We start from the raw sequence: 43,427 nt of genomic DNA on the forward strand, positions 1-43,427 counted from the left end.
TGTTCGTTTGTTTCTACCTGTGTACATCGCGGTAAGTGTGATTTATTTGGTAATATTCGGTGTTCGTATTCTCCCTGACCTTCTTATCGTTCTGCTCGTGACGCTCACCTACAGTGCTATTTGCTTTAAGATCATCAAAGGGACGCTCCCTTTCTCTGAGCCTTTTGAGAGCTGGAGTCAAAGCGATGGATGGAAGACGTTGCCCTTTACGCTATTGATACCTGTATTCGGATTGATTCACTTTGGTGCAACATTAATCCCGTTCGGGGTTTGGATTTATCTAGCAGTTACGCTAGTCGTTACACCGCTTATTTGGAAATATGGATTGAAGAGAAGCCCCTCTAGTTGAACTGTAACCCGAATAATGGACACTTATAAAAAAGTGCCCCCATTATTCGGGTTTTTCTACTGTACCAATCCTATTTGAGCAGAGTATCTAGTTTGGACGATAAATTTGAAGTGATGTCCGGATTTGTGCCGTAAAAGAATATGTGTGGATCTTCGGTGATGTGAATGTCAACAAGCCCGGCTGCTCGTAAGATCGAGAGATGATGATGGATGTTCCCCTTTGCCATCCCGATCTCCGAGACAATATTCGTGAACGTGTAGATTCCAGTGGAAAGAAAACGAAGGATCGCAATCCTTCTTTCATCACTCAACGCTTTAGTGACCCTTAGAAGTTCTGCTTGATCACTTTCCTTTGTTCCTACTGGATAGGTGATAAATACTGTCTCTTGAAACTGATCGATGAGAGACATCGGATAAAAGTGTGAACCTGGAATTAAATAAACGGAAAGAACGTGTTCATTCGAGATTATGAATCGGCTTGTTTTTTGTACCATCCTAGCTGGTGTCGACGTTTCGAGCAGATGACTTTTCTGTAATGCATCGTTTCGTAAATCTTCCAGAATGGTCTGATCGATTTTATCAAAATACTGAATTTTCCACTCCTTTAGTAGTGAGATGAATTCATCTCTTTGTATCTCGAGATTTGATGGTAGTGAGCTCCTAACATAAGGTGAAAGAAGCTCATACATGTCTCCAGCTGTCCTCGACTGCAACCATTCGAAGAACCCTTCAATGGTCTCGTTAGTGCACTCTTTAATAAATAGAACTGACAAATCTTCGAAGTAGAGATCTTTTTTTGAAGCGATGCGTTCTTTTAAAGATGAAGTAATAACGTTATCTACTTCTTGAGGCCATGTAGCACCTAGCGCCAAGTATTTCATTTGTGTTTGCCTTTTATATAGCGAGAAACTTAATAGTAATTCATGTGCAGGGGAATAGAGCATCTTTACATCGAAGGCCATTAAAACTCCTCCTGTTTTCTTATTATTCTACCATTGTAATAACCATTAAGATATAAAGTTACAAATATATTGACCGATTTAACTTGTTCAATTAGTATTGAACTAACTGATGGGGGAGGGGTTTTATGCAAACTTTTGTAGAATGTCAAAAGAAAGTCATCGATCTCGTTCAAAACAAACGTTATGATCAGTCACTAGAGGTTATGGAGGAGGCCAAAACACAGTTTTCTGAAAAACGTGACCGCTTAGGACATTGGAAAGCCAACGTCTATTGTCTACAAGGAAAAACCAAAGAAGCGATCGGCGAATTACAGAGTGCCATCGATAATGGTTTTTGGTGGAATCCAGAAATTTTAAAGACTGACCCTGAACTGGACTTATTAAAAGAAACAGAAGGATTTAAGAGCATTATCGATCAATGTGAAATACTTTTCCGTGAAAATCTTAAAGATGCTGAGTCATTTTTACATGTTGAAGGTAATCCAAATGCCGAAGTTTCAGTGATGTCTCTGCATTGGAAAGGATCTAACGTAAAGGACTTCTCGCTAGAATGGAGAGATGATCGAATACTTAACAAGTATCATATTGCGTTTCCTCAGTCTTCTCAGCTGTTTAGCTATGGCTGTTTCTCGTGGGATGATCCTAAGCAAACACAGAGAGATATAGAAGAAATGACTTCTCAGTTTTTAAATCAACACGTAAGGGGTCAAAAGCCAGTTATTCTTTCTGGTGCATCACAAGGGGGCGGTCGAGCAGTAGAGTTAGCTCTTGAAAAAGGAGAATTCGAGTATTTCATCGCTGTGGTGCCAGCGTTTGAAGACTTAGCTAAATTAGAGAAACTAGCAATCGATCATAAACGTAATGTGCGAGGCTGCGTGATCACTGGGGATCAAGATCCTTTCTATGAAACAGCTTTGAAAGCGGTTTCTTTGCTTCGAGAGCACGATGTTCCATGCAAGTTAATCGTAAAGGAAGGAATGGGTCATACGTTCCCTCAGGACTTCCCAAAAGTGTTTGAAGAAGCTGTTCGATTTGTTCTAGAATAAATCGAATACGAGGCCTTTCAATTGTTGAAAGGCCTCGTTACTGATTTAAACATGTTTCTTAGCATAGAGAAACGCCATGCCTAAGGATAGGACCATAATGATGAGAAGAAAAAGGTACGTTAGCTGAAATGAGCTCGCGCTGTAAGTTAATCCGTTTAGTTCAAGGAGGATACCTCCAAGAACTGCTCCTGAGGCACTACCAACAAATTGTACGAGTTGTTTCATCCCAATGCCTGTAGCGGTTTGGGACGAAGGCAGGATGCGTGAGACTTCGTTCGTTGTGCTGGACGATAAGCTTGAGAATCCAAAGCTTGTAAACATATAGCCAAACATCGTCATGTATGGATTGATCGGTGATAAGAAATAAAAGATGACTGTTGAGATTAAGAGTAGAAGGTGTGCGAGATAAATCACCTTCATGTTGCCGTAACGATCGAGCATCTTTCCAACATAAACGGCTGCCACAGCTGATAACATAGCACCTGGAAAAATAATATAACCTATGATCGAAGGCCCTTTTCCAAACACGTTCTGTAACATGAGGGGCATAAGGAGTAAGATTGCAAAGTGTGTCGTGAAACCCAAATAGCTCATATAAAGAAGAAGACGATACCCCTGCTTTTTAAATAGATCAGGCTGAATAAAAGGAACGGTTGTTTTCGTTATCCGAAGTGCAAGTAACACGATTGCAGCGAATCCAGCTACTAAATAGAGTAGGTTAAACGTTGATATAAACAACAAAAAGCTAGTAACGGACAACCCTGTTAGCACTGCACCAATAAAATCAAACGATCCTTTGCTAACTCCTTCTTCAGGAAGACGTTTAAACAAAACAGGGATCAGCACAAGTACGAATAACGTAACAACAAATAAATAGTTCCAATCCAGGTATTCCGTAATAATACCACCGATCACAGGCCCTAGACCGAACCCGAGGGAAGATGCCGATGCGATGAATGCCATTGCTCGTCCTCTTTTTTTCAGTGGAATAAACCTGCCTGCAAATACCATCGAGAGTCCAGGAATTGCTGAAGCGCCAGTGGCCTGTAACAATCTTGATGTAAGTAATAGCGCAAAACTTTCCGCGAAAAAACCAAGTAATGATCCGATACCAAAAATAACGATACCTGTTATGAGGAGTCGCCGTATCGGGAGGTAATCTGAAAGCCTCGTATACGTGATCGTAGAGACAGCCAGGATAATGGAATAACCAGAAACGATCCAGGCTCCGTCAGCCGGGCTCAGTTGAAATTCATTCAAGATGTTTGGAAGCGCAACGTTGAACATTGTTGTATTCATTACAACGAGCCATACAGCTGCGCTTAGTATGATGATCGTACGAAAATAGCCATTTTCATGATTCGTCATGCTGTAAACCTCCTGGTGCTGCTTTAATGAAACAACACCAGCTTATTGTAAACCATTCTCTATACCAGAGTCCCATTTGCCGGGTTGTCATCCTTCTTTTTTGCCCCTAATCGTTTTGCGAGTTCTGCCTGATTATACGTTAGGCCAGAGTTTGCATTCAGCTTCTTTACTTCTTCGATATCCGTTCCAGATTTCGTTTTCATCGTATCCACCACCTTTTCTTTAGTTTTTGAACGTTCATAAGGATTTATGTGGTGACATCTCAACATGTTATAATGCAGTCAGAATGAAAAACTAGAATAGATAGGATGACAAGATGAGAAACGAAGAGCGCGTGCAGGTTCAGCCGAAGCACAGAAAAAAGTTTCTAAACGGATACCCATTAATTTTTAAAGAAGCATTGGTAAACCCGGAGAAGTTAAAAACGGAAGGCACGATAATACAACTAGTAGATACCGATGGAACGTTTATTGGAAAAGGCTACTATGGAAGGCAGAACAAGGGTTTCGGATGGGTCTTAACCCAGGATGCGAACGAGTCCATTGATGAAGGATTTTTTGTCAACAAACTACAGCGAGCACTTCAATACAGAAAGCCGTTCTTCGAAGACCCAAATACGACTGCTTTTCGTATTGTGAATGGAGAAGGAGATGGACTCGGAGGTATTACGATCGATCGTTTTAACGATTATTACCTGATCAATTGGTATAGTGAAGGTGCTTACTCGTTTAAAAATGATGTTGTGAATGCGTTAAAGAAACTCGTAGATTTCAAAGGCATCTATGAGAAAAAACGATTTGATTCAAAAGGGCAATATGTTGAAGACGATGATTTCGTTGCGGGTGAACGCGGTGAATTCCCACTTGTCGTAAAAGAAAATGGTGTGGATTTTGCCGTATACCTAAATGAAGGTGCAATGGTCGGTGTGTTCTTAGATCAGCGGCCTGTCAGGAAAGTCATTCGAGATAAATATGCTGAAGGAAAACGGGTTTTAAACACGTTCTCTTACACTGGAGCATTTTCAGTCTTCGCTTCGTTAGGTGGAGCGACACATACGACGAGTGTTGATCTTGCGAATCGAAGCTTAAATAAAACGATCGAGCAGTTTAGTTTGAATGGCATCGATTATGAATCAGAAAATATTTTAGTGATGGATGTATTTAAGTACTTTAAGTACGCTGTGAAGAAAAATCTTAAGTTTGATATGGTCATTCTCGATCCACCCAGCTTTGCTCGTTCAAAGAAACATACGTTCAGTGCAGCTAAGGATTACAAGAACCTTTTGAAAGAGACGATCGCCATAACAGAAGATAAGGGGATTATCGTCGCTTCAACCAATTATAGTGGTTATGATATGAGGAAGTTTAAGACGTTTATTGATCAGGCGTTTAAAGAAACCGGTGGAAAATATCGGCTGCTTGAGGAATATTCTCTTCCTGAAGATTTTCGTACAACGAAAGAATTTCGAGAAGGAGATTATTTAAAAGTCGTCTTTATCGAGAAAATTAAAGGCTGAAGATGACAAGAAACCCCGCTTCTATGCGGGGTAATTTTTTTGACATAATAAGTGGGATTTCCGCTCCAGGATGCTCGCTTTCCGCGGGGCGGGCGGTGTGCCTCCTCGGCGCTCTTAACGCGCGCCTGTGGGGTCACACCTGTCCCGCTTAAGCCCGCAGGAGTCGAGCATCCTTCCGCTCCAATCATCGATATTACAAGGTTAAGATGAACGAAAGCAAATTAATGCAGCTAAACAAATAACATAGTGACATTAAATTTGAAGATTAATCATAGGCAATCGTTTTCTTGCTATTAAACCTCTCATTACCCCGCAATCATGCGGGGTTTTTTTTATAGCCTTTTCGTAGAAATTGCTTCTCTCATGCGCTGGAGAGAGTCTTTCGCTTTCTCTTTTCTCGCGATCATGACATTTACGTAGAGAGCGTCTACGAGACTTAGTTGAGCAATTCTTGATGCGAATGCTTCAGAGCGAAATTCTGTTTCTTGTGAAACAGTGTATAGTGAAATATCCGCTTTTTTACTTAGTGGGGAGGTGGCAAGGTTTGTTATCGCAATGGTGGTAGCACCACTTTCATTTGCAATATCGGCTACTCGAATCATGTCTTTGTTCGTGCCAGAGTGAGAAATGAGAATCGCAAGATCACTTTCCGTGAGTTGAGAAGCACTCATGATCTGCAAGTGCGCGTCACTGTACGCAGCTGTTCTTAAGCCTGTCCGGATGAATTTATGCTGAGCATCCATAGCGATAATTCCTGAACCGCCGTTTCCATAAAACTCGATCCGATCAGCTTTAAGAAGGGCTTCTACAGCATTGTCTATAGTACTGTTCTCAAGAATATGCAGCGTATCTTCGAGCGTTCTAATATTTGAACGAAGAACTTTCTCTGCTATATCTTTTCTTGAATCGGTTTCTGAGATCGTTTCGTGAATATCTTGAATCGGGTTGACGATTTCCGCTGCAAGCGCGATTTTCATCGCTTGAAACCCTTTGAAGCCTATCCGTTTGCAAAACCGAAAAACCGTTGCATCAGCTACTCCTAAGTCCTCTGCAACTTGATTAATCGTGTTATGTATGATCTTGCTTGAGTGATTTAAGATGTAATCCGCTACTTGCCGCTCCTTTTCACTAAACTGAGAGTAGGATGAGCGAATTCTAGGAAGACAGTGACGGGTTTCAGTGCTAGACATTAACATTCTCCTCTCACGATACCTTATCTCCTTATTGTAACCGATTACATAATTAATGAAAATAGATTTCTTGGAAGCGGTTGCAATAAAAAATATTTATTGTATAATTCGTTTGTAGGAAATATTTTTTCTTTCCATATTGTACATAACTTTCCAATTTTGACACTTTACTCATTTATGTAAGCGATTCCTTGTTGACGTCGCTATTATTGACGAAGCGATCGAAGAGGTTAGTACACAGGAAAATAAAGGAGGATAAAATCATGTCGGGTAATATGCTGATTCTGTTAGCCGTTCTTGCTATCTTTGTACTTTTATTTCTAGTTATCAGAACAAAATTACACGCGTTCGTTTCATTATTACTAGTAAGTTTATTAGTAGGGATTGCGGCAGGTATGCCATTAGATGGTGTGATCGAGTCGGTTAAGAACGGTATGGGTGGAACCCTTGGGTTCGTAGCTGTGGTCGTTGGTTTAGGTGCCATGTTCGGACAGATGCTAGAAGTTTCTGGTGGTGCTGAACGCCTTGCACAAACGCTTATCAAAAAGTTCGGAGAAGGAAGAGCTCAGTGGGCACTTGGTTTAACGGGCTTTATTGTAGCGATTCCGGTCTTTTTTGATGTTGGTTTTATCATCCTTGTTCCACTTGTCTATAGTCTTGCAAAAAAAACAGGGAAGTCGCTGCTCCATTATGCGATCCCGCTATTAGCAGGACTTGCGGTCACGCATAGCTTTATTCCGCCAACTCCAGGACCCATCGCAGTTGCGGATTTAATTGGTGCTGATCTTGGCTGGGTAATTCTCTTTGGTGTATTAGCGGGTATCCCTTCTATGATCATTGCAGGTCCTTTATTTGGACGTTATATCGGTAAGAAAATTCATGCGACAGTACCAGATTACATGGAAATTGAAGAAAAAGAATATGATAAAGAGCTCCCTAGCTTTTGGCTCGTTACGAGCTTGATTTCGATCCCGCTCGTATTGATTTTAGCGAACACGCTATCTGATCTTCTAATTGAAGATGGAAGCTCACTCGTTCCATTACGCTCTTTCTTAACATTTATGGGACATCCTTTCGTGGCATTGACAATCGCGACAATCCTTGCATTCATTCTACTTGGAACATTACGTGGGTATACGAAGGAAGATGTGCAGGGTATAGCGAATAAAGCACTTGAGCCTGCGGGGATCATCATTCTTGTAACAGGTGCCGGTGGTGTTTTCAAACAAGTGTTGATCGATTCGGGTGTTGGACAGGTTTTAGGCGAAAAGATGGCTTCTTCACCATTACCTCCAATTCTATTGGCTTTCTTAATCGCTGCTGCTGTACGTGTCGCTCAAGGTTCTGCCACCGTTTCGATGGTAACCGCTGCGGGTCTTATGTCACCACTCATCACAAGTATGGATATGCAAGGACCAGTATTAGGTATGATGGTGATTGCTATTGCAGCTGGTGCAACGGTTTTATCTCACGTGAACGATTCTGGTTTCTGGCTAGTGAACAGATTCTTAGGATTAAATGAAAAAGACACATTAAAATCGTGGACCGTTATGGAAACGTTAATTGGTCTAGTCGGATTCGCCGTTGTGTTTGTTTGTAGTTTCTTTATTGGATAATCGAAGTCGAATGCGAGCGTTACGCTCGCATTTTGTTATTACACCTAACTAGAGGAGGAGATTCCTTTGAAAAATAAATATATGATCGGCGTTGATATTGGGACGACGAGTACCAAAGCTGTTTTATTTGATGAAAGTGGTCATCCAGTTACAAAGCATAGCGTTGAATATCCACTTTTAACCCCTAAACCAGGTATTGCTGAACAAAACCCCGAAGAGATCTTGCTTGCGGTTGTAAAGTCGATTCGAGAAGTACTGACTGAGGAGAGTCTTTCTGCAGAGAGCATTTCATTCGTGTCTTTCAGTTCTGCCATGCATAGCCTGATAGCTGTCGATTCTGAAGGGAAGCCGATGACAAACTGCATCACATGGGCGGATAACAGAAGTGCGAAGTGGGCTGAAAAAATCAAGACAGAGATGAATGGGCATGACATTTATTTGCGAACAGGTACTCCAATCCATCCGATGTCTCCTTTATCAAAGTTAGTATGGCTAAAAAACGAGAAAGAGGAGTTATTTACATCAGCTTCCAAGTTTATTTCGATTAAAGAATATGTGTTCTACCGCTTTTTCCATACGTACGTAGTCGATTATTCGATTGCATCTGCAACGGGACTATTCAATCTTGAACAACTTGATTGGGATGAAGAGGCTCTATCTGTGGCAGGTATTACTGAAGAGAAACTATCTCTACCAGTCTCCACAACTAGGGTCATAGAGGGATTGAAAGAACCATACATCGAAGAAACAAGATTAAGTGCTTCGACTAAATTTATCGTTGGAGCAAGTGATGGGGTTTTATCAAACCTAGGTGTTGATGCAATCGAGCCAGGCGTTGTCGCGGTAACGATCGGAACGAGTGGAGCTATTCGTGCTGTCACTGATCGACCTGTCACAGATCCACGTGGACGAATCTTTTGTTACGCGCTCACTGAAAACAAGTGGGTAATCGGAGGACCTGTCAACAACGGGGGAATAACCTTCCGCTGGGTCAGAGATCAATTCGCAGCTTCTGAAATGGAAACGGCGAAGCGTCTTGGTATCGACACGTACGAAATCTTAACTAGAATCGCTGAGCAAGTGAGGCCAGGGTCAGATGGGTTAATTTTTCACCCATACCTTGCGGGAGAACGTGCTCCACTGTGGAACTCAGATGCAAGAGGCAGCTTCTTCGGTCTTGCGATGCACCATAAGAAAGAGCACATGATTCGAGCGGTTTTAGAAGGCGTCATCTTCAATCTATATAGTGTCCTAGAAGCCCTAAAGGAACTAATTGGTGAACCAAAGCAAATTAAAGCGACTGGCGGTTTCTCAAGATCAGCACTGTGGCGTCAAATGATGGCGGATATTTTTAATGAAGAAGTCATCGTTCCTGAAAGTTATGAAAGCTCTTGCCTTGGTGCGATCGTCCTTGGAATGGAGGCATTAGGAGAAATCGATTCTTACAAAATCGTATCAGACCTCGTTGGTAGTACGTATGCGCACCAGCCTGAAGAAGAAAGCGTGAAGTTATATGCTGAACTATTACCGATTTACACGAGTATTTCGAACAAGCTAGCTGAAGAATATAAAGCTATTTCAGCATTTCAAACGAACGTATTAGGAAAATGAAAAAGGACAGCACCGAAGTGGTGCTGTCCTTTTATTTACTGGTAAATCGCTTCGTGTAACATCGACGTAGCCTGATCGAGCTTAACATCTTTCGTTAGTACGATTTCACTTATGAGAAACTGCTGAGCGTTTTCAAGCAGCTTTTTATCGTCTGTTCCTAGTGGTCTTTTCTTGTTGAGGGTAACCAGTTCGCGAATCACTTCTACGTGGTTACGAATATCCCCGGTTTTAAGCTTATTCATATTATCGCGGTATCGCTGGTTTCGATTTGCATTGGGTTCAGCATCAAGTTCAGCATCAGCATGGAATGTTGTTAGAATATCGTCCATTTTATTCGAATCCAATACTTCACGAATATTCAAATTCTCCATTTTATCCTTTGGAATCATCACCTGGATATCGCGAAATGAAATATTAAGAATATAATAGAGCTGTGTTTCGCCCAGAATCTCTTTTTCTTCAATAGCTTCAATTACACCTGCACCGTACATGGGATAAAAAACTTTGTCGCCTACCTCAAACAAGCGCCCACCTCCAAAATATTTAATTATAGCACAACTACTATTATATCATAAATAGAAAATGCACACTAATTTTAATTTATTTCAATTTCTTTACCTCTTTAATTGATGGATTGCAATCAACTCCTATACAATGAGTAAAGCGTTATCATTTTGTATTTATAGGAGGCTTCCGTTATGAATCTCGCAATGTTAAGTTTTTGGCACGTTCATGCAAAGGATTATGCGAAAGAAGCACTCGATCATCCTGAAACGCACATTACAGCGGTTTGGGATGAATATGAGGAGCGAGGAAGAAGTGAAGCACAAAAGTTGGGAGCAGAGTACATAGACAGTATCGATGATCTTCTAAGGCGCGATACGATCGATGGAGTGGTCGTTACATCTCCAACGAACATGCACAAAGATCTTATGATAAAAGCAGCCAAAGCGGGGAAACACATTTTTACAGAAAAGGTTCTGGCGGCAACAGAAGAGGAAGCACTAGAAATAATCGAAACGGTAAAGCAAGAGGATGTGAAGCTGTTCGTTTCAATGCCTAGGGTGTATGACGGCTATACGAAAGCAATACAAGATATCATCGCCTCAGGTGAAATCGGTGACATCACGCAATCTAGAGTGCGTCTTGCTCACGATGGGGCGATAGCAGATTGGTTACCGAATCATTTCTATGACGAAGAAACGTGCCAGGGTGGAGCGCTCATCGACTTAGGGTGTCACCCAGTTTACTTAACGAGGCTATTTCAAGGAATGCCTCAGCGGATCTCTGCGCAATTTGGGTATATGACTGGAAAGGAAGTTGAAGACCAGGCTGTCGTAACCTTTCAATATGGATCAGGTTCATATGGCATTATAGAAACAGGATTCGTTAACCCTCATTCTCCTTTTACAATTGAACTGCATGGAACGAAAGGGTCCGTTTTATACGGAACAGATGAAGGTCATGTGTTACTAAACACTGGAAAAGGATTCGAGAAAGTTTCAATTCCTGCTGATCAACCTTCTCCTTTCAATCAATGGATCGACCATGTAAAACATAATAAACGAACGGATGAAAACATTGCACTAGCACTCGATCTAACGGTGTTGATGGAAGCATCTTATCGTTCTGTTCAGCAAGAGTCTGAAGTTGCGATCATTTCATAGAATAACCCGCCTGGCATCATGCCAGGCGGGTTTCGTTATTCGTCAATCGAAATATGTTTGAATGCTGTTACATCGAAAAGACCTTTGTCAGTGAGCTTTAGTTCCGGAATGACTGGAAGGCTTAGAAAAGAGAGGGTTAGAAAGGGATTGAAATGTTCGGGAGCGCCTATTTCTTTCAGAGCGATGTCTAGCTCGAGCAATCCTTTGTTAACGGCTTGGTACCCTTTGTCTGAAAGGAGACCTGCAATCGGTAACGGCAATTGACCGATTACTTCCTCATTCCTTACAACGACCAATCCTCCACCTATTTGTTTAAGAGCATCGATTGCTGATAAGATGTCCTCGTCGTTTGTGCCCGCAACGATTACATTATGAGAGTCATGACCAACTGTGGTAGCGATCGCACCCTTCTCAAAACCGAGACCTTTCACTATTCCAAGGCCGATGTTTCCTGTATGATGATGCCTTTCGATAACGGCTAACTTCATAAGGTCAGCTTTTTTGGAAGGTACAAATGTGTTCTCCGTTGTCTCTACGTCAACTGTGAGGTGCTTCGTCACAATCTGGTTAGGGACAATCTCAATAACGTTCGCACGTTTACCTTCAATTGTAATACGTAAGCTTTCTTGCGTAATAGTCTGTATGTTTACGGTGTTAATAATCTCTTCAGAGGGGAGAGGTTTAGGTTTAAATGAAGTCGTACCGTCTTGGGCGACAAGTTTCCCTTCTCGAAAGACTTGGTAAATATCAAACGTTTCTAGATCGTTCATCACTAGAAAATCTGCATCTAGACCAGGGGCGATGGCTCCTTTATTAAGTCCATAACATTCAGCTACATTGAGTGAAGCCATCTGAATGGCAAGGTAGGGATCAATCCCATGTTTGATCGCTAGACGTATATTATGATCGACACTTCCTTCTGAAATAAGGTCGTCCATATGTTTATCATCCGTACAAAACAGAAAGCGCCTTGCATTCTGAGGAGTGACCGCTGGTAGGATCTGCTTCGTGTTTTTTGCCACTGAGCCCTCACGTATCAAAACATACATGCCTCTTTGTATGCGTTCTAAAGCCTCTTCAGCTGACACACATTCATGATCGGTATTGATGCCTGCAGATTTATAGACGTTAAGTGCATGGCTAGGAAGACCAGCTGCATGTCCATCGATTTTCTTATCGTATCGGTGGGCATCAAGAAGCTTATCCATCATCGATTGGTCTGTATGTTTGACGGAAGGGTAGTCCATAACCTCAGCGAGACCTAGAACACGAGGATGATTGTAAAAAGGTTTCAAGTCATTGGCGGTTAGGATGGCTCCTGCGTTTTCATAAGGCGTGGATGGAACACAAGAAGGAAGCATGAAGAAAACATCCATCGGTATGTTCTCTGAGTCATCGATCATATACGAAATCCCCTCCGCTCCAAGCACATTACCGATTTCATGGGGGTCTGTAATAACAGTTGTGACACCGTGTGGGAGAACGGCTTTTGAGAATTCTGAAGGGGAAACCATGGCAGATTCAATATGAACGTGTGCATCGATTAGAGCTGGGACGAGGATTTTTTGTTTGGCATCGATTGTTTCTTTTCCTTCAAAATCTCCTATCCCAACAAACTTTCCGTCTGTAATCGCAACATCGCCAGCAATGAGACGTAGATTATAGATATCTAATATCCTTGCGTTTCTAATAACGGTATCTGCAGCACGGTCACCTGATGCGGTTTGAATTCTTCTAATAAATTGTTCCATTCTTGTAATCTCCTCTCGTTCTGGAATTCTCCAGCCTGACAGGGGATGATACGTAAGTGATCATCGTAGTCAAACCATTTCCGGTAGTTTGGTAGAAACTTTTGGACCTTATCTCCAAAATTATACGAAGCGTTCTGATAGCGATTAATAAGGTATTCTATACATTCTCCATCGCAACGTCAATTCATGCTTCTAAAATTACTTTTACAAGTATATTGATAATTATGTGGATAGGGAGTAGAATTAAGTAAGCGATATCATTGGAAGGCTTTTTTTATTGCAAAATTGAGCAAACGTTTGCACTTACAGATAACTCTTTTTTATAAATTAATGGGGGTGTAGGAGAATGAATAGAGTTTGGTGGAAAGAAGCAGTCGGTTATCAAATATATCCCCGCAGCTTTCAGGACTCCAACGGTGATGGAATCGGTGATTTGCAAGGGATTATAGAACGACTTGATTATATTAAAGATTTAGGGATCGACGTCATTTGGATTTGTCCGATGTATAAGTCTCCAAACGACGACAATGGGTATGACATTTCGGATTATCAAGATATTATGGACGACTTCGGAACAATGGAGGACTTTGATCTTCTACTTCGCGAAGTGCACAAGCGTGGAATGAAGTTGATCATCGACCTTGTACTGAACCATACGAGTGACGAGCACAGATGGTTTATTGAATCTCAATCTTCAAAGGAAAATCCAAAACGTGATTGGTACATTTGGCGAGATGGTAAAGAAGGACATGAACCAAACAACTGGGAGAGTATCTTTGGAGGTTCTGCGTGGGAGTACGATGAGACGACTGATCAGTATTACCTGCATGTTTTTTCAACGAAACAGCCTGACCTAAACTGGGAGAACTCAGATGTCCGTGATGCCTTATATGAAACCGTAAACTGGTGGCTCGATAAAGGGATCGATGGCTTCCGGATCGATGCGATTAGTCATATTAAAAAGCGCCCAGGTCTACCGGATATGCCTAACCCTAAAGATGAAAAGTATGTTTCGTCTTTCGATATGCATATGAATCAGGAAGGCATTCAACCTTTCCTTGAAGAATTTAAGAATAAGACGTACGCAAACTACGATGTTATGACAGTCGGTGAAGCAAACGGTGTTTCGATCGATCAAGCAGATCAATGGGTCGGTAAAGAACAAGGTAAGATGGACATGATATTCCAGTTTGAGCACCTTGGATTATGGGATGCTGAAGAAAACAGTGAATTAGATATCGTTGAATTGAAGAAAGTGTTGACCCGTTGGCAGAAAGGCCTCGAGAATGATGGCTGGAATGCTCTTTTCGTAGAGAATCATGATAAACCGCGTGTCGTTTCTACATGGGGAAATGACGAAGAATTCTGGAAGGAAAGCGCGACTTCAATGGGTGCGATGTATTTCCTCATGCAAGGAACGCCTTTTATCTACCAGGGACAAGAAATTGGAATGACGAACGTTCAATTCCCATCGATCGATGATTATGACGATGTAGCTGATAAAAATCGCTATCGTATTCAGCGAGAAAAAGGCGTATCTCATGAAGAAATCATGAAAGTGATCTGGGCATCATCACGAGATAATAGTCGAACACCTATGCAGTGGAACACGGATTCGAACGCTGGATTTACGACGGGGACTCCTTGGATGAAAGTGAATCCTAACTACAAGGAAATCAACGTTGCAAAACAAGAACAAGAAAAAGGATCCGTTCTTTCATTCTATAAAGAAATGATTTCTCTTAAAAAAGACAATCCTGTTTTCACGTATGGCGCTTATGATCTAATCCTTGAAGATCATAAACAAATTTACGCTTATACCCGTACGACAAGTAACGATCGTGTCGTTGTAATCACGAACCTTTCAACTGAAACAGCAGAGTTTACGGCTGACTTTGATTTGAAACATCAAAACTTGTTGCTTCATAATTACGAAATCGAAAAAAGTGAGAGCACAGCTTTGGTTCTAAAACCATATGAAGCAAGAGTGTATAGAATTTAATCGAGGAATAAGCTGTTTCGGACCTGTGTCTGAAGCAGCTTTCTTTTATATTTTAGCTAGTAAAAGAAATGCTTCTTTATACTAGAATGTTTCACGTGCAACAATGTAGCTGGTATGATGATAGAAAAGTATAGGTGTTTTTGAGGAGATTGGTATAGTGAGTAAAAAATTAATTCTTGCTGAGAAACCTTCAGTTGGACGAGATATTGCTAGAGTACTGAATTGTTCTAAGAAAGGTAACGGTTATTTAGAAGGAGATGGCTACATCGTCACATGGGCATTAGGACACCTGGTGACCTTGGCAGATCCAGAAGTGTATGATGAGAAATACAAAACGTGGAACTTAGATGACTTACCGATGCTACCTTCCCCGTTAAAGCTTGTCGTTATCAAACGAAGTGGAAAGCAGTTCAGCGCTGTTAAAACGCAAATGAACCGTAAAGATGTAAGTGAGATTATTATTGCGACTGACGCAGGACGTGAAGGCGAGCTTGTAGCAAGATGGATCATCGAAAAGGCACGAGTGAATAAACCGATGAAACGCCTTTGGATATCGTCTGTTACAGATAAGGCGATTCGAGAAGGGTTTAAAAACTTAAAGGACGCAAAGAACTATGAAGCATTATATCAATCGGCAGTCGCAAGATCTGAAGCAGACTGGTACGTTGGCTTAAATGCTTCAAGAGCGTTAACAACGAAATTCAATGCTCAGCTTTCGAGCGGAAGAGTTCAAACACCAACGCTTGCGATGATCGCTCATAGAGAAGCAGAAATTAAATCGTTTGAACCAGAACGGTACTATGGACTCGTAGCTGTGGTAGACGGATTCTCACTCAAATGGCGCGGTAAGAACAACGAAAATAGCTTATTTGATCGAAGCAAAATGGATGATATCAAGAATAAAACTACTGGGGAAGATGCGGCTGTTCAAGCGATCGATAAGGCGAAGAAAAAGAACTATTCACCAGGGCTCTATGATCTTACTGAACTTCAAAGAGAAGCACACAAAAGGTTTGGATTCTCAGCAAAAGAAACCCTGTCAGCTACGCAAAGGTTATATGAGCAGCATAAGCTTGTCACGTATCCGAGAACGGATTCGCGCTTCTTATCTTCTGATATGAAAGAAACGCTTAAAGAACGCCTTCAAGCGGTTTCCTCCTATGAAAAAACTGCTAGGAAAATAGCATCGCAACCACTTAAAGCGAATCACATCATCGATGATCGGAAAGTATCTGACCATCATGCGATCATCCCAACAGAGCAACACCCTGTCATTAGAGAGTTGAGTGATAAAGATCGTAAGGTGTATGATTTAATCGTTAAGCGTTTTGTAGCTGCTTTGTACCCGCCTTATGAATACGAGCAGGTGACGGTGCATGCGAAAATCAACGGTGAATCGTTTGAAGCAAAAGGGAAGAAAGTGATCTCCAAAGGTTGGAAGGAAGTGTATGGTAACGAAGAAGCAGACGAACTGTTACCTGAGCTTCAAGAAGGCCAGAAGCTCAAGGTTCTTTCCCTCACAAGAACAGAAGGCACGACGAATCCGCCGGCACGTTTCAATGAAGGGTCATTATTAACTGCTATGGAAAAACCAGCGCAGTTCTTAGAGAAGCAAGAAAAGCGCTTTGCCAAAACGCTTGGTCAAACGGGTGGTCTTGGTACGGTTGCAACGAGAGCTGACATCATTGAAAAACTCTTCAATAGTTTTCTTATCGAGAAGAAGGGTAAAGATATCACGTTAACTGCGAAAGGAAAACAGCTCCTTGAACTCGTCCCAGATGAGCTGCAATCTCCCGCACTAACCGCTGAATGGGAACAAAAACTTGAAGCGATTGCACAAGGCAAATTAACGAAACAGGCTTTTATTAAAGAAATGAAGGCTTATGCAGAAGAAACGGTGCAGAATATAAAAGATAGCAAGAAGAAATTTAAACACGATAACCTTACGGGTACAAAGTGCCCTGATTGCGGTAATCTAATGTTAGAGGTGACGAATAAGAAAGGTAAGATGCTTGTTTGTCAGGACAGAGAGTGTGGTTACCGTAAAGGAAAGAGTAGAGCGACGAATGCACGCTGTCCAAAGTGTAAGAAAAAACTAGAACTTCATGGACAGGGTGAAGCTCAAACCTTTATTTGTAAATGTGGTCACAGAGAAAAGCTCTCGTCCTTCAATAAACGGAAGAGCAAAGAAAAGAATCATAAAGCATCTAAGCGTGATGTTTCAAAGTACATGAAGAATCAGCAAAAAGAAGAACCGGTCAATACGGCTCTAGCTGATGCACTTTCGAAGTTGAAGCTTGATCAAGATAAGTAAGAAGCAGGTACGCCTGCTTCTTTTTCGATAGAAAGCAGGGTAAGTGATGAATGAGTTTATCAAAATGGGTATAAATAAGAAAACGGTCGAACAGCTAAAGGAAAAGGGAATCGAGACTCCTACTGATATACAGCGAAAGATGATTCCTACGGTAGTAGAAGGAAAAGATGCGATCGTAAGGGCTAAAACAGGTACAGGAAAGACGCTTGGATTTCTCCTCCCTGCAGTTGAAAGGCTTAAACATGTTGAAAATAGGGTAAATATTCTTGTTATTACACCTACACGAGAGTTAGCGATTCAGATTACAAAGGAAGTGATGAGACTTTTACCTAGTGAACAACAAGCAGTTGCAATATACGGGGGGCAAGAGATTCAAATTCAAATCGACCGTCTTAAAGCAGCGACGATTGCTGTTGGAACACCCGGAAGATTACTTGATCATTTGCGACGTGGAACGATCGAACTCAGTTCAGTATCATTAACTGTTCTGGACGAAGCGGATCAAATGTTACATATCGGCTTTTTACCAGAAGTGATGGAACTGCTAGACGTTCTACCGGAAGACAGACAAACGGTTCTTTGCTCCGCAACGATGCCTGAACCTATTAAAGAGCTCTCGAACAAATTTCTAAATGCTCCTGTAGAGTGTTATGACGATAGAGTCTTGAGAGTTCCAGATATCAAGCAAACCTTTTTTGTGACGAAAGCTCGGGAAAAACTGGGAACTTTATTGGTGATCTTGCACCAGTTCCGCCCATACAAAGCCGTTTTATTCTGTAGAACAAAGAGAAGGGTGGATCGTTTAGCCGAAGCCCTCCGTGAAAAAGACTATAAATGTGGGATATTCCACGGGAACCTTTCTCAAGCTAAAAGGGAACAAGTTGTTGAAGAATTTCGGAACGATGAAATTCAATTTCTTATTGCAACAGATATTGCGGCAAGAGGACTTGATATCGACGATGTAACACATGTGATCAACTATGACATCCCCATCGATGTTGAAGGGTATGTTCATCGAATCGGAAGAACTGCTCGAGGAGGAGCTCAAGGAATAGCCGTTACACTTGCTACGCCCTCAGATGAGAACATGCTTCAATTGATCGAAAGGTCCTTACAAATACAACTTAAAAGAAAGACGTTGTAGGAGCAATATTTACTAATTTCAAAAAACGTGAGCAGAAACCCATACAATTTTACTGAAATCATTTAAAGTTATAGAATACTTAAATAAAAAGAACTGATTTGATAAGGAGGCTACCTGTGGTAGATTCGATCTTGTTTAATATCATGCTTGTCGGCGTCCTAGGTGTATTCTCACAGTGGATTGCCTGGCGCTTTAACATGCCAGCCATCGTAGTCATGTCCATCATCGGACTGCTTGTAGGTCCAATCTTCGGAATTCTACACCCAGATAACGTTTTTGGAGAGTTGTTCGATCCATTTGTTTCTATCGCAGTTGCAATTATCTTATTTGAGGGAAGTTTGAATTTAGATTTTCGTGAAATCAAAGGACTAGGAAAACCTGTGGGTAGAATCGTTACCATCGGTGCCTTTCTAGCATGGTTATTAGGTTCTCTATCTGCACATTACGTGGCAGGATTATCTTGGGGAGTAGCCTTTGTAATCGGTGGTCTGTTCATCGTTACAGGACCTACCGTCATCTTACCGTTGTTGAGACAGGCGAAACTTAAGCCAAGACCCGCAAAAATATTGAAATGGGAAGGAATTATCGTAGATCCGCTCGGCGCACTACTTGCAGTATTCGCCTTTGAGATCATCAAGTTCCTTCAATTTGAAGAAGCTACGCCAACGGTCCTTCTCATCTTCTTCTTAGCATCTCTCTTTGCGACTCTGCTCGGATTTTTATGTGGACGCGGAATCGGTTGGATGTTTGAGAAAGGGTACGTACCAGAATTTCTAAAATCTCCCGTCGTGTTCGGTGTCGTGATCTTATGTTTCACAGTAGCTGATGAAGTCTCACATGAAACAGGATTATTAGCAGTAACTGCAATGGGGATCACGATTGCAAATATGCATATCTCGTCCATCGATGATATGAGGCATTTCAAAGAGAACATTTCTGTTTTACTTATATCGACTGTCTTTATCATGCTAACGGCATCTCTATCCGTTGAGACGTTATTGGAGATCTTCCAATGGCAGATCTTAGCATTCGTACTGTTGATGCTCTTTATTGTGAGACCACTATCGATTTGGCTGTCTACACTTGGAACTGATCTTTCCTGGCAGGAAAAAACGCTTGTCGGATGGATTGCACCTCGTGGAATCGTGGCGTTAACGGTTGCGAGTTATTTTGCGAGTGTTCTACTTGAGGCAGGATATGAGGATGCGAAGATACTGATTTCCCTAACCTTTGCCCTCGTCTTCGCAACAGTTGTAGTCCATGGTTTCTCTATACGCTGGACAGCTGAAAAGTTAAATCTAGCGAGTGATGAGCAGCCTGGTGTGGTCATCGTAGGAGGAAGCTCATTCAGTACCGCTCTTTCACGTACGCTTCAACAGTTGAAAGTACCTGTCTTGATTACCGACTCATCTTGGAAAAGGTTGATTACTGCTAGAAAAGCAGGGGTTCCTTTTTACAGAGGAGAGATTCTTTCAGAGCAAACGGAATATCGTTTGGATTTAACTCCGTACGAATATATGATTGCCGCTACAGAACTTGATTCTTACAACGCGCTCGTATGTACAACGTTCGTTCCGGAAATAGGAAGGAACAATCTCTATCAACTGAGTCTAAGAAATGACAGAGGTGATGACATCGAGGAGCTCGTTCATACGATTGGAGGGCGGATTGCTTTCCGCGAGGGAGCGACCTGGGAACACTTGAATCGAAAAGTTGAAAGTGGCTACGTATTACGTAAAACGAACATTACTCAGCAATATAATTATGAGCAATACCTAGAGGAAATTGATGAAGAAACGGTCCAGCTGTTTATCAAGAAGCCTTCAGGAAAGCTCGAATTTTTCTCACATGACTTCGAGTTGAGGGCTGAAGCAGGGGATATCGTAGTTAGCTTGATGCCTCCTAGTAAAGAGTTTAATCGTATCCAGCAAAAGCTTGAAAAGCAGCGAGGTGAAGACGAAAAGGTTCAAGAACGTCAGGAATGACGGGCTTGGCCTTTTCTTTTTTATGATAAGAAACGTTAGCCATATGGTATGCTGTCTAAAAAGGTAGGAACCGGAGGGGTCACATGTATGATGTCATTATAATCGGAGCAGGAGTTAGCGCCATATTCATGGCTCATAAGCTGACGAAACTGCATCCTAACGCAAGTATTTTGATGATCGATAAAGGAAAAAAACTTCATGAGCGAACGTGTAAGGGAGACGGTTGCGAATGTGAAGTTTGTGATCAATACATAGGTTTTGCTGGACTTGGTAAATCAGAAGGTAAATTTAACTATACGAATGATTTTGGCGGTAGTTTAGGGATGAAGATTGGTAATGAGAATGCGCTGCTTTTGATGAAAGAAGTTGATGACGTGATTTGCGCATACGGAGGTAGCACTGTACCGAGCTATCAAACGCATAATCCCCAATTAGCATCAGAAGCAGAGCAGCATGGATTAAAAGTGCTGTCGACAACCGTACGTCACCTCGGTACGAAACGATCAACAGAAGTTTTCCAAAAATTATATGATGATTTGAACCGTCACATCGATTTCCTTTTCGAAGCAGATGTCGTGGAAGTGTCGAAGGATCGTGATTTTTCCGTGAGAACAAATTATGGAACTTACAGATCAAAAAAGGTTGTCTTTTCCACGGGAAACAGCGGTAGTGCGTGGATGTTAGAGAAATGCGAGGCGTTAGGACTTCGTAGAGGCCCATCCAGGTTAGACTTAGGGATCCGAGTTGAGATGAGGGGAGATCAGCTCCAAACCATTTTAAAAGATACTTTTGAAACAAAGCTTCACTTAAAAGGTTCTGATTACGAAGCGACAACGTACTGTATGAATCCGAATGGTCGTATCATACGAAAACATCAACATGGCCTTGTTATGCCTGACGGTCAGAATCAATTAGAAAAAGAGAAGAGTCAAAACCTTAACTTCACTCTTTTTGTACCTACAATCTTTGCTTCTAAAAAAGAAGCAGATGCTTTTGCACAACACATTATCGGAGGTATTAATCGGGGGAGAGGGCGTGTAGTCGTCCAGCGGCTTCAGAACTTGTTAGATAGAACCGCTACCACAGATGAAGCCCTTAAGGAGAACACGATACGTCCTACTTTGTCAGCAGAGCCAGGAGATTTAAGAGAAGAAGTGCCAGCGAAATACAGTACGGCAATACTAGAGTTCCTACAATCGTTAGAAGATCTTCTTGGTGAGCCAATCGACCACGATACGCTGTTATATGGGATAGACGCCAAATTTTATGAGTCGAAAATCAAGACGAACCAATGGTTTGAAACGGATGTGGAAGGACTTTATCTAATCGGAGATTGTTCTGGCGAAACGCATTCATTGTCACAGGCAGCAGCGAGCGGACTTTATACTGCAAATCATATATAAAGACCGGCCATTTCGGCCGGTCTAATCGCTTATGAAATAGGTCGCTCAGACAATTTCTTTTCATGCTTTAATCTGAACTTCAATGTGAAAACACTTAACGCCACAATCGCTACAAGACTTAGTCCGATATAGAGATTGCTATAAATGATATTACCGCCTAATTTCGCTAGTGGATTTAAGGTTAAGGACACGTTTTGCATGTCCAGGAGGCGACCGAAAATCGCTGAACTGAAAGCGCCTGCCATAAAGTTTAATAAGTTGAAGACTCCCATTCCCACTCCGTTTTGATGCTCCGGTAAAATGGAAGAAATCAAGTCAGCAGTAGAGCTCTGAATCAGTGGAAATCCAAGGTAAGCGATCAGCAAACATGGAACGATGATCCAGGCTGCATAACCTGAGAATGTTGAGATAAAAAAGGTTCCGCTCGCAATGAGTAGTAGTGCGAGCTTAACGACTGTCGTAGCGCCTTTTTGCTCAATAAGCTTTCCTCCAAATTGACCGATTAACCCGGCTGCCATAGCACCAGGGAATAATACGAGCCCGATCGATAGTGTAGACAGTTCGTTTAAATCACGTAACATAATCGGTATAACAAAAATAAGGCCAAATAATGCTGAAGTGCCGAGGAAGCTTGTAAGTGCTGTGATTGTATATTTCGTATTTTTTAAAATAAGTGGATCGATAAAAGGTTTCTCGATTGTAAACGTACGATATAGAAACAATCCGAACAATAGTACGAATAAAACAAGTAAGTACCACAAGAAAGTCGTGATATAAATGAGCAATGCTGCTACTGAAGCAGCCATCAATAACGCTCCAGGAATATCGACGGAACCTTTCCGCTTTTCTTCATTAGGTAACCATTTACGAAACAAAGGAATTGCAAAAACCGTCGCTACTGAAAAAAGGAAAAGAACCCTCCAATTCATCGTGCCTCCGACAACCCCTCCAATGATTGGACCTACACCAGAAGCGAATGCAACTGTGGAGGAGATGAGTCCGAATACGCGTCCTTTTTCATTTGGAAGGAATCGAATCGGAACGATGAATGCGAGTGCGGGGATGGTGGCACCACCCGCAGCTTGTAATAACCTTGCTAGAAGTAGTGTTTCGTAATTGGGAGAGATAAACCCAATAAATGCTCCTGTCGCAAAAATGCTAATTCCAATCGTGAAAAGAGTTTTGATCGGATACATATCCGCTAGCTTTCCATACATAAGTGAACCGATTGCGAAAACGAGAATATATCCCGTTAGTACCCAGCTCACTTCAGACGGACTCAAATCGAACGCAGCAGCAATATCTGGTATTGCAACATTAAACATCGTACCGTTCATAACGGCAAAGGCAAGAATGGTACACACCAAAATGATCAATCGTTTTCGTTCGTTCGGCGTGAATTCCTTGCTTATATGTGAATCTGACATGAATATCCTTCTTTCTATTTAGGAACTCGAAATAATTAGTACCATCTAATGATAGAATGGAACGTCCGTGATGTAAATTAACTAGCCTCATAGCAAACACTTTTACCAGTTATAGACAAAAAACGGATAATCTATTATGATTAGATTGGTAAATCTCGCGAAAGGGGTGAAGAATATGACAACCATCAAAGATGTAGCAAAACGGGCAGGTGTTTCAAGAACCACCGTCTCTCGAGTATTGAACGATAATGGTTACGTTAGCCAGGAAGCAAGAGAGCAGGTTTTGAAAGCAGTCCAAGAAATGGGTTATATTCCTAGCGCCCATGCGAAAACGATGAGAACGAAGCGTTCTGGTGTCATCGGTGTCATTCTTCCAAGAATCAGTACGGAAACTGCGAGTAGGGTAGTGAATGGAATCGAGCAAGAACTAGCAGAGAACGGCTATCAAATTCTTCTTACGAATACACAGCTAAAACCAGAAAAAGAGATAGAAAATATTAAACTCTTAAGAAGTCGTCAAGTAGACGGGATTATTTTACTTGCTACCAATCGAAATGAAGAATTGTTGCACACAATAAAAGAAACGAACAGTCCATTTGTAGCGCTCGGTCAGGAACTCGAAGGCGTTACCTCTGTCGTATATGACGATTATAATGCTACATTCTCTATAGCGGAGTCCCTGATTTCAAAAGGTCATCAGCGCATAGGGTTCATTGGTGTGCAAGAAACTGATCATGCTGTTGGTGTTCTTCGTAAAAAGGGATACAAAGACGCAATGAAAAAACATAACCTATCGATCGATGAAGAGTGGATTCAATATGGTGACTTCACGTTTGAATCTGGGTATGAAGCAGCTGAAAGATTAACGAGTGGTACTAGCATGCCGTCAGCTATAATTGCCGTAACTGACCGAATGGCGATCGGTGCGCTCGGGTGTTTGAAAGAAAAGGGTATTCGAGTACCAGAGGACATAGCCGTCTTCGGAATTGGTGCATCTGATCTCTCAAAACATGTTACGCCGACTTTATCCACGGTTGATTATTTTAATGAAGATGCGGGACGTCAAACAGCGCAGCTCATTTTAAAGCAGCTAAAAGGAAAAAGCCTTGAAAACCAAAAAATTAAACTTAGTTATAGACTTATTGAAAGAGATAGTGTATAGTAGCAAATGAAAACGATACCATATCTTTTTCTACTGATGTGGAATCGTTCACACAAAATGATTCAATTTGGAAATAAGGAAAGAAGTTAGCGAGTGCTTGTAAGCGCTCGCAATAAAATTACCTTTGTGGAATCGATACCACATTTAGAAAGGAGTAAGGAAAATGGCTTCAAATAGAGAGATTGCACAAGAAGTAATCCATGCGATCGGAGGAGAAGAGAACATCCAATCTGTCGCACATTGCGCGACAAGGCTCCGAATCATGGTCAAAGACAAAGAGAAGATCGATCAAGAAAGAGTAGAAAATATAGAAAAAGTAAAAGGTGCCTTTTACAATTCCGGTCAATACCAAGTTATTTTTGGTACGGGTACTGTGAACCGTATCTTTGATGAGGTATCTGCCCTCGGTTTAGCGGAAGCAACAAAATCGGAACAAAAAGAGGAAGCAGCTAAGCAAGGAAGCGCATTCCAACGCGCGATCAGATCGTTCGGGGACGTATTTGTTCCAATCATTCCAGCTCTTGTAGCTACTGGTTTATTCATGGGACTACGTGGACTCGTTCTTCAAGAAGAAATACTCGCATTGTTTGGGTTAACGCCTGGTGATATTTCAGATAACTTCGTATTGTTCACACAAGTGCTTACGGATACAGCGTTTATCTTCCTGCCAGCGCTAGTAGCATGGTCAACGTTTAGGGTGTTTGGGGGCAATCCGACCATTGGACTTGTCCTTGGTTTGATGCTCGTAACGCCAGCCCTTCCAAATGCTTGGGAGGTAGCGGCAGGAAATGCTGAGCCTCTTAAATTTCTTGGCTTTATCCCAGTAGTTGGGTATCAGGGATCGGTTATTCCAGCATTCGTTGCAGGTTTAATCGGTGCGAAACTTGAGAAGCGGATTCGAAAGATGGTTCCTGAATCATTAGATTTAATATTAACGCCGTTTCTAGTATTACTGATCATGATTACCCTATCACTGTTTGCAATCGGACCGATCTTCCACACGGTTGAAGAGTACATCATGGATGGAACTATATTTATTCTTGATCTTCCGTTTGGTCTAAGTGGCTTAATCATTGGATTCTTCCACCAGATCATCGTTATCACAGGTGTGCATCACATCTTTAACTTCCTAGAGATACAGCTTTTTGAGAATCTAGGTTTTAATCCGTTTAACCCGATCATTTCAGCAGCAATCGCAGCACAGGGTGGTGCCGCACTTGCAGTTGGTATGAAGACGAAGTCTAAGAAACTTAAGGCACTTGCGTTACCATCATCACTTTCTGCTTTCCTAGGAATTACTGAACCAGCGATTTTCGGTGTGAACCTTCGCTACATGAAGCCGTTTGTAATGGGACTGATCGGCGGAGCAGTAGGTGGCTTCCTCGCTTCATTATTCAAATTAAAAGCTACAGGACTTGCTGTAACAGTTATTCCAGGTACGCTATTGTTCTTGAACAGCCAAATCTTCCTTTATATCCTTGTAAATGTAATCGCGATTGGAATTGCCTTCGCTTTAACGTGGATTTTTGGCTTCAAAGATAGCATGCTAGATAAATAAATTTTATGAAGGGGGTCTGCCTAGACTCCCTTTTACAAATATGAACGAGTTAGGTGATCGAAATGACGACTAGAAATGAGGAACTAATTCAGTTAGCGATTGAAGACATGGAGGTGCATAGAGACACGGTGATGTCTGATCCGCATCTTCCGCACTTTCACCTTATGCCGCCTGTTGGACTTCTTAATGATCCAAATGGTTTTATTCAGTGGAATGGGGAATATCACGTCTTTTTCCAATGGATGCCATTTAAAACAGGACATGGTGCTAAGTTCTGGGGTCATTACACATCAACCGATTTAGTGAATTGGAAATTGCGTTCCCCAGCATTGTCTCCAGGTGACTGGTTCGACAAAGATGGATGTTATTCAGGTAGTGCGATAAGTCATAACGATAAAATGATGCTGTTTTATACAGGTAACGTGAAAGATGAAAATGGAAACCGTGAAAGTTATCAATGTATTGCTGAGTCGAGTGATGGTATACATTTTAAGAAAAATGGTGTAGTGCTTGATTTGCCAGAAGGATACACGGCACACTTTCGAGATCCTAAGGTGTGGAAGCATGAAGGTACTTGGTACATGGTGATCGGGGCACAAAATAACGAAGAAGAGGGTCGGGTTGTCCTATTCGAATCAAATGACCTTCGAAACTGGAATCTGAAGGGTGATGTTACAGCATCCAAACACAAGAAGCTTGGTGATTTCGGATTTATGTGGGAATGCCCGGATCTATTTCACTTAGATGGAAGCGATGTACTGCTCTTTTCCCCTCAAGGTCTTAAACCAGAGGGTTACACTTATCAAAACGTGTACCAGACAGGTTATCTATCAGGAAAGCTCGATTATGAAACAGGACGCCTTGATCATGATGCGTTTACTGAGCTCGATCGAGGTTTTGAATTTTATGCACCTCAAACGACCGAGGATGAAGAGGGTAGACGTCTTGTTATCGGATGGATGGGTGTACCGGAACAGGATGAAGAGCATCATCCAACGAGAAAACATAAATGGATTCATACCCTAACGATTCCTCGGGAGCTTCGCTATCGAGATGGAAAGCTGATTCAACTACCGGTCGAAGAGCTAAAAGACATGCGTCAGAACAAAACGGAAATTAAAGCGAGCCTCTCCAATGAGCAGATGGAGCGAAAAGAGCTCAATGGCAAGGTATATGAATTGCTTGTCAATGTAAAAGAGGTAAAGGGATCTTTCTCGGTTACGTTTAGAAACGAAGCAGAGATGGTGTACGATTCAGATAAAAAATTGCTTACTTTTAAACGAAATAGCTTTGTTGATGGAACGGAAGAGTCTAGAAGCTGTAAGATCGATTCTGTTACACAACTGCGTTTTTACGTGGATTCCTCATCGATCGAGGTGTTTATTAACGGAGGGGAAGAAGTTTTCACCTCGCGCTACTTTCCTTCTGAAGAAGATAAGAGCCTTCTATTTAAATCCGAAGGTGAAGCTAAGATTGAAGTAATAAAGTGGAACATTATGAACCATATCACTATATAAAATGAAAGAGCCTGGCCGACTGGCCAGGCTTTTTGTTATACAGAGCGAATGATGCCGCCTTCAACTCGTTGAGCTGATCCATTAATCGCTGAAGATAATGGAGATGCGAGGTATGCCACTGTGTTTGCAACTTCTTCTACTGTTGCGAAGCGTTGGATAAGAGATGTTGGTTCATTGTCTTTGAAATAATCTTTGGTAAATTGCTCTAGATCTTTGTTCTCTTCTGCAGCTGCGCCTTTCATGAAGCCAGCTACCCCCTCAGTCCAGGTTGGTCCTGGTAAAACGGAGTTAACAGTTACGTTCGTTCCTTTCGTCGTTTCGGCAAGGCCACGTGAAAGGCTGATCATCGCACCTTTTGAAACGGAATATGGAATCATTTGAGAAAGGGGTTTAACTCCTGCTTCACTTGCGATATTCAGTACTCTTCCTGAATTCCTTTCAAGCATAGACGGCAGGAAGTTTCGAGTGAGTCTCACTGCACTGATGACGTTCGTTTGGAAATAATTCATCCATTCTTCATCTGTCACTTGATCGAACGGTTTGACTTCGAACATTCCCATATTGTTAACAAGAATATCTACTGCTCCGTGTTTGTGTACTTCTTCAACAAAACGTTCACTTTCATCCTGTAGTGAAAGGTCTGCTGCAATGCCAACCACCTCTCCGAATGAAGATAGCTCTTCAACCACACCATCTACACGTTCCTTTGAACGTCCATTGACGATGACGTTTGCTCCTTCTTTAAGCAATACCTCGGCGATTCCTTTTCCGATTCCAGAAGTAGAGCCCGTAACGACAGCTAGCTTATTTTTCATTTGTAAATCCATGATAATCTCCTTTCAAACAACCTTTGTTTCTCAACAACTGTATCAAATAAAAATACAGTTGTTCAATAAACTTGCCTGCCCTAGGAAAAACTCGCCTACTAAGGTTAAAAAATTCCACAATTATGTACAAAGTTTGTACGAAATGTGTCGAAAAAGTGATAGAAACTTGAGCAACTTTTGACACATTGTGATGTGTATCACATTTTGATTAACGCCCTGCTAGAATAATAGATACCAGCGTAAAACACTGTCATCAAGCGCTTTTATAAGGTAGAAATTATGATCTTACTATAGAGAAAGAAAGGAAGGTGGCCTTGCGGTGAAGCGAATAAAGTCGATGCTAGCTTTCGCAATGTTCATGTCTGTTATTGTTCTGAGCGGTTGTAGCAACTTAACTGTGCTTGATCCAAAAGGACCTGTAGCGGAACAACAGGCAAATCTGATTCTATTCTCAATCGGATTAATGCTGTTTATTGTTGTTGTCGTTTTCGTTCTGTTTACAGTCATTCTGGTGAAATACAGAGAGCGAAAAAGCGGCCCTGAATATGAACCTCCAGAAATTGAAGGGAATGTATTTCTAGAAATTATTTGGACAGTCATTCCAATCATCATATTGATTGCACTTGCAATCCCAACGGTAAAAACAATCTATGCGTTAGAAAAGCCGCCTGAAGCAACAGCGCATAAGGAACCTGTTGTTATTCATGCGACTTCCGTCGATTGGAAGTGGGTGTTTAGCTATCCTAAAGAGGATATCGAAACAGTTAACTACATCCACATTCCAGAGGATCGTCCTATTTTGTTCAAACTTGCTTCTGCTGATTCGATGGGCTCATTCTGGATTCCATCATTAGGTGGTCAGGAATATACAATGTCTGGAATGATGACAGAACTTTATTTGCAGGCAGATGAACCAGGGGAATACCGAGGTCGAAATTCTAACTTCACAGGTGAGGGTTTCACAGAGCAAGTCTTTACTGTGACAGCTCAAACAGAAGAAGAGTATGCAGAATGGGTTGATGAGGCACAAGATGCGCCTGAATTAACTCAAGAAAAATACAACGAGTTGATGTTGAAAAGTCATGCTGAAGAAATGACGTTCTCCTCAACGCACCTTCAATGGGTCGATCACGGTATGGATGCTGAATATGCAACAAGAGTACGGAATGGTCTTTCGTTAGATAAGTATAAAGAAGGAAATTCTCATGAATCTCACAGTGGACATGATGGTCATGACGAACATAAAGATCATGAAGGTCATGATGACCATGAAGGGCATGAAAACCATGAAAACCATGACGAACATTCGAAATCTGAAGATAAAGGCACTCACTCTGAGTCGCACTAGGGAAGGAGGAAGTCACCATGAAATGGGATGAATTTTTCGTCACAGGTGATCCACTTATATATGGTGCCGATGTATCTATTGCTTTAACGTTAATCGGCGTCATCTTTGTTCTTACTTATTTCAAGAAATGGAAGTGGCTTTGGACAGAGTGGCTCACAACTGTTGACCATAAGAAATTAGGTATTATGTATGTGATTGCGGCAGTCCTAATGCTATTCCGTGGAGGGGTAGACGCACTCTTGATGAGAGCGCAGCTTACCGTTCCAGACGCAGGATTCCTAGACTCCTCTCACTATAATGAAATCTTTACAACTCACGGTACGATCATGATTATTTTCATGGCGATGCCGTTTTTGATCGGTTTGATGAACGTCGTTATTCCTCTCCAAATTGGAGCAAGAGACGTAGCTTATCCGTTTCTTAACGCAGTAAGCTTCTGGACGTTCTTCATGGGTGCGATGCTCTTTAATATCTCATTCGTTATCGGAGGATCTCCTTCTGCTGGGTGGACGAGCTATGTGCCATTAGCAGGACTAGAGTTGAGCCCAAGTGTAGGACAGAACTATTACTTGCTTGGCTTACAGATCGCAGGTATCGGTACGCTGTTAACAGGAATTAACTTCCTCGTGACGATACTTAAAATGAGAGCACCTGGGATGACGCTAATGAAGATGCCGATCTTTACATGGTCAACACTGATCACAAGTGTGATCATCATCTTCGCATTCCCAGTGCTAACGGTAGCACTTGCACTTATGACATTTGACCGTTTGTTCGGAAGTCATTTCTTTACATTAATGGACGGCGGTATGCCGATGCTATGGGCAAACCTCTTCTGGATTTGGGGTCACCCTGAAGTCTATATCGTTATTCTTCCAGCATTCGGTATGTTCTCAGAAATTATCAGTACGTTTGCACGTAAAACCATTTTTGGATATAAAGCGATGGTTTACTCCATGGTCGTTATCGCTGGACTGAGCTTCCTCGTATGGGTTCACCACTTCTTTACGATGGGAGCAGGAGGAGCGGTCAACTCGTTCTTCTCTATCACAACCATGCTTATTGCCGTGCCAACGGGTGTTAAAATATTTAACTGGCTATTCACCTTATATAAAGGAAGGATACGATTCACATCAGCGATGCTGTGGTCACTTGCCTTTATACCGAACTTTGTGATCGGAGGGGTGACAGGGGTCATGCTTGCGATGGCAGCAGCTGACTATCAGTACCATAATACGTACTTCCTAGTCGCTCACTTCCACTATGTATTGATCTCGGGTACTGTGTATGCTTGTTTTGCAGGCCTTCACTTCTGGTATCCAAAAATGTTCAACCATCGTTTAAACGAAAAGCTAGGCAAGTGGACGTTCTGGATCTTCGTAGCAGGATTTAACTTATGTTTCTTCCCAATGTACTTCCTAGGTCTTGCAGGAATGCCGCGTCGTGTTTACACGTACGGTGCTGCAGATGGATGGATGAGCATGAACGTTCTTGCCACAATGGGTGGCATCCTAATGGGAATCGGATTCTTGATTCTTGTTTATAACATCTACTATAGCTTCCGTTACTCTCCACGTGAAACAACTGGAGATCCGTGGGATGGTAGAACGCTTGAGTGGGCAACTGCTGCACCTGTTCCATTCTATAACTTCGCACATGTGCCTGAAGTTAAAGGCCATGACGCTTATTGGATTGCGAAGAGAGAAGGAACGGATAAAATTAAGAAGCCATATAAACCGATCCATATGCCAAGTAACTCTGGCGTACCGGTTATCATGAGTACGTTCTTCTTTATCTCAGGATTCGGTATGGTATTCTCCTGGCACTGGATGTCGATTGCAGGACTAATCGGGGTTCTGGCAACGATGGTGATGCGTTCGTTCGATTATGATAAAGGCTTCTACGTTAGCGTAGAAGAAATAGAAAAACATGAAAAGACTACCGAATAAAGGAGGCGTGACAGATGGATGCAGTTGAACATTCTCCGAATACGCCTTTAGAATATCAGACGGAAACGGGTCGTCTGAATATTCTCGGCTTCTGGATTTTTCTTGGTGCGGAGATCGCGCTTTTCTCCACGCTGTTTGCGACCTATTTTGTATTAGATGGACGCACAGCAGGTGGTCCTGTACCGGCAGATCTTTTTGAAGTTAAAGGTGTACTAATCGAGACATTTTTGCTGTTAACAAGTAGTTTTACTTGTGGACTCGCAATTCATTATATGAGACGTCATTCATTAAAAGGGCTAGTCCTATGGATTGGGATTACCCTGGCTCTTGGACTATCGTTCCTTGGCTTTGAAATTTATGAATTCGTTCATTACATTCATGAAGGAGCGGCATTAACGACTAGCGCTTACTGGTCTGCATTCTTCGTACTGACTGGTACGCATGGTGCCCACGTCGCAATGGGTATCGCTTGGATCGCTCTTATCTTGATTCAGTTAAAGCAACGTGGTTTAACTCCAGACACGTCAAGAAAAGTGTTTATATCAAGTCTTTATTGGCATTTCCTTGATGTTATATGGATCTTTATTTTCACAGCAGTTTATTTACTAGGGATGGTGATGTAAGATGGCGAATAACGAGCAAACTCACAGCCATTTCCCATGGAGTCACGTTATTGGATTCGCTCTTTCAATCGTCTTGACCTTACTTGCACTATGGGTAGGCTTTGAATCTGGACTAAGCAACACGATGATCATCGTCGTGGTCGTTGGACTGGCGCTTTTTCAAGCGGCAATCCAGCTCCTCATGTTTATGCATATTTCAGAGAGCGAAGATAGTAAGTATCAAGTGGGAACGATTTTATACTCCCTATTTATCGCGGTTGCAGTAGTAGCCGGTTCGATCTGGGTTATGTCATTTGGTATGGATCATATGCACATGCCTATGTAATACGAAACACCGTTCACCTCTAGGGTGGACGGTGTTTTTATTATTCCATCGATGAAATTTTCTTAGCCTCTGCACGTTCACGGATAATTGGTAGCGCAAACAGAAGAAATGCAGCAAGGTGAGCAAACAATACATTAACCACAAACAGCGTGATGAAAATAGTATGAGCAGCCGGCGTCATACTTCCGCCAATATAGAAGATGAGAAGAGCCCAGTTGGCAACTATGAATGGCGCGTGTATATAAGCAAGCTTTCGATAGTCTTTCCAAAGAAATAATGGCGTTGCTGTAATAACAAATAAGTAAACCATAAATACGTCCATGAGATCCACTCCTTAATTGGTACCGCTTTCAAAAGTGTTTATAAACGAAACTCAACATTTAATTGTGAATGTTTTGTTACAATTAGTATATCATAAATGTTCGAAAATTCTACACATATTATCGAAACATTAAACGCTTGTTATGATTGTCTAAGGATAAGGAAATGGAGGGAACAGTCATGAGAAAACTACATAAGTCTGAAATGATGGATGTCATACGCCTCTCAGAGTATGCGTTTCAATATGATGTACCGAAAGAAGAGCTAGATAAAAAGCTTAAGGCATACAGCGAGCATACGGTTTGGGGAGAGTTTGAAGATGGAAACTTAGCAGCGAAGCTCCATATTATCGATCTGCACACGTGGATAGGAGGAAAGCGGTTTGCAATGGGAGGGATTGCTTCTGTAGCATCATACCCAGAGTATAGAAGAGGGGGAAAGGTTGCAAAGCTGCTTCGGCATTCGTTATCTGAGATGAAAGAGAACGGGCAAACGGTATCGTTCCTACATCCATTTAGCATCGCCTTTTACCGTAAGTTCGGATGGGAGATTTTTAGTGATTGGAAAAAAGTCACGCTAAGAAAAGAAGATTTTAAACAGCTTCCTGCTGCAAGTGGAACTGTTCGAAGGATTGCAATCGAGGATATGTTCGAGCAGCTTAACCCAATCTACGAGGCGTTCGCTGCTAAATTTAATGGCATGTTAGAACGCGATGATGACTGGTGGAAGACTCGCGTTTATTCTGACGGTTATGTGTTCGCGACATATCGGAATGGTGAAGGTAAATTGATGGGGTATGTTTTTTACAAAGCGAAAGAACGTAATCTTGAGGTGGAAGAATTCGTTGCCCTCGATGGAGATGCTAGAAGAGGTTTGTGGAATTACTTATGTCAGCATGACTCGATGGTTGATGGTGGGACGCTATTGTTAGACGAAAGCGATCAGTTACCTTATCTACTTCAAAATCCAAAGCTTAAAACGGAAGTAGAACCATATTTTATGGCTCGGATTGTAGATGTTGAAGGCTTTCTTAACGAGTATCCTCTTAAAATTGAGGGGGGAGACAGCCTTTTCCTACATGTATATGATGAACAAGCAGAATGGAACAATGGCACCTTTCTACTAGGAGAAGACGATATGAAGGTGTTCCGTGGAGATAACCAAAATAGTTCATGTGCTCACCCGCCAAAGCGAGGGCTTCGCTGCAACATCAATACCTTAACAGCAGTGATGATGGGATATCAAAAACCAGCATTTCTTTATGAAGCAGGTTTAATCGAAGGACCTGAGCAAGACGTGAGAAAGCTTGAAAGAATTGTATCGAATCAAAAAACGAACTTCATGGACTTCTTTTAAAAAAGCAGGCTGTTTAGAAAACCTAAACGGCCTGCTTTAAACGTTAGCTCATGTCGTGCATTTTACCTCATACCGTTCCCTGAAGAAATTCCTTCTCCACGTGAGCTTTAAGTTCTTCTTGGTTTTGTAATTCAAATATCGTGTGCGCTTTTTCGAAATGCTTGATGGATTCTTTTTCTTCTCCATTTAGATGGTGATTAAAGCCAATCTGGAAGTGCAATTGTCCAAATAAATACATGCTGTTGGTATGGATACAATAGTCGATTCCCCGTTTACAAATCTTAATCGATTCATCAAGTTCACTATTATTACTAAGGGCTTTAGCAAGATTGTAAAACAACCTTATTTTAACTGTGTGATCGAGTACTCGCTTCAAGCGATTATGTTGTTCGATCAGCTCTCTATACAATGAAATAGCTAGCGAGAGTTGTTCTGTAAGTAAATAGATGATGCCTTTACTATTTAGAATTTCAATCTCTCTTTCACTATAATATTTGTTCGTATACGTTAGCTTAAATGCCTGGTCGATCATAGAAATGGCGGAATGAGCTTCTTGGTAGAGGTGATACTGACAAATACCGTTGTGCCACATAATGAACTGCTTGAATTCCAAGTTTTGATGATAAAGTGGATTGCGAATTTCGGTTCGGACGATCTCCTCAACCCTGGCATAGTCAAATTCCATAATTGCATTTCTTACTTGATGATAGACTTCATGAACATAATCGATCCGTTCAATCAACGTTCTTTCGAAAAAGTAATTGATATCTACTCCGAGTCGATTTGAAAGCTCGTAGAGAGTTGGAGCCAGTGGATATACATCCCCTTTTTCTATCTTACTGATCTGAGCCTGAGAGCAAATGCCTCTACTTAATTCCTTTTGAGAGAATCCTCTATATTTTCGTAAATTCTTAATTTCAATGCCTAGTGCCGCAAACGTCATGGAATCAACCCAATCGTATGTAGTAAAGAGATTTTTTCGAGCATTTCAAGAGTACGACAGTGAATTCGCTGAATGTTACCAGATGAATCGATTTCTGACGGAATAAGATCGTTTATGCAGTCCCCGCTTGTGAACCAGTCATGTATGGTCGGTGTTTGATGTGCGACTTCCTTCCAGACTGTTAATTCAGGACTAAAAATTCGAGGTCCTGTTTGAACCTCACAATTAGTTAATACCCTTTTCTCACCTGGAATTCCTTCTTTTACATGGTGAAAAAGATGATTCCAGTAGTCTTTTCTAGATCCTGTATGAGGGTGGTGTACGCACCAATGAAGGACCGCTTCTGTGGTAGATTTCGTTGAGAACAGTAGTTGGTAGAGGTGCTTTCCAAACTTGATTCGCTCTCTTAGGTGCGTAAAGTGGTGTACGGTTGCACCTAATAGCAACACGTTCTTTCCATCCTTCATCGGGAACAAGATCGTATTCGTATTCAGTACATCCTGAATCTGAAAAGCTAATGTACTCAAAACAGCATTCTTGAAATAATTATTCTGAATGATGCGGGAATCGATATAGTTTTGTTCATTGATGATTAAAGCACTTGTAAGCAAGTGAGGGTCATTCGTTTTCCAATAGTAAGTCCAGATCACTTCCATAAACGATGAAACATGAAGGTGAGGCAGTAGGTAAAACAGCGGCTTCGACTGAAGAATACTATATTTGTAGATCATTAGTTGAGGGTACGCATCTTGGAAGATCAACCAGTTTCCCCGTTCTAAAAACGAGAAAAAATCGTCTCGTTTAGAAGGCGAGAGAATGAGAGGCAAGTACTCTCCTTTTAAGTCTGTCATCGTCCAACCTGCATTTCTTGAAACCATATGCGCAAGAAGAGACCAGTGAATTTCTTTGTACTCCAAATAGAAACGTAAATAAGCGTTTGTCCGAGTGATATTGTCACGATTAGCAAGGTTGGTTTCGATTCTGATCGTTTGTAACACCCTTTTATCTTCCTGTGAAAGCTTATTAGTCTTTTCTAGGTGAGTTCCTTTGCGTGCTTCTTTTAACTCCTTTTTAAGCTCATTCCAATATGGAGGTGTTTTCTTCTTAGGCATAAGGCGTATATTAGCTAGTAATCTATTCAAAATCCTCACCTCCCTCACTCTTCATGTGTATGCACAAGTTTCTAAGTGAGAAGGGGTTACTGTTATACCGCTCAACTAGAGGTATAGACATCTATACATAAGAAGAAGCTGCCGAGGTTACTCGACAGCTTAGTAATTATAGTTGCAATTGCGCTAGTGAGTGTTCTAGCGTCTTCGCTATTTCTCGCATGCCAGATAGATTACTTGCTCTTTCTGCATCTGGATTATAGTTTGTATTCGTGTTCACATCGTACGTAAATAATTCGCCATCTTTGTTCTCTATGCATTCAATTCCAGCGAAAGTAATCCCGTTCGCCTTCAAAAAAGATTCATAGTTTTTCAAAATAGGATGGTCGAAGTCCTTGATGATCTCGAACTTTGGTTTTTCAGTAGTTGGGCAAAACGAATCGCCAACCTGGCAAACGTCAGCTGGGCAAAGTTCAAATCCTTCAGATGTATCTACGCGGACGGCATATAGAAATTCACCTCCGACGAATTCACAACGAGTGATCGATGCATCAGGAGATTCAATATAATCTTGAAGGAGCGTGATCCCGTCGATCGATTCTTCAAAGTCGTCGCTTTCTACGTACTGCTTCAATGCATCCTTACTTTGAAATAACTGGACACCTAGTCCTTTCCCTGCACGGTTGTGCTTCGTGATGAACGGACCATCGAAGTTGTCAGCAGCTTCAATAAGCGGCTCTTTTCCTACAGCTGCAATGGTTTTTGGTGTCGTGATCCCATGTTGTCTAAGCGCATTGTATTGCGCAACTTTACTTACTTCAAGTGCTAGCGCACGACTATCATTCAGTACCAAACGTCCGTGGCTTTCAAGCCAAGAGATCACTGCAGCCGTATATTCAGGTGCATAGCGATGATTTCTTGTGTGTGAAGAAGCGCTCATTCGATTATAAAAAACGCCTTCTGGAGGAACAGTTGTTAAATCAAGTGATCCCTCGTGTAAAAACCAGTCTTCAAAGGGAACGCCAAGCTTTTCTAGATGAACTTTTAACGGTTCCGTCCATTCTTCATTCTCATGTATGATATAAACCTTTGCACTCATCATATTGCCTCCTCTACGAATGACAGAAATTCCTATAGATTTACTCAAGTATAAAGCAAATTGAATAAAATTCCTAGCTTGGCGATGGGGGCAATGATCGTTTGGCACTACTCAAAAAAGGCTAACGAGTAATCTCGTTAGCCTTAAGTTTACAATTAAAAAGCCCAGTTGCCGTTCCTGAAGACCGGTTCGCTCGTACCGTCGCTCTTAATTCCGTCGATGTCCATTTCTTCAGAACCGATCATGAAATCAACATGCGTCACACTTTCGTTTGCACCTGCTGCTTCAAGCTCTTCTTTAGACATGTTTTTGCCGCCTTCTAGACAGAAGGAATACGCATTTCCGATCGCAAGGTGATTCGAAGCATTTTCATCGAACAGGGTGTTAAAAAAAATCGTATCTACGTTCGAGATTGGGGAGTCGTGGGGCACGAGAGCAACTTCTCCTAGGTAACGTGCACCCTCATCCGTATCGAGTAAGTGTTGCAAGGTTTCATCACCAGATTTTGCTTCTGCTTTGACGATGCGTCCTTCTTCAAACGTTAATGAAAACTCTTCAATGACAGTACCACCATAGCTTAGTGGTTTCGTAGAGGTCACGACACCATTAACGCCATGTTTGTGCGGAATTGTAAACACTTCTTCAGTAGGCATGTTCGCGACGAAGTGGTTTCCTTTAACATTCTCACTTATGCCGCCGACCCACTGATGAGCTTCAGGAAGCTCGATGGTAAGGTCTGTTCCTGGTGCACGGTAGTGAAGCTTGCTGTAATGTTTTTCATTCAAGTAATCTACTTTTTGCTCAAGGTTTGCGCTATGTTCTTTCCAAGCTTGAACGGGATCACCTGTTGAGACGCGCGTTGCGTCAAAGATAGCTCCCCATAACAGTTCTTCTTGCTTATCTTCTGGCGAATCAGGGAACACTTTAGCAGCCCATTGTTTTGAAGGAACAGCAACAACTGACCAACTGTTGTGATCTGACATGATGTAATCTCTGTACTTTTCTAGGGCTTTACCCGCCGTTTTGCTAGCATTCGAAATGCGTTCAGGGTCGATGCCTTTCAATAAGTCAGGATTTGAAGAAACGATTGAAAGGAAAGCAGCATCGTTTTCTGCTAGTTCCTCAAAACCTTTTGCCTTCCACATTGGGAACTCTTTGAATGCTTCATCTGGAGCTTTTTCGTATTTGATACGAGTTAATGTTTCATCATTCCACTCGACGTGTACGTTCTTAGCTCCTGCATCATAAGCACTTTCAGCAATTTTTCTAACAAAATCTGCTGACGTAAGCGGTGCGTTTACAACGAGGGTTTGTCCTTTTTGGATGTTAACGCCGACCTTAACGGCAAGGTCAGCATACTTCTGTAAATTTTCATGAAAGGTGGTCATATACAATCTCCTTTATCCGTTTGTAATCATACAAGTTCAGTTTATCAGATTTATTGGACAGCAGTGAATATTTATTGAAAGCGCTATCTTGAAACAAGTTTCTGGAAAAATAGTCGGTGTTCAGGATATCTTATTAGTAAATCCTCTGTATTGGAGTGGTAGAGAATGAATAACTCAAAAAGTGAAATAGCAACATTTGCCGGAGGATGTTTCTGGTGTATGGTAGAACCGTTCGATGAGCTGCCAGGAATTCAAAGTGTAGTATCAGGTTATACGGGTGGAGAAAAACCGTATCCAACTTATGAGGAAGTGATTTCTAAAGAGACCGGTCATGTAGAAGCTGTTCAGATTACGTATGACCCTGCTATTTTCCCATATAGTAAGCTCCTTGATCTCTTTTGGCGTCAAATCGATCCTACTGATGATGGAGGGCAATTCTTCGATCGTGGTGATACGTATAAAACCGCAATTTATTACCATAACGAGGACCAGCAGACGTTAGCAGAACAATCAAAGACAGCGCTAGAAGAAAGCGGCCGCTTTTCAAAACCGATCGTAACAAAAATTCTTCCTGCAAAACCGTTTTATCCTGCTGAAGATTACCATCAGGATTATCATAAGAAGAATCCTGCTCACTACAATCGTTATAAAAAAGGGTCAGGTCGAAAAGCATTCATCGAAAATAACTGGTCATATCAGAAGAATGACGATGAGCTTCGTGAACGGCTAACCGATATCCAGTACGAGGTAACGCAAAAAAATGGAACAGAGCGTCCTTTTCAAAACGAATACTACGATAATGAAAAGCAAGGAATTTATGTTGATATCGTTTCAGGAGAGCCCTTGTTCAGTTCGACTGATCAATATGATGCAGGATGTGGATGGCCGAGCTTCACTCAGCCGATACACAAAAACTTTGTAAAAGAGAAAAAGGACTTCAGTCACTTCATGATTCGTACAGAAGTACGTAGTAATGAAGCGGATTCCCATCTTGGTCACGTGTTTAATGATGGTCCAGGTGAGAACGGACTCAGGTACTGCATTAATTCTGCAGCGATGAAGTTTATTCCGAAAGAACAGTTAGAGGAAGAAGGCTACGGCGAATATCGTGTGTTGTTTCAATGAGAACGTACGATATCGCAATCGTAGGTGGAGGATTATCTGGCGTTCTTGCAGCTAGAAAATTGGAGAGGCAAGGGCTCTCTGTCATTGTCATCGATAAGAGTAAAAGTGTTGGTGGCCGAATGGCAACGAGGCGAATTAATGGTGGAAGAGCTGACCATGGAGCACAATTTTTTACAGTAAGAACATCCGAGTTTCAATCTCATGTCGATGAGTGGAGAAAGAAAGGCTGGGTGGAACGATGGTTCGGTGAGAAGTACGCACGTTACAAAGGTGTAGAAGGCATGAACCAGCTTGTAAAAAACCTATCCCAAGGCATTCCACTAAAGCTTCAATTCAAAGTGCACCATGTCATAAAACAACAGAACGAGTATGTACTAAGATCAGAGGACGAGAGCGAAGTAAGAGCAAGAGCGATCCTAATGACCCCACCAGCTCCACAAACGGCACAGCTTTTAAAACAAAGCGACCTCCGGATAAGTAAAGAGGCGGAAGAAACTCTTCAGAGCTTGCGATTTAGTCCTGCAGTGGTTGCGTTGTTAACGGTGAACAAAGAGGAAGAAACGGGACTTCCTCATTCAGGTCATCAGGATGCTCACTTATCTGAAGGAATTGAGCGGGTGACGGATAGCTATGCAAAAGGGATATCGAATGAGAGAATCATCAGCATCTATGCAACGCCTGAGCGCTCAAAAGCATTGTATGATAAAAGCGACGGAACGATTAAAGAGGATTTGCTAAACCTGACATCAACCATTATTCGGCCTGAGACGATTAAGGCGTACCAAATAAAAAAATGGCGTTATGCGCAGGCAGAAAACATTCATACAGCACCATTTCTCGCTGTATCAGATGAGGAAGATATAATCGTAGCCGGCGACGCATTTCTTTATGAAGACGATTCTTCGGGCAGAACAAGGGTTGAAAGCGCTGCGCGTTCAGGCCTTGCTGCTGCAGACGAAATGATGAAAAGGTTCATTCAAACATAGAAAAAACTGCCGTTGTTCGGCAGTTTTTTATTATACAGTCTGTGCGCTTTCTTTAATGATCGATGTCACGATATGCTTTGGAGAGTTTTCAAAGAGTGAAAAATAATTGAGAGCGTGAGCAGAAGGAAAGAGCTCTTTTTGAATCTCTGAAGCTGATTTTCCTTCTTTGTATTTTCTAAGTACATCATGTTGCACAGTTTTTAAATAGGTTAGCTTTTCCTCTAGACGATTTCGTCCGTTAGGTATATATCCGGAATGAGAACAGAACATCGTAGAGAAGTCATACGTTAAGACGTTTTCGATCGAATCGATAATGCCTGGAATCGACTCAAATGCAAAGATACTCTTCGGTCTGCTCATTACGTATAGATCACCTGAGAAAAGGAAACCTTTCTCCCTCTCGAGAAGAACGACATGATCAGGTGCATGTCCGGGCGTATGGATGACATCGAACGCATGGTGTGCTGAATGAATCTCATCACCTAGTATTGTTGGGGAGAATGCTTTTCGGTTTCCCCAGAACACTTTGCGGTAAAAAGGAAGGCTCGGCTTCTGCTCGCAGTACTGTATCCCTGTTGAATGAATGTAGGTCGGTATACCTTTGCTAAAGAGGTGTGCATTGCCAGTATGGTCTTCATGATGATGTGTGAGAATGATTTTATCGATCGGTTGTTTTTCAATATACTGTTTCAGTTCATCGTGTAACCTTGCAGGACCTGTATCGATAAGAAGCTGATCCACCATGTAAAGATAAACGCTCATGGAGATTCCTCCGCGTTTGACAGACCCTTTTATTGCAGTAACATCATTGTGAGTTGTAACGGTAAGCAAAATTCATCACGTCCTTCGTTCTTCTACTATTTAGTATAGCGATAACTGCATGAAAAGCTATCTATGACTTTCTTGACATTGGATTCTAACCTTTGTATAATTATCTTGAATTCAAGATAAAAGCAACGATTGATAAGGGTGAACATTATGAGTGAATCATTAGACAGAGAATTATCACTAAAGCTGTTTATTGTTATGGCTAGAGCCACTCGATCAGTGACCGATCAAGTGAAGATGGACATTCAAAATCACGGTTTAAATCCAACAGAGTTTGCAGTATTGGAACTTCTCTATCACAAAGGTAGTCAACCACTTCAACAAATAGGGGAGAAAATCCTACTTGCAAGTGGAAGTATTACGTATGTGGTAGATAAATTAGAATCTAAAGGATATTTGAAAAGAAATCCTTGCCCAAATGATCGTCGAATCACACATGCTGTGGTTACAGACGAAGGGAAGGCATTAATGGATCGCATCTTTCCTGAGCATGAGTTGAAGCTCCAGAAAATTTTTGCTGGGCTAGATGAATCGGAAAAAGAAACAGCCATCTCATTGATGAAGAAGCTAGGTCACTATGCGGAGAAGCTTTAAGCTTCTTTCGCCCCTTTATCTCGAATTAAAGATTCTTGAATTAGAGTGTATTTTATGTTTAAAGTTACATTTACAGGGAAATTGTCTTGAAGTAGAGATAGTTGAGTCCGAACGATTAAAAAATTTTATTTCTAATAGGGAGTGTTCGTAATGAGTACAAAAATTTTAGTCCCGTATTACAGTGCTTATGGTCATATTTATCAGATGGTGCAAGCTGTAGCTGAAGGTGCCAAAGGCGCTGGAGATGTAGAAGTAAAGCTAGTGAAAATTCCAGAATTCGATGCGGTTAAACAAGCGATGTCTGCACAGCAACCATACGTTGATGCACAGGAAGCTCAAGATGACATCCCTGAAGCGACACATGACGACCTTCGTTGGGCTGATGGCATCATTTGGGGCATCCCAACCCGTTATGGTTCAATGCCAGCACAAATGAAGCAGTATCTTGACTCTGCTGGTTCACTTTGGATGAATGGTGAGCTAGAAGGTAAAGCAACAGCTGTTGTCACAAGTACTGGATCGATTCACGGAGGTCAAGAAACGACTGCAATCACAACGTTCGTGCCTCTGATGCACTTCGGTATGATCTATGTTGGTCTTCCGTATGGTGAGAATCCAGAGCAGCTCACGACTGAGGGCATCGGCGGCTCACCTTACGCAGCATCGACCGTTGCAGGAGCCGACGGATCAAGAACACCTGTAGAAGTAGAATTAACGATGGCTAGCAGACTCGGAGCACGCGTCGCAAAAGTAGCTGGCGCATTAAAGAATATATAAAAGACGAAACCAGCATCTTATACTGAGATGCTGGTTTTCCTTTTGTGTAAAACTGAAATATCGTGTTTCCGATGCCGTAGGAGTTTGAATACCTCATGCTTTCCTGTGGACGAACGCCCGAGCCTCAAAGCGGACAAAAACGGTCCACTTCGAGTCTCGAACGCCCGTTGGACCACGGGAGAATTCCTGTCAGAAAAGGAATCCTCTATTGCATACAAAAAAGCCCTCCGTTATGATGCATT

At 41.8% G+C, this 43,427-nt stretch carries 37 protein-coding genes and 1 riboswitch (1 of these 38 only partly in view); of the genes, 23 read left to right on the plus strand and 14 right to left on the minus strand.

Annotation, left to right across the window (positions count from 1 at the left end; genetic code table 11):
• Window positions 1-349: the final stretch of a hypothetical protein gene (locus tag ACXAHI_RS19040; protein ID WP_474850532.1), read on the plus strand. 1,289 nt of this gene lie to the left of the window's left edge; the window shows 349 of its 1,638 coding nt (coding positions 1,290-1,638); its start codon lies off the left edge, out of view; its stop codon occupies window positions 347-349.
• A 70-nt stretch (window positions 350-419) separates the two neighbouring features.
• Here ACXAHI_RS19040 and ACXAHI_RS19045 read toward each other — a convergent pair whose 3' ends face one another.
• On the minus strand, window positions 420-1,310 hold the full coding sequence (locus ACXAHI_RS19045) for an ArsR/SmtB family transcription factor (protein WP_474850534.1): 891 nt from the start codon (window positions 1,308-1,310) through the stop codon (window positions 420-422).
• Between the two features lie 125 nt (window positions 1,311-1,435).
• Between ACXAHI_RS19045 and ACXAHI_RS19050 the strand changes: the two genes are divergently transcribed.
• Entirely contained in the window at window positions 1,436-2,356 is a 921-nt protein-coding gene (locus tag ACXAHI_RS19050; RefSeq protein WP_474850536.1) for an alpha/beta hydrolase, read from the plus strand.
• A 45-nt stretch (window positions 2,357-2,401) separates the two neighbouring features.
• Here ACXAHI_RS19050 and ACXAHI_RS19055 read toward each other — a convergent pair whose 3' ends face one another.
• The gene (locus ACXAHI_RS19055) at window positions 2,402-3,724 is read right to left on the minus strand and encodes an MFS transporter (protein ID WP_474850538.1); all 1,323 of its coding nucleotides are present in this window, start codon (window positions 3,722-3,724) and stop codon (window positions 2,402-2,404) included.
• A gap of 59 nt (window positions 3,725-3,783) precedes the next feature.
• Window positions 3,784-3,927: a hypothetical protein gene (locus ACXAHI_RS19060; RefSeq protein WP_474850540.1), complete on the minus strand. Its 144-nt coding sequence runs from the start codon at window positions 3,925-3,927 to the stop codon at window positions 3,784-3,786.
• Window positions 3,928-4,040: 113 nt separating this feature from the next.
• On the opposite strand from ACXAHI_RS19060, the gene ACXAHI_RS19065 reads away from it, so the two are divergent.
• On the plus strand, window positions 4,041-5,240 hold the full coding sequence (locus ACXAHI_RS19065) for a class I SAM-dependent rRNA methyltransferase (RefSeq protein WP_474850542.1): 1,200 nt from the start codon (window positions 4,041-4,043) through the stop codon (window positions 5,238-5,240).
• 332 nt (window positions 5,241-5,572) lie between these two features.
• On the opposite strand, the gene ACXAHI_RS19070 is transcribed toward ACXAHI_RS19065, so the two are convergent.
• Window positions 5,573-6,430 carry a MurR/RpiR family transcriptional regulator gene (locus ACXAHI_RS19070; RefSeq protein ID WP_474850544.1) on the minus strand — a complete coding sequence of 286 codons (858 nt, stop codon included), beginning with the start codon at window positions 6,428-6,430 and terminating at the stop codon, window positions 5,573-5,575.
• 263 nt (window positions 6,431-6,693) lie between these two features.
• Here ACXAHI_RS19070 and ACXAHI_RS19075 point away from each other — a divergent pair, with 263 nt between their 5' ends.
• The gene (locus tag ACXAHI_RS19075) at window positions 6,694-8,046 is read left to right on the plus strand and encodes a GntP family permease (protein ID WP_270180546.1); all 1,353 of its coding nucleotides are present in this window, start codon (window positions 6,694-6,696) and stop codon (window positions 8,044-8,046) included.
• An 81-nt stretch (window positions 8,047-8,127) separates the two neighbouring features.
• Window positions 8,128-9,657 carry a gluconokinase gene (gene gntK / locus ACXAHI_RS19080; protein ID WP_474850600.1) on the plus strand — a complete coding sequence of 510 codons (1,530 nt, stop codon included), beginning with the start codon at window positions 8,128-8,130 and terminating at the stop codon, window positions 9,655-9,657.
• A 35-nt stretch (window positions 9,658-9,692) separates the two neighbouring features.
• Here the strand turns inward: gntK and ACXAHI_RS19085 are convergent, their stop codons facing one another.
• The gene (locus ACXAHI_RS19085; RefSeq protein ID WP_474850546.1) at window positions 9,693-10,181 is read right to left on the minus strand and encodes a CarD family transcriptional regulator; all 489 of its coding nucleotides are present in this window, start codon (window positions 10,179-10,181) and stop codon (window positions 9,693-9,695) included.
• 174 nt (window positions 10,182-10,355) lie between these two features.
• Between ACXAHI_RS19085 and ACXAHI_RS19090 the strand changes: the two genes are divergently transcribed.
• Window positions 10,356-11,324 carry a Gfo/Idh/MocA family protein gene (locus tag ACXAHI_RS19090; RefSeq protein ID WP_474850548.1) on the plus strand — a complete coding sequence of 323 codons (969 nt, stop codon included), beginning with the start codon at window positions 10,356-10,358 and terminating at the stop codon, window positions 11,322-11,324.
• 35 nt (window positions 11,325-11,359) lie between these two features.
• On the opposite strand, the gene ade is transcribed toward ACXAHI_RS19090, so the two are convergent.
• Window positions 11,360-13,075 carry an adenine deaminase gene (ade, locus tag ACXAHI_RS19095; protein WP_474850550.1) on the minus strand — a complete coding sequence of 572 codons (1,716 nt, stop codon included), beginning with the start codon at window positions 13,073-13,075 and terminating at the stop codon, window positions 11,360-11,362.
• 46 nt (window positions 13,076-13,121) lie between these two features.
• Window positions 13,122-13,223: riboswitch (purine riboswitch) on the minus strand.
• A gap of 198 nt (window positions 13,224-13,421) precedes the next feature.
• Between ade and ACXAHI_RS19100 the strand changes: the two genes are divergently transcribed.
• The 5 genes from ACXAHI_RS19100 to ACXAHI_RS19120 all read left to right on the plus strand — a co-directional run bounded on the left by ACXAHI_RS19100 (window position 13,422) and on the right by ACXAHI_RS19120 (window position 21,923).
• Window positions 13,422-15,077 carry a glycoside hydrolase family 13 protein gene (locus ACXAHI_RS19100; protein ID WP_474850552.1) on the plus strand — a complete coding sequence of 552 codons (1,656 nt, stop codon included), beginning with the start codon at window positions 13,422-13,424 and terminating at the stop codon, window positions 15,075-15,077.
• Window positions 15,078-15,234: 157 nt separating this feature from the next.
• Window positions 15,235-17,391: a DNA topoisomerase III gene (locus tag ACXAHI_RS19105; RefSeq protein WP_474850554.1), complete on the plus strand. Its 2,157-nt coding sequence runs from the start codon at window positions 15,235-15,237 to the stop codon at window positions 17,389-17,391.
• Window positions 17,392-17,437: 46 nt separating this feature from the next.
• Entirely contained in the window at window positions 17,438-18,535 is a 1,098-nt protein-coding gene (locus ACXAHI_RS19110; RefSeq protein WP_474850556.1) for a DEAD/DEAH box helicase, read from the plus strand.
• Between the two features lie 116 nt (window positions 18,536-18,651).
• Window positions 18,652-20,520: a cation:proton antiporter gene (locus ACXAHI_RS19115; RefSeq protein ID WP_474850558.1), complete on the plus strand. Its 1,869-nt coding sequence runs from the start codon at window positions 18,652-18,654 to the stop codon at window positions 20,518-20,520.
• An 83-nt stretch (window positions 20,521-20,603) separates the two neighbouring features.
• The gene (locus ACXAHI_RS19120) at window positions 20,604-21,923 is read left to right on the plus strand and encodes an NAD(FAD)-utilizing dehydrogenase (RefSeq protein ID WP_474850560.1); all 1,320 of its coding nucleotides are present in this window, start codon (window positions 20,604-20,606) and stop codon (window positions 21,921-21,923) included.
• Window positions 21,924-21,952: 29 nt separating this feature from the next.
• Here the strand turns inward: ACXAHI_RS19120 and ACXAHI_RS19125 are convergent, their stop codons facing one another.
• Window positions 21,953-23,350 carry an MFS transporter gene (locus ACXAHI_RS19125; RefSeq protein ID WP_474850562.1) on the minus strand — a complete coding sequence of 466 codons (1,398 nt, stop codon included), beginning with the start codon at window positions 23,348-23,350 and terminating at the stop codon, window positions 21,953-21,955.
• A gap of 175 nt (window positions 23,351-23,525) precedes the next feature.
• Between ACXAHI_RS19125 and ACXAHI_RS19130 the strand changes: the two genes are divergently transcribed.
• The 3 genes from ACXAHI_RS19130 to ACXAHI_RS19140 all read left to right on the plus strand — a co-directional run bounded on the left by ACXAHI_RS19130 (window position 23,526) and on the right by ACXAHI_RS19140 (window position 27,587).
• On the plus strand, window positions 23,526-24,512 hold the full coding sequence (locus tag ACXAHI_RS19130) for a LacI family DNA-binding transcriptional regulator (protein ID WP_474850564.1): 987 nt from the start codon (window positions 23,526-23,528) through the stop codon (window positions 24,510-24,512).
• A gap of 163 nt (window positions 24,513-24,675) precedes the next feature.
• Entirely contained in the window at window positions 24,676-26,070 is a 1,395-nt protein-coding gene (locus tag ACXAHI_RS19135; protein ID WP_474850566.1) for a sucrose-specific PTS transporter subunit IIBC, read from the plus strand.
• A 62-nt stretch (window positions 26,071-26,132) separates the two neighbouring features.
• Entirely contained in the window at window positions 26,133-27,587 is a 1,455-nt protein-coding gene (locus ACXAHI_RS19140; protein WP_474850568.1) for a sucrose-6-phosphate hydrolase, read from the plus strand.
• Between the two features lie 35 nt (window positions 27,588-27,622).
• Here ACXAHI_RS19140 and ACXAHI_RS19145 read toward each other — a convergent pair whose 3' ends face one another.
• A complete protein-coding gene (locus tag ACXAHI_RS19145) occupies window positions 27,623-28,414 on the minus strand; it encodes an SDR family NAD(P)-dependent oxidoreductase (protein ID WP_474850570.1) in 792 nt (263 codons plus the stop codon).
• Window positions 28,415-28,751: 337 nt separating this feature from the next.
• Here ACXAHI_RS19145 and qoxA point away from each other — a divergent pair, with 337 nt between their 5' ends.
• The 4 genes from qoxA to qoxD are packed head-to-tail and all read left to right on the plus strand — an operon-like array spanning window position 28,752 to window position 32,659.
• Window positions 28,752-29,762: a cytochrome aa3 quinol oxidase subunit II gene (gene qoxA / locus ACXAHI_RS19150; protein WP_474850602.1), complete on the plus strand. Its 1,011-nt coding sequence runs from the start codon at window positions 28,752-28,754 to the stop codon at window positions 29,760-29,762.
• Between the two features lie 17 nt (window positions 29,763-29,779).
• The gene (gene qoxB / locus ACXAHI_RS19155) at window positions 29,780-31,711 is read left to right on the plus strand and encodes a cytochrome aa3 quinol oxidase subunit I (RefSeq protein ID WP_474850572.1); all 1,932 of its coding nucleotides are present in this window, start codon (window positions 29,780-29,782) and stop codon (window positions 31,709-31,711) included.
• Between the two features lie 14 nt (window positions 31,712-31,725).
• Complete coding sequence (gene qoxC, locus ACXAHI_RS19160; RefSeq protein ID WP_474850574.1) at window positions 31,726-32,334, plus strand: cytochrome aa3 quinol oxidase subunit III; 609 nt, start codon at window positions 31,726-31,728, stop codon at window positions 32,332-32,334.
• Between the two features lies 1 nt (window position 32,335).
• The gene (gene qoxD / locus ACXAHI_RS19165; RefSeq protein WP_474850576.1) at window positions 32,336-32,659 is read left to right on the plus strand and encodes a cytochrome aa3 quinol oxidase subunit IV; all 324 of its coding nucleotides are present in this window, start codon (window positions 32,336-32,338) and stop codon (window positions 32,657-32,659) included.
• A gap of 40 nt (window positions 32,660-32,699) precedes the next feature.
• Here the strand turns inward: qoxD and ACXAHI_RS19170 are convergent, their stop codons facing one another.
• The gene (locus ACXAHI_RS19170) at window positions 32,700-32,981 is read right to left on the minus strand and encodes a spore morphogenesis/germination protein YwcE (protein ID WP_474850578.1); all 282 of its coding nucleotides are present in this window, start codon (window positions 32,979-32,981) and stop codon (window positions 32,700-32,702) included.
• Window positions 32,982-33,160: 179 nt separating this feature from the next.
• On the opposite strand from ACXAHI_RS19170, the gene ACXAHI_RS19175 reads away from it, so the two are divergent.
• Window positions 33,161-34,336: a GNAT family N-acetyltransferase gene (locus tag ACXAHI_RS19175; protein WP_474850580.1), complete on the plus strand. Its 1,176-nt coding sequence runs from the start codon at window positions 33,161-33,163 to the stop codon at window positions 34,334-34,336.
• Between the two features lie 67 nt (window positions 34,337-34,403).
• On the opposite strand, the gene ACXAHI_RS19180 is transcribed toward ACXAHI_RS19175, so the two are convergent.
• The 4 genes from ACXAHI_RS19180 to ACXAHI_RS19195 all read right to left on the minus strand — a co-directional run bounded on the left by ACXAHI_RS19180 (window position 34,404) and on the right by ACXAHI_RS19195 (window position 38,875).
• On the minus strand, window positions 34,404-35,279 hold the full coding sequence (locus ACXAHI_RS19180; protein WP_474850582.1) for a helix-turn-helix domain-containing protein: 876 nt from the start codon (window positions 35,277-35,279) through the stop codon (window positions 34,404-34,406).
• A complete protein-coding gene (locus ACXAHI_RS19185; protein ID WP_474850584.1) occupies window positions 35,276-36,421 on the minus strand; it encodes a DUF2515 family protein in 1,146 nt (381 codons plus the stop codon). Before ACXAHI_RS19185 ends, ACXAHI_RS19180 begins: the two co-directional genes overlap by 4 nt.
• Window positions 36,422-36,557: 136 nt before the next feature.
• Complete coding sequence (locus ACXAHI_RS19190; protein WP_474850586.1) at window positions 36,558-37,487, minus strand: ATP-grasp domain-containing protein; 930 nt, start codon at window positions 37,485-37,487, stop codon at window positions 36,558-36,560.
• Window positions 37,488-37,642: 155 nt separating this feature from the next.
• Window positions 37,643-38,875: an aminopeptidase gene (locus tag ACXAHI_RS19195; RefSeq protein ID WP_474850588.1), complete on the minus strand. Its 1,233-nt coding sequence runs from the start codon at window positions 38,873-38,875 to the stop codon at window positions 37,643-37,645.
• A 165-nt stretch (window positions 38,876-39,040) separates the two neighbouring features.
• Between ACXAHI_RS19195 and msrB the strand changes: the two genes are divergently transcribed.
• Window positions 39,041-40,000 (plus strand): peptide-methionine (R)-S-oxide reductase MsrB, encoded by a 960-nt coding sequence (gene msrB, locus ACXAHI_RS19200; RefSeq protein WP_474850590.1) that lies wholly within the window; start codon window positions 39,041-39,043, stop codon window positions 39,998-40,000.
• Entirely contained in the window at window positions 39,997-40,986 is a 990-nt protein-coding gene (locus ACXAHI_RS19205; RefSeq protein WP_474850592.1) for an NAD(P)/FAD-dependent oxidoreductase, read from the plus strand. The genes msrB and ACXAHI_RS19205 overlap by 4 nt, the downstream gene beginning before the upstream one ends.
• Before the next feature lie 30 nt (window positions 40,987-41,016).
• Here ACXAHI_RS19205 and ACXAHI_RS19210 read toward each other — a convergent pair whose 3' ends face one another.
• Window positions 41,017-41,748 carry an MBL fold metallo-hydrolase gene (locus ACXAHI_RS19210; protein ID WP_474850594.1) on the minus strand — a complete coding sequence of 244 codons (732 nt, stop codon included), beginning with the start codon at window positions 41,746-41,748 and terminating at the stop codon, window positions 41,017-41,019.
• Window positions 41,749-41,964: 216 nt separating this feature from the next.
• On the opposite strand from ACXAHI_RS19210, the gene ACXAHI_RS19215 reads away from it, so the two are divergent.
• The gene (locus ACXAHI_RS19215; RefSeq protein WP_270180520.1) at window positions 41,965-42,408 is read left to right on the plus strand and encodes a MarR family winged helix-turn-helix transcriptional regulator; all 444 of its coding nucleotides are present in this window, start codon (window positions 41,965-41,967) and stop codon (window positions 42,406-42,408) included.
• 150 nt (window positions 42,409-42,558) lie between these two features.
• On the plus strand, window positions 42,559-43,185 hold the full coding sequence (gene wrbA / locus ACXAHI_RS19220; protein WP_474850596.1) for an NAD(P)H:quinone oxidoreductase: 627 nt from the start codon (window positions 42,559-42,561) through the stop codon (window positions 43,183-43,185).
• The last annotated feature ends 242 nt before the right edge of the window (window positions 43,186-43,427 follow it).

The organism is Anaerobacillus sp. ABD4_527 (assembly GCF_056160805.1).

What these genes read in the sequence shown, in the direction of transcription:
- ACXAHI_RS19045 (WP_474850534.1), bottom strand. Translation starts at nt 1,310, where the DNA reads ATGGCCTTCGATGTAAAGATGCTCTATTCCCCTGCACATGAATTACTA.
- ACXAHI_RS19050 (WP_474850536.1), top strand. Translation starts at nt 1,436, where the DNA reads ATGCAAACTTTTGTAGAATGTCAAAAGAAAGTCATCGATCTCGTTCAA.
- ACXAHI_RS19055 (WP_474850538.1), bottom strand. Translation starts at nt 3,724, where the DNA reads ATGACGAATCATGAAAATGGCTATTTTCGTACGATCATCATACTAAGC.
- ACXAHI_RS19060 (WP_474850540.1), bottom strand. Translation starts at nt 3,927, where the DNA reads ATGAAAACGAAATCTGGAACGGATATCGAAGAAGTAAAGAAGCTGAAT.
- ACXAHI_RS19065 (WP_474850542.1), top strand. Translation starts at nt 4,041, where the DNA reads ATGAGAAACGAAGAGCGCGTGCAGGTTCAGCCGAAGCACAGAAAAAAG.
- ACXAHI_RS19070 (WP_474850544.1), bottom strand. Translation starts at nt 6,430, where the DNA reads ATGTCTAGCACTGAAACCCGTCACTGTCTTCCTAGAATTCGCTCATCC.
- ACXAHI_RS19075 (WP_270180546.1), top strand. Translation starts at nt 6,694, where the DNA reads ATGTCGGGTAATATGCTGATTCTGTTAGCCGTTCTTGCTATCTTTGTA.
- gntK (WP_474850600.1), top strand. Translation starts at nt 8,128, where the DNA reads ATGATCGGCGTTGATATTGGGACGACGAGTACCAAAGCTGTTTTATTT.
- ACXAHI_RS19090 (WP_474850548.1), top strand. Translation starts at nt 10,356, where the DNA reads ATGAATCTCGCAATGTTAAGTTTTTGGCACGTTCATGCAAAGGATTAT.
- ade (WP_474850550.1), bottom strand. Translation starts at nt 13,075, where the DNA reads ATGGAACAATTTATTAGAAGAATTCAAACCGCATCAGGTGACCGTGCT.
- ACXAHI_RS19100 (WP_474850552.1), top strand. Translation starts at nt 13,422, where the DNA reads ATGAATAGAGTTTGGTGGAAAGAAGCAGTCGGTTATCAAATATATCCC.
- ACXAHI_RS19110 (WP_474850556.1), top strand. Translation starts at nt 17,438, where the DNA reads ATGAATGAGTTTATCAAAATGGGTATAAATAAGAAAACGGTCGAACAG.
- ACXAHI_RS19120 (WP_474850560.1), top strand. Translation starts at nt 20,604, where the DNA reads ATGTATGATGTCATTATAATCGGAGCAGGAGTTAGCGCCATATTCATG.
- ACXAHI_RS19125 (WP_474850562.1), bottom strand. Translation starts at nt 23,350, where the DNA reads ATGTCAGATTCACATATAAGCAAGGAATTCACGCCGAACGAACGAAAA.
- ACXAHI_RS19130 (WP_474850564.1), top strand. Translation starts at nt 23,526, where the DNA reads ATGACAACCATCAAAGATGTAGCAAAACGGGCAGGTGTTTCAAGAACC.
- ACXAHI_RS19135 (WP_474850566.1), top strand. Translation starts at nt 24,676, where the DNA reads ATGGCTTCAAATAGAGAGATTGCACAAGAAGTAATCCATGCGATCGGA.
- ACXAHI_RS19140 (WP_474850568.1), top strand. Translation starts at nt 26,133, where the DNA reads ATGACGACTAGAAATGAGGAACTAATTCAGTTAGCGATTGAAGACATG.
- ACXAHI_RS19145 (WP_474850570.1), bottom strand. Translation starts at nt 28,414, where the DNA reads ATGGATTTACAAATGAAAAATAAGCTAGCTGTCGTTACGGGCTCTACT.
- qoxA (WP_474850602.1), top strand. Translation starts at nt 28,752, where the DNA reads ATGCTAGCTTTCGCAATGTTCATGTCTGTTATTGTTCTGAGCGGTTGT.
- qoxB (WP_474850572.1), top strand. Translation starts at nt 29,780, where the DNA reads ATGAAATGGGATGAATTTTTCGTCACAGGTGATCCACTTATATATGGT.
- qoxC (WP_474850574.1), top strand. Translation starts at nt 31,726, where the DNA reads ATGGATGCAGTTGAACATTCTCCGAATACGCCTTTAGAATATCAGACG.
- qoxD (WP_474850576.1), top strand. Translation starts at nt 32,336, where the DNA reads ATGGCGAATAACGAGCAAACTCACAGCCATTTCCCATGGAGTCACGTT.
- ACXAHI_RS19170 (WP_474850578.1), bottom strand. Translation starts at nt 32,981, where the DNA reads ATGGACGTATTTATGGTTTACTTATTTGTTATTACAGCAACGCCATTA.
- ACXAHI_RS19175 (WP_474850580.1), top strand. Translation starts at nt 33,161, where the DNA reads ATGAGAAAACTACATAAGTCTGAAATGATGGATGTCATACGCCTCTCA.
- ACXAHI_RS19180 (WP_474850582.1), bottom strand. Translation starts at nt 35,279, where the DNA reads ATGACGTTTGCGGCACTAGGCATTGAAATTAAGAATTTACGAAAATAT.
- ACXAHI_RS19190 (WP_474850586.1), bottom strand. Translation starts at nt 37,487, where the DNA reads ATGAGTGCAAAGGTTTATATCATACATGAGAATGAAGAATGGACGGAA.
- ACXAHI_RS19195 (WP_474850588.1), bottom strand. Translation starts at nt 38,875, where the DNA reads ATGACCACCTTTCATGAAAATTTACAGAAGTATGCTGACCTTGCCGTT.
- msrB (WP_474850590.1), top strand. Translation starts at nt 39,041, where the DNA reads ATGAATAACTCAAAAAGTGAAATAGCAACATTTGCCGGAGGATGTTTC.
- ACXAHI_RS19205 (WP_474850592.1), top strand. Translation starts at nt 39,997, where the DNA reads ATGAGAACGTACGATATCGCAATCGTAGGTGGAGGATTATCTGGCGTT.
- ACXAHI_RS19210 (WP_474850594.1), bottom strand. Translation starts at nt 41,748, where the DNA reads ATGAGCGTTTATCTTTACATGGTGGATCAGCTTCTTATCGATACAGGT.
- ACXAHI_RS19215 (WP_270180520.1), top strand. Translation starts at nt 41,965, where the DNA reads ATGAGTGAATCATTAGACAGAGAATTATCACTAAAGCTGTTTATTGTT.
- wrbA (WP_474850596.1), top strand. Translation starts at nt 42,559, where the DNA reads ATGAGTACAAAAATTTTAGTCCCGTATTACAGTGCTTATGGTCATATT.